51 protein-coding genes and 1 other RNA gene (2 of these 52 cut by a window edge) are annotated in these 57671 nt (G+C 43.4%); 25 read left to right on the forward strand and 27 right to left on the reverse strand.

All coding sequences use genetic code 11. The features are described 5' to 3' along the window. The 4 genes from ACHZC4_RS13945 to ACHZC4_RS13960 all read right to left on the reverse strand — a co-directional run. Nucleotides 1-2689, reverse strand: the 5' portion of a protein-coding gene (locus ACHZC4_RS13945; protein ID WP_394754466.1) for a response regulator. It extends 236 nt beyond the left edge of the window; the window shows 2689 of its 2925 coding nt (coding positions 1-2689); it begins with the start codon at nt 2687-2689; its stop codon lies off the left edge, out of view. A gap of 2 nt (nt 2690-2691) precedes the next feature. Continuing rightward, complete coding sequence (locus ACHZC4_RS13950) at nt 2692-3252, reverse strand: YfiR family protein (protein ID WP_394754467.1); 561 nt, start codon at nt 3250-3252, stop codon at nt 2692-2694. Between the two features lie 2 nt (nt 3253-3254). Continuing rightward, nucleotides 3255-5312 (reverse strand): TonB-dependent receptor plug domain-containing protein, encoded by a 2058-nt coding sequence (locus ACHZC4_RS13955; protein ID WP_394754468.1) that lies wholly within the window; start codon nt 5310-5312, stop codon nt 3255-3257. A gap of 67 nt (nt 5313-5379) precedes the next feature. Continuing rightward, complete coding sequence (locus ACHZC4_RS13960) at nt 5380-7440, reverse strand: TonB-dependent receptor plug domain-containing protein (RefSeq protein ID WP_394754470.1); 2061 nt, start codon at nt 7438-7440, stop codon at nt 5380-5382. 483 nt (nt 7441-7923) lie between these two features. On the opposite strand from ACHZC4_RS13960, the gene ACHZC4_RS13965 reads away from it, so the two are divergent. The 3 genes from ACHZC4_RS13965 to ACHZC4_RS13975 all read left to right on the forward strand — a co-directional run bounded on the left by ACHZC4_RS13965 (nt 7924) and on the right by ACHZC4_RS13975 (nt 10576). Further along, nucleotides 7924-8952, forward strand: a complete 1029-nt coding sequence (locus ACHZC4_RS13965; protein WP_394754471.1) for a heparan-alpha-glucosaminide N-acetyltransferase domain-containing protein — start codon at nt 7924-7926, stop codon at nt 8950-8952. Nucleotides 8953-9280: 328 nt separating this feature from the next. After that, nucleotides 9281-9649, forward strand: a complete 369-nt coding sequence (locus ACHZC4_RS13970; RefSeq protein WP_394754472.1) for a hypothetical protein — start codon at nt 9281-9283, stop codon at nt 9647-9649. A gap of 60 nt (nt 9650-9709) precedes the next feature. Beyond that, a complete protein-coding gene (locus ACHZC4_RS13975; protein WP_394754473.1) occupies nt 9710-10576 on the forward strand; it encodes a hypothetical protein in 867 nt (288 codons plus the stop codon). 60 nt (nt 10577-10636) lie between these two features. Here the strand turns inward: ACHZC4_RS13975 and plsY are convergent, their stop codons facing one another. After that, nucleotides 10637-11209: a glycerol-3-phosphate 1-O-acyltransferase PlsY gene (gene plsY, locus ACHZC4_RS13980; protein WP_394754474.1), complete on the reverse strand. Its 573-nt coding sequence runs from the start codon at nt 11207-11209 to the stop codon at nt 10637-10639. 88 nt (nt 11210-11297) lie between these two features. Here plsY and folB point away from each other — a divergent pair, with 88 nt between their 5' ends. Beyond that, nucleotides 11298-11651 carry a dihydroneopterin aldolase gene (folB, locus tag ACHZC4_RS13985; protein WP_394754475.1) on the forward strand — a complete coding sequence of 118 codons (354 nt, stop codon included), beginning with the start codon at nt 11298-11300 and terminating at the stop codon, nt 11649-11651. Beyond that, a complete protein-coding gene (gene folK, locus ACHZC4_RS13990; protein WP_394754476.1) occupies nt 11652-12137 on the forward strand; it encodes a 2-amino-4-hydroxy-6-hydroxymethyldihydropteridine diphosphokinase in 486 nt (161 codons plus the stop codon). 92 nt (nt 12138-12229) lie between these two features. Here folK and ACHZC4_RS13995 read toward each other — a convergent pair whose 3' ends face one another. Together ACHZC4_RS13995 and mpl are read right to left on the reverse strand one after the other, a co-directional pair. Beyond that, a complete protein-coding gene (locus ACHZC4_RS13995; protein WP_394754477.1) occupies nt 12230-12664 on the reverse strand; it encodes a YidB family protein in 435 nt (144 codons plus the stop codon). Between the two features lie 121 nt (nt 12665-12785). Next, nucleotides 12786-14138 (reverse strand): UDP-N-acetylmuramate:L-alanyl-gamma-D-glutamyl-meso-diaminopimelate ligase, encoded by a 1353-nt coding sequence (gene mpl / locus ACHZC4_RS14000; protein WP_394754478.1) that lies wholly within the window; start codon nt 14136-14138, stop codon nt 12786-12788. 404 nt (nt 14139-14542) lie between these two features. Here mpl and apaG point away from each other — a divergent pair, with 404 nt between their 5' ends. Together apaG and ACHZC4_RS14010 are read left to right on the forward strand one after the other, a co-directional pair. Next, nucleotides 14543-14920, forward strand: a complete 378-nt coding sequence (apaG, locus tag ACHZC4_RS14005; protein ID WP_394754479.1) for a Co2+/Mg2+ efflux protein ApaG — start codon at nt 14543-14545, stop codon at nt 14918-14920. Nucleotides 14921-14924: 4 nt separating this feature from the next. Continuing rightward, the gene (locus ACHZC4_RS14010; RefSeq protein WP_394754480.1) at nt 14925-15779 is read left to right on the forward strand and encodes a symmetrical bis(5'-nucleosyl)-tetraphosphatase; all 855 of its coding nucleotides are present in this window, start codon (nt 14925-14927) and stop codon (nt 15777-15779) included. 244 nt (nt 15780-16023) lie between these two features. Here ACHZC4_RS14010 and ssrS read toward each other — a convergent pair. The 3 genes from ssrS to ACHZC4_RS14025 all read right to left on the reverse strand — a co-directional run bounded on the left by ssrS (nt 16024) and on the right by ACHZC4_RS14025 (nt 16756). Further along, nucleotides 16024-16202, reverse strand: a non-coding RNA gene (gene ssrS, locus ACHZC4_RS14015) — 6S RNA. 12 nt (nt 16203-16214) lie between these two features. Next, nucleotides 16215-16523: a cell division protein ZapA gene (locus ACHZC4_RS14020; protein WP_394754481.1), complete on the reverse strand. Its 309-nt coding sequence runs from the start codon at nt 16521-16523 to the stop codon at nt 16215-16217. After that, the gene (locus tag ACHZC4_RS14025; protein WP_394754482.1) at nt 16520-16756 is read right to left on the reverse strand and encodes a TIGR02449 family protein; all 237 of its coding nucleotides are present in this window, start codon (nt 16754-16756) and stop codon (nt 16520-16522) included. The genes ACHZC4_RS14020 and ACHZC4_RS14025 overlap by 4 nt, the downstream gene beginning before the upstream one ends. 182 nt (nt 16757-16938) lie before the next feature. Here ACHZC4_RS14025 and ACHZC4_RS14030 point away from each other — a divergent pair, with 182 nt between their 5' ends. Genes ACHZC4_RS14030 through ubiH form a run of 3 tightly spaced genes read left to right on the forward strand, consistent with a single transcriptional unit; the run spans nt 16939 to nt 19991 of the window. Beyond that, the gene (locus ACHZC4_RS14030; RefSeq protein ID WP_394754483.1) at nt 16939-17463 is read left to right on the forward strand and encodes a UPF0149 family protein; all 525 of its coding nucleotides are present in this window, start codon (nt 16939-16941) and stop codon (nt 17461-17463) included. Between the two features lie 15 nt (nt 17464-17478). Continuing rightward, nucleotides 17479-18789, forward strand: a complete 1311-nt coding sequence (pepP, locus tag ACHZC4_RS14035) for a Xaa-Pro aminopeptidase (protein ID WP_394754535.1) — start codon at nt 17479-17481, stop codon at nt 18787-18789. Next, complete coding sequence (gene ubiH / locus ACHZC4_RS14040) at nt 18789-19991, forward strand: 2-octaprenyl-6-methoxyphenyl hydroxylase (protein WP_394754484.1); 1203 nt, start codon at nt 18789-18791, stop codon at nt 19989-19991. Before pepP ends, ubiH begins: the two co-directional genes overlap by 1 nt. Nucleotides 19992-20059: 68 nt before the next feature. Here ubiH and ACHZC4_RS14045 read toward each other — a convergent pair whose 3' ends face one another. Next, a complete protein-coding gene (locus ACHZC4_RS14045) occupies nt 20060-20353 on the reverse strand; it encodes a DUF1244 domain-containing protein (protein ID WP_394754485.1) in 294 nt (97 codons plus the stop codon). A gap of 367 nt (nt 20354-20720) precedes the next feature. On the opposite strand from ACHZC4_RS14045, the gene ACHZC4_RS14050 reads away from it, so the two are divergent. From ACHZC4_RS14050 to ACHZC4_RS14065, 4 genes are read left to right on the forward strand one after another with little or no spacing between them, the layout of a single operon-like run. Next, nucleotides 20721-21257, forward strand: a complete 537-nt coding sequence (locus tag ACHZC4_RS14050) for a septation protein A (RefSeq protein ID WP_394754486.1) — start codon at nt 20721-20723, stop codon at nt 21255-21257. Between the two features lie 4 nt (nt 21258-21261). Further along, complete coding sequence (locus ACHZC4_RS14055; protein WP_394754488.1) at nt 21262-21564, forward strand: YciI family protein; 303 nt, start codon at nt 21262-21264, stop codon at nt 21562-21564. Next, nucleotides 21561-21839, forward strand: coding sequence for a BolA family protein (locus ACHZC4_RS14060; protein WP_394754489.1), 279 nt, complete (start codon nt 21561-21563; stop codon nt 21837-21839). Before ACHZC4_RS14055 ends, ACHZC4_RS14060 begins: the two co-directional genes overlap by 4 nt. Beyond that, nucleotides 21840-22892 carry a peptidylprolyl isomerase gene (locus ACHZC4_RS14065; protein WP_394754490.1) on the forward strand — a complete coding sequence of 351 codons (1053 nt, stop codon included), beginning with the start codon at nt 21840-21842 and terminating at the stop codon, nt 22890-22892. It abuts the gene before it with no gap. Between the two features lie 49 nt (nt 22893-22941). Here the strand turns inward: ACHZC4_RS14065 and recJ are convergent, their stop codons facing one another. Next, complete coding sequence (gene recJ, locus ACHZC4_RS14070) at nt 22942-24684, reverse strand: single-stranded-DNA-specific exonuclease RecJ (protein ID WP_394754491.1); 1743 nt, start codon at nt 24682-24684, stop codon at nt 22942-22944. A 398-nt stretch (nt 24685-25082) separates the two neighbouring features. Between recJ and ACHZC4_RS14075 the strand changes: the two genes are divergently transcribed. Next, a complete protein-coding gene (locus ACHZC4_RS14075; RefSeq protein WP_394754492.1) occupies nt 25083-25763 on the forward strand; it encodes a PEP-CTERM sorting domain-containing protein in 681 nt (226 codons plus the stop codon). Nucleotides 25764-25772: 9 nt separating this feature from the next. Here the strand turns inward: ACHZC4_RS14075 and ACHZC4_RS14080 are convergent, their stop codons facing one another. The 4 genes from ACHZC4_RS14080 to ACHZC4_RS14095 are packed head-to-tail and all read right to left on the reverse strand — an operon-like array spanning nt 25773 to nt 28485. Further along, a complete protein-coding gene (locus ACHZC4_RS14080) occupies nt 25773-26240 on the reverse strand; it encodes a nucleoside deaminase (protein ID WP_394754493.1) in 468 nt (155 codons plus the stop codon). Further along, nucleotides 26241-27305 (reverse strand): homoserine O-succinyltransferase, encoded by a 1065-nt coding sequence (locus ACHZC4_RS14085; RefSeq protein ID WP_394754494.1) that lies wholly within the window; start codon nt 27303-27305, stop codon nt 26241-26243. It abuts the gene before it with no gap. A gap of 19 nt (nt 27306-27324) precedes the next feature. Continuing rightward, nucleotides 27325-28170, reverse strand: a complete 846-nt coding sequence (locus tag ACHZC4_RS14090) for an ATPase (protein ID WP_394754495.1) — start codon at nt 28168-28170, stop codon at nt 27325-27327. A gap of 15 nt (nt 28171-28185) precedes the next feature. After that, nucleotides 28186-28485: a DUF6763 family protein gene (locus tag ACHZC4_RS14095; RefSeq protein WP_394754496.1), complete on the reverse strand. Its 300-nt coding sequence runs from the start codon at nt 28483-28485 to the stop codon at nt 28186-28188. Nucleotides 28486-28851: 366 nt separating this feature from the next. Here ACHZC4_RS14095 and ACHZC4_RS14100 point away from each other — a divergent pair, with 366 nt between their 5' ends. Then, nucleotides 28852-30303, forward strand: coding sequence for a helicase HerA-like domain-containing protein (locus ACHZC4_RS14100; protein WP_394754497.1), 1452 nt, complete (start codon nt 28852-28854; stop codon nt 30301-30303). A 77-nt stretch (nt 30304-30380) separates the two neighbouring features. On the opposite strand, the gene ACHZC4_RS14105 is transcribed toward ACHZC4_RS14100, so the two are convergent. The 6 genes from ACHZC4_RS14105 to ACHZC4_RS14130 all read right to left on the reverse strand — a co-directional run bounded on the left by ACHZC4_RS14105 (nt 30381) and on the right by ACHZC4_RS14130 (nt 35269). Further along, complete coding sequence (locus ACHZC4_RS14105) at nt 30381-30521, reverse strand: hypothetical protein (protein WP_394754498.1); 141 nt, start codon at nt 30519-30521, stop codon at nt 30381-30383. Between the two features lie 32 nt (nt 30522-30553). Further along, nucleotides 30554-31036: a YajQ family cyclic di-GMP-binding protein gene (locus ACHZC4_RS14110; RefSeq protein ID WP_394754499.1), complete on the reverse strand. Its 483-nt coding sequence runs from the start codon at nt 31034-31036 to the stop codon at nt 30554-30556. A gap of 89 nt (nt 31037-31125) precedes the next feature. Further along, nucleotides 31126-32634, reverse strand: coding sequence for an aldehyde dehydrogenase family protein (locus ACHZC4_RS14115; protein ID WP_394754500.1), 1509 nt, complete (start codon nt 32632-32634; stop codon nt 31126-31128). A 38-nt stretch (nt 32635-32672) separates the two neighbouring features. Beyond that, complete coding sequence (locus ACHZC4_RS14120) at nt 32673-33125, reverse strand: tellurite resistance TerB family protein (protein ID WP_394754501.1); 453 nt, start codon at nt 33123-33125, stop codon at nt 32673-32675. A 114-nt stretch (nt 33126-33239) separates the two neighbouring features. Then, a complete protein-coding gene (locus ACHZC4_RS14125; protein ID WP_394754502.1) occupies nt 33240-34178 on the reverse strand; it encodes an HpcH/HpaI aldolase/citrate lyase family protein in 939 nt (312 codons plus the stop codon). Nucleotides 34179-34180: 2 nt separating this feature from the next. Then, the gene (locus tag ACHZC4_RS14130) at nt 34181-35269 is read right to left on the reverse strand and encodes a cysteine protease StiP domain-containing protein (protein ID WP_394754503.1); all 1089 of its coding nucleotides are present in this window, start codon (nt 35267-35269) and stop codon (nt 34181-34183) included. A gap of 370 nt (nt 35270-35639) precedes the next feature. On the opposite strand from ACHZC4_RS14130, the gene ACHZC4_RS14135 reads away from it, so the two are divergent. From ACHZC4_RS14135 to ACHZC4_RS14170, 8 genes are all read left to right on the forward strand, one after another. After that, a complete protein-coding gene (locus ACHZC4_RS14135; RefSeq protein ID WP_394754504.1) occupies nt 35640-36530 on the forward strand; it encodes a pirin family protein in 891 nt (296 codons plus the stop codon). A 652-nt stretch (nt 36531-37182) separates the two neighbouring features. Continuing rightward, nucleotides 37183-38742: a lipopolysaccharide biosynthesis protein gene (locus tag ACHZC4_RS14140; RefSeq protein ID WP_394754505.1), complete on the forward strand. Its 1560-nt coding sequence runs from the start codon at nt 37183-37185 to the stop codon at nt 38740-38742. Between the two features lie 24 nt (nt 38743-38766). Then, on the forward strand, nt 38767-40206 hold the full coding sequence (locus ACHZC4_RS14145; protein ID WP_394754506.1) for an O-antigen ligase family protein: 1440 nt from the start codon (nt 38767-38769) through the stop codon (nt 40204-40206). A 5-nt stretch (nt 40207-40211) separates the two neighbouring features. Further along, a complete protein-coding gene (locus ACHZC4_RS14150; protein WP_394754507.1) occupies nt 40212-41150 on the forward strand; it encodes a glycosyltransferase family 2 protein in 939 nt (312 codons plus the stop codon). A 155-nt stretch (nt 41151-41305) separates the two neighbouring features. Continuing rightward, the gene (locus ACHZC4_RS14155; protein ID WP_394754508.1) at nt 41306-42973 is read left to right on the forward strand and encodes a glycoside hydrolase family 9 protein; all 1668 of its coding nucleotides are present in this window, start codon (nt 41306-41308) and stop codon (nt 42971-42973) included. Nucleotides 42974-43208: 235 nt separating this feature from the next. Then, the gene (locus ACHZC4_RS14160; RefSeq protein WP_394754509.1) at nt 43209-45446 is read left to right on the forward strand and encodes a primosomal protein N'; all 2238 of its coding nucleotides are present in this window, start codon (nt 43209-43211) and stop codon (nt 45444-45446) included. 322 nt (nt 45447-45768) lie between these two features. Further along, complete coding sequence (gene argS, locus ACHZC4_RS14165; RefSeq protein WP_394754510.1) at nt 45769-47529, forward strand: arginine--tRNA ligase; 1761 nt, start codon at nt 45769-45771, stop codon at nt 47527-47529. Nucleotides 47530-47534: 5 nt separating this feature from the next. After that, entirely contained in the window at nt 47535-48179 is a 645-nt protein-coding gene (locus tag ACHZC4_RS14170) for an SPOR domain-containing protein (RefSeq protein ID WP_394754512.1), read from the forward strand. Nucleotides 48180-48296: 117 nt separating this feature from the next. Here ACHZC4_RS14170 and ACHZC4_RS14175 read toward each other — a convergent pair whose 3' ends face one another. Both ACHZC4_RS14175 and ACHZC4_RS14180 read right to left on the reverse strand, forming a co-directional pair. Continuing rightward, entirely contained in the window at nt 48297-49262 is a 966-nt protein-coding gene (locus ACHZC4_RS14175; RefSeq protein WP_394754513.1) for a rhodanese-related sulfurtransferase, read from the reverse strand. A 457-nt stretch (nt 49263-49719) separates the two neighbouring features. Further along, nucleotides 49720-51297: a CotH kinase family protein gene (locus tag ACHZC4_RS14180; RefSeq protein WP_394754514.1), complete on the reverse strand. Its 1578-nt coding sequence runs from the start codon at nt 51295-51297 to the stop codon at nt 49720-49722. Between the two features lie 1248 nt (nt 51298-52545). On the opposite strand from ACHZC4_RS14180, the gene ACHZC4_RS14185 reads away from it, so the two are divergent. Continuing rightward, the gene (locus ACHZC4_RS14185; protein WP_394754515.1) at nt 52546-54210 is read left to right on the forward strand and encodes a glycoside hydrolase family 9 protein; all 1665 of its coding nucleotides are present in this window, start codon (nt 52546-52548) and stop codon (nt 54208-54210) included. Nucleotides 54211-54263: 53 nt separating this feature from the next. Here ACHZC4_RS14185 and ACHZC4_RS14190 read toward each other — a convergent pair whose 3' ends face one another. The 3 genes in view from ACHZC4_RS14190 to ACHZC4_RS14200 are tightly spaced (at most 56 nt apart) and all read right to left on the reverse strand, a layout consistent with a single transcriptional unit that may run on beyond the window. Beyond that, complete coding sequence (locus ACHZC4_RS14190) at nt 54264-55421, reverse strand: glycosyltransferase family 4 protein (RefSeq protein ID WP_394754516.1); 1158 nt, start codon at nt 55419-55421, stop codon at nt 54264-54266. Continuing rightward, nucleotides 55418-56521 (reverse strand): glycosyltransferase family 4 protein, encoded by a 1104-nt coding sequence (locus ACHZC4_RS14195; RefSeq protein WP_394754517.1) that lies wholly within the window; start codon nt 56519-56521, stop codon nt 55418-55420. The genes ACHZC4_RS14190 and ACHZC4_RS14195 overlap by 4 nt, the downstream gene beginning before the upstream one ends. Before the next feature lie 56 nt (nt 56522-56577). After that, nucleotides 56578-57671 carry the 3' portion of a glycosyltransferase family 4 protein gene (locus tag ACHZC4_RS14200; RefSeq protein ID WP_394754518.1) on the reverse strand. It continues 103 nt past the right edge of the window, so 1094 of the gene's 1197 nt are visible here — the last part of the coding sequence; its start codon lies off the right edge, out of view; it ends in the stop codon at nt 56578-56580.

Raw genomic sequence — 57671 nt, forward strand, 5'->3', positions numbered from 1 at the left:
GTTTTAAAGACTGCACAAGTGTTTCGGCATTGTCCATATAAAGTGCAATGATACGTTGTAATAAGCCATTATTAGCGTTGGGATCAAGATTGCGAATAGCTTCTAACGCGGACTCATTAAGAGCCGATTCAAAGGGTTGGGGCATTGTTTGAGGGCTGGCTGTTTCCAGAACCAGCCAGGGCAACATGTCGTCCGCATGGTTTATATAGCGCGTAACAATCTGTTCCTGCAATATATTATTCGCAGTGGATGCTTGTTGATCGTGTCGTGTTTCGGGGCTGGTATTCTCAATTTCTAATGGCGCTACTTTATACGCTTTCGGTGTCTCTGTGAATACTATTGCCGAAGCTTTTACCCACATTTTAATCATGCGCAACAAAGATTCGGCTTTAAAAGGTTTGGACAAATAATCGTCCATGCCAGCAATTAAACATTTTTCCCGATCCCCTTCAATGGCATTTGCCGTTAAAGCAATGATAGGGAAATGATGGAGTTGCCCGGTGCTTTGTTGCCGTCTCATTGCCGTTGTGGCGGTATAGCCATCCATTTCTGGCATCATGCAATCCATTAGCACTAAATCATAAGATTTGAGCTTGACGGCTTCAAGGGCTTCTAAGCCATTCTGGGCAATATCTACCGAGCAGCCGAAACCTTGTAGCATATACTGCGCGACTTCCTGATTCACCTGATTATCTTCGGCTAACAAAATGCGTGCATTGATGACGGTTACGCCGGTTTTTGCACTGTTGTTGTCAACGGCAGGTAAAGCTGAATTCGGTATTAGGGCGTTTAGCAGACATTGATACAGATCACTTTTGCGTATGGGTTTAATCAAGTAAGCGGCGAACCCGGTTTTTTTAGCTTCGGCGGCTTCACCTTTAAACAGTGTTGAAGTCACCATAACCAACGGTATGTGTGCCAATACTGGATCAGTTTTGATACGATGGCCTAATTCTAAGCCATTCATGCCGGGCATTTTCATATCAATAAGTATCAGGTCATAAGGAAGTTGGCCGTCATCCGGCTTTCTCAGTAAATCTAAGGCAGCTAGCGCACTAGCAACGGCATTGACAGACATGCCCCAAGACAACGCGTGGCTTTGCAAAATATCCCGATTGGTATCGTTGTCCTCGACAATCAGCAGCTTTAGACCCGATAGTCTTGACCATTCTATCGATCGGTCCAGCTTTAAACGGGTTGCCAACAGCAGCGGCAAAATGAAGGCAACCGTGGTGCCTTGGCCAGCACAGGTATCCACGCTGATCATCCCTGTCATCATTTCGACCAATTGCTTGGAAATTGCCAAGCCTAAACCGGTGCCACCATATTTGCGGGTGGTGCTTCCATCGGCTTGAGAAAATGCCTGAAACAGACGTGGCAGATTATCTTCACTGATGCCAATACCGGTGTCGCGGATCGCAAAACGAATTTTAATCGGGCTGGAATTGCTCTGTTGTAACATTACGTGCGAAGCTTCATCAATCATAACGTCCACTACGACCTCGCCGTGGCCGGTGAATTTAATGGCATTACCCACCAAATTGCTCAGTACTTGCCGTATGCGGGTGGGATCACCTTTAATGCCTTCGGGCACATTGGGCGCAATGCGATAACTCAGTTCCAAGTCTTTACTGTGCGCTTTTTCAGCAAATAATTCAATAACATCCTCAATGAGATTATGCAGATTAAAATCCAGGCTCTCCAATTCAAAGCAACCGGCTTCTATTTTAGAAAAGTCGAGAATGTCATTAATAATAGACAGTAATGATTCACCGGATCGATGCACCGTCTCTACAAACCGTTGCTGGGTTGGCGTTAAGCCAGTGCCTAATAACAGCTCGGACATGCCCAGTACGCCGTTCATTGGGGTGCGAATTTCATGGCTCATATTAGCGAGAAATTGTGATTTGGCCGCGTTCGCCGCTTCAGCGATTTCTTTAGCCTGGCGCAATTCTGCGGTGCGCGCTTCGACTTGTTGTTCCAGGTTAACATAGTGTTGCGCCAGATCTTGATCGCGCAGATGTATTTCATCAAGCATATCATTGAACGCATCTACCAATGTGCCGACTTCATCGTTATCTTGCTTGGTCACTCTAAGCATGTAGCCGGAGTGTGAGACCTCCCGCGCGGCTGTGGATAAATAACTGATAGGGTGCGTGACTCTTATGGTCATTCGTCGGGCTAACACTAAAGCCACTAGAAAAGTCGATAACAACACCAAAATCGAGGTACCGATACGCACCAAGAGACTGGCCCAAATCCACCCTAGGGAGTAGCGCAGATTTAGGCTACCCAGGTGTTGTTGATCGAGTGTTACGGGCTGAATAACACTGATTTCCCGCCACGGAAAAAATGCCGGCAATTGGACACGCTCTTTACGGCTAAAATTAGCCATCTGTCGGCCATCAAGGGTATTGACTGTGGCGTGGGTAATATCAGGAATTTCTTGCAACGAATTAAGTATTTGTTGCGCATTCTTGTCATCAACAAAAGATAATGCCGCCTGTAAGTTACTGGCGGTAAGCCGCGCAAGTACATCAAGCCGGTCGTGCTCAATTTGCTTTGCGCCTCTCACTTCTATTATTGTTTCTAAAACAAAATCAGCCGTCATTGCCACCGCCATACAAATAAAAAGAATCAATTGAAGTTTGTGGGCAATGGAACTGTCACGGAATAGTCTTTTAAACATGGTTATTTCCCTCGAACGTCGCGAGCTATACTCAATAACTGCGCACTCAACTTAAGGCCAGTGGACTTAACTTGTTCCAAATTAACTTCAAATTGCAAGCGGTCGCCATCATCTATCAGAATGATCATGCCACCCATATCAAGAAACCCTTCCAGATTGCTGACTATTAATATGGGCGTGTTTTTGGTGTTTTTAAGCCATTCGCGGATGCGCACGGGCTTTTCCTCTCGCGCTAAAAACAGCAGTTGACAGGCGCTTGCATTTTCGCCCAGTTCGACACGTTTAATACGGACGGTTTTATTCTGTGCGGGTAAACCGGCAATACCCTCCAAATCTGCATCGAATAAGTAGCTTTCGGTAACGCACAGTGTCAACTTATCACTTAACTTATCTTGCTGCGGCCACTCTGTGAATTTCAAAAAATTATAGAGGAAAGCCGCTGTCAACGTTTGTTCGCTACTGAGTGCATTGGCAGATGCGCTAGTACCTGTTGTTATGGCCATTGCTAATACGATAGCCATTAAACCAGGCAGAAGCCGTGTAAAATTCACTAATAATCGCATGGTTAAAATCCGTATTCCAGACGAAAACGCACGGTACGCCCATCCATGGCTAGAGTATCTTGGATATGCTCACTGCCTCCCAAAACGGGGTAATGTTGGTTTAACACATTGTAAATACCGAGTGTAGGCTGAAAGCCATATACGGGCTTGGTAAACGCTAAATTAATATTGAACAAGTGATAGGAATGGGCAATATTGTTGGCAAGGGTGCGGCGTTGATCCACAAACAATTCCTCAAAACCCAGGCGCACAGTATCCTCGAAAAAAGGTTCGGCATAATGTAACTTCACCAAGTTTTTGGGTGAATCAGGTGCCCAGCTTCCGCCCTTCAAATTTTCATCACGCGTGTAATTATGGGTCCAGCTTAATTTAATCTGCCGCCCGTTTTCCCAATGTTTTTGAGCCCCCAGCTCAAAACCATAGGTTTGAAAGTGTCCTGAGTTAACGAATTGAAGGAAACTAGGGGAGGTGTTGTCGGTATCCTGAACCAGGACATTCCTAAGATCGTTATAAAAGACTGTGCCCAACAATTTTAGGCCGTGGCCGGGGTACCACTCGGCAATTGCCTCATAGCTTTTTATAAGTTCCTGCTTGTTATTAGCATTTGCCCTGTTGCTGTCAAGAAAATTGTAATCACGCTCGTAAACATTAGGCGCACGAAACGCTGAACCGTAAAGTAGCTTGCCAGTAAAGGTGGGTGTAATATCCCAAATCAAGCCGACGCGAGGATGTAGTTGCAAACTGTTGATCATGTGATGGTAATCTAAACGCAGCCCCATATTGACAAGCAAGCTGTCGGTGATACGGTATTCATCCTGAGCATAAATACCCGCCCGCCAGCCGTTGCGGTTACTGTTGTTATAAAGTTGATACGGATTGATGTCGAAATTAATAAGGTGCTGGTTCTGGTCATATTGTGCATCTATCCCCATGATCCACTTATGATGTTTAATTTGAGTACCCGTGAGTTTAAATTCACCGCCCCACCAACGCGTATCTGTCGCATCGTAATTCAATACGCGCACACCTTTATCGCTAATGGGCGTATCGGCATAATAGTCGTACCAATGATGAAAAGCCCGCACTTCTACACCCAAACCGGCATTGAATTGAGTGATGTAATCCATATCGATATAAGCCTGTTTATCGACGGTGAAATAACTTTTATCATTGAAAATTGCACCGAAAGAGGCCGTGGGTACACGCTTGTAGCGATCAATATAGCCAGCCCTGACAGAAAAATCCTGATAACTTAGCTGGCCGAACAACCGGCTGGTTCTTTCTAAATCCATGTCTTGGGCGATGCCGCCGTTAGTTGCCGCGTATTTCGGAAAATGTAACTGTTCCTGGCCATGAGTAAAAAATTGCGAGCCGTTGATCAGTAAATCAGCGCCGTTGCTCCATTGCTTGCCAAAAGTCGCTCGTCCCCGGTAAGTGTCAAGACTCCCCGCTTCTGCACTGACTCGCGTTCCGTTGAATTTTTTACCTTGCTTGCTGATAACGTTAACAACACCGAGTAAAGCATTTGCTCCGTACACCGATGAGCCAGGGCCTGGAATGTATTCAATACGCTCGATAAGGTTCATGTCCAGCATGAATTCTTCGCCAATAAAGCCTTGGTCAAAAGTCGCATCATTCATACGGCGGCCATCAATCATAATCAGCACGCGTGAATTGTAATCTCCGCTGTGAGAAAACCCACGCGTACCCAGGTAACTGTAATTACGGTCATTGCGGATATACAAGCCGCGCATGGCATTGAGTGCATCGGCTAAAGTGCGCCAACCGTAATTACGAATGTCGTCGGCGGTGACGACATCAACCGCAGAGGGCGCTTCGGATGATTTTTGTTTAAAGCAGGATGCCGATGACACTTCGATGTTGAGCAGTTGCTCAAGAGGCAAATCATAAAGTTTGCTCTGCGCTTGTGCCGAAACCGTTTGCGCATTACTTAAAATAGCGCCCACCAAAAAAAACGGTATGTGTTTAAACCGAAAAAATGTCTTTTTTGTATTGGTTTCTGCACACAGGTTTATAGCAGCGGATGCAATTCTATTCATATCAATTAAATATAGTAGTTAATTGATAAACAGAAGTCGGTTTTAAGTGTTTTATTTAAAAAACCGCTTAAAACCCGTATTCCAGACGGAAGCGCACGGTGCGTCCATCCATGGCTAGCGTGTCCTGAGTATGCACATCGCCACCCAGTACTTTGTAGTGCTGATCTAATACGTTATAAATGCCGAGTGTGGGCTGAAAGCCATATAAGGGTTTGGTAAACGAGAGGTTGATATTGAGCAAATGATAGGAGGGCGCAATATTGTTAGCCAAAGTACGGCGTTGACCCACAAAAAGCTCCTCAAAACCCAGGCGTACCGTATCGTTAAAGAAGGGTTCAGCGTAATGCAGCTTAACTAGGTTTTTGGGTGAATCCGGTGCCCAGCCCCCGCCAAAAGTTTCGTCGCCATCAACATCACGCGTGTAATTATGCGTCCAGGTCAGTTTTAACTGGCGACCATTCTCCCAACGTTTTTCCCCCCCAAGTTCAAAACCGTAGTTATGATAAGCACCTGAATTAATAAACTGTCCAAAAGTGGCCGATTTATTATCCGTATCTTGCACTAATACTTTTTGTAGATCGTTGTAGAACAGTGTCCCTAATAATTTAACGCCTTTGCCAGTACGCCATTCTGCAATTGCCTCATAGCTATAAATGAGCTCTTGTTTATTGTTTGGGTTTTTTACGAAGCCAAAGGCGGGGATATCCATATCGCGCTCGTAAACATTCGGTGCACGAAATGCCGAACCATATAGCAGTTTAGCCGTCAATGTAGGCGTGGCATCCCAAATCAGGCCTATGCGAGGGTGCAGTTGCAAATTCTTGATCATGTGATGGTGATCCAGACGCAAACCGGCATTAATCAACAAACTCTCCGTAATACGCCATTCATCTTGGGCGTAAAGTCCAGCACGCCAACCATTATTACTGCTGGAATTATAGAGCTGGTAAGGATTAATATCATAATTAATCAAATGCTGGCGTTGGTCGTATTGAAACTCCAATCCTGCAATCCATTTATGGTGTTTGAATTGAATACCCGTTAATTTAAGTTCACCGCCCCACCAACGGCTATCCACCGCATCATAATTAGCGATGGGGTTCAGTGGTGGCACACCCACATTCCCATCATAGGGCGTAATAGAATGGTAATCGTACCAATGATGAAAGGCTCGCGCTTCCAACCCTAATTGGGTGTTTATTTGGGTAATGTAATCCAAATCAACATAATACTGTCGGTCAACATTGTAAAGTCTGTTGTCGTTGAAAATAGCGCCGAAAGATGCCGTGGGTATGCGCTTGTAGCGGTTAACGTAGCCTGCCCTGAGCGTAAGATCCTGATAGCTTAATTTACCAAATAGCCTGCTGCTCCGCTCTATATCCATATCTTGAGCAATACCGCCGTTGATCTTGGCAAACTCCGAAAAAAATAATTGTTCTTCACCATGACTAAAAAACTGTGAGCCGTTAACCAGTAAATCAGCACCGTTTTTCCAGCGCTTACCAAAAGTTGCCCGTCCTCGATAGGTATCTAAACTGCCTGCTTCGCCGCTTACACGCACACCATTGAAATCTTTACCCTGCTTACTAATGACATTGATGACACCGAGCAAGGCATTAGCTCCGTAGACCGACGAACCAGACCCTGGAATATATTCGATGCGGTCAATCAGATTCATGTCGAGTAAAAAGTCTTCACCAATAGCAGCTCCATCGTAAATAGCCTCATTCATGCGTCGCCCGTCGATCATAATTAATACGCGCGAGTTGTAGTCGCCGGTGCGGGAGAAACCTCGATTGCCGAGGTAGGAGTAGCTACGGTCGTTGCGAACTGTCAGTCCACGCATGGCACTAAGCGCATCGGCGAGAGTACGCCAACCGTAACTGCGGATCTCTTGGGCGGTTACCACATCAACTGCCGATGGTGCTTCGGAGGATTTTTGCTTGAAACGTGAGGCGGAAGTAATTTCCACATTCACTAACTGATCCAAAGATAACTTTAAAAGCTCATTTACCTCCTGTGCTAAAGCAGTTTGGACGCAACTTAAAGCACTCCCCCAAAGCAGCGATTGCCTGCAAACCTCTCGGATTGATATTTTTACTTTAAAAATTTTAGTAACCATAGCCATGACATTTTTATATCTAATGTCATTAAATATAGTAGAGTTTAAAAATTACACCTTGACGGTTACCTAAAATTCTTTAACAACATTGCACGGCATTCCGAGCTTTTTTACGGCTATAATAATTTTATTTTCAATTCACTGATATTTCAAAAAACGCAGTCTATACTATGTAAGTACAGCTTTAGCCCCAGACTGAGTGTGCAAATCACACCTGCAATATTCAACTTAAATATATTTTCAAACACTTTTGCAACCAGTGTGGAGAAAAACTACGGTTGTATATTTTAGTTGCAGGTAGATTTAATAGGCTAAGACCCACCTGCAAATTGCCATAATAATAAAAAATTCATAAGGCATTGTCTATGCGCGGCATCTTGATTCTTACTACATTATCCTGCTTTACCGGATGTGCCGCCTCACAGTTGAATCCACGACTGGATTTTCAGCGGATAAAAACAATTGTTTTTTACTAGAACAGATAGCTATATGGATTCTTTAAAGAAAGAAAAGGGCAGAATCGAGCAATATGATATTTTACGCGGAATTGCAATAAGTTTTATGCTGATGGCAAATAGTGCCGCCTCTCTTTACATCGGCACTCCTCCACTACCGATGAGGTTATTGGGATCATTTGCTGCGCCCAGTTTTATGATACTAGCTGGCATAATGCTTGCCATCGCTAAAAAACCAAAGTTACGCAAGGGATTTCTCCTTATAGCCACTGGCTGCTTAATTGATATATTTGTATGGCAGATTGTGCCATTTGTGACTTTTGACGTGCTTTATACGCTTGGCGCGGCTATCTTAATAACGGCATATCCAGCCCGTTTATTTCCTATAAGGGTGCTTTGGCTTTTAGGGGTAGTATTTATTTTGGTTGGTCAGTGGTTGCAAGGGGCATTTGGTTACAATCCCGAAATTTTAGAAATTGCTTTGCCTCCACAAAACCCATTCCCTCCGATTAAAAGTATTCTGTCTCGTATTCTTCGCCAGTTGTTTATCGATGGGTGGTTTCCACTTCCCCCCTGGCTAGGTTTTGTTTGGTTAGGCGCGGCTTTACAGCGCAGCCTTCAAAACACAGTATTGTCACACGGCAATAGTTTTCTCATGCTCTGTATTTCAATAATATTGTTTGTCGTTTCATCTGCCTATTGGTCACTAAATTTTGTCGTTCCTGAGCCCCGTGTGGGCTACACCGAGTTGTTTTATCCACCCGATGTTGGATTCTGTTTTACATCTATCAGCGCATTTTGCATAGCCTTATTTTTGTTTCAATCAATTGTCCGCTGGCAACCCGCCCTCTTCATTTTGGCACCCCTAAAATGGATGGGGCAATGTTCACTTTGGATTTATATTCTTCATTTGGTGGCAATTCGGAGTCTACTCTCGCTGCATTTTGAAACTCCTGAACTCAATAGTTTTTTGTTCATTGTTTTTATGTTATGGGTATTTTTTGCAATAACTGCTCGCATTCTTTCGGCGTATCCTTTTGTTAGTAAAAGAAACCATGTGTAATAACGACTTACTCTTGGCAAGCTCCGCCATATTAACCTTAGGTATTTGTACGAATTACCTCATTACAACCTTTGGCGTGATAATGGAATTGCCATTTATGGTAATGCTATATTCCAATCTGCCATAAATGCAAGACATAGTATTGCTGCCAATGAAACCACTACATGACTATAAACGTTTCACTATAATTGGATTAGGCCATTTACTCTACGCAGCTTTTAACTGGGTGTTCGAACATATCATCTATGTTTACGCTGTATTCACATGGGGTATGTTGGTAGGCGGGGGATTGATGACCCTTCTTTCTTTGATCCAGTGCGCCTTAACTTTGAAGCTATATGAAAAAATGCAAATCGACTGGGTGGGTGCAGGTGCTTTGCATAACTGGGATAACCGAGAACCCTCAAGTTTATCGGGGCGTTTGTTTCGGCGCATCAGCAAAAAACCAAAAGCAGTGTTTGTTTTTTTGTGTGTGTTTTGTGATCCCTTTATCACCACTGCCTACTTTCGTAAAGGTCGCTTTGACGGACTTACCGCACAAGACTGGCAAATATTTATAAAAAGTGTGATGGTCAGTAATAGCTATTGGATTTGCATTTCCGCGCTACTGGGGAATGGTATTGTCACAGCCTGGGAATGGGCGTGTATTCACACTCCTCTGACAACTTATTTATACCCTTTATTGGGATACAAATAGCTCGTAACCCTAAAATTAGAAAGCTTTATGTTATCCCACAATTATTTAGATCAACAACCTATGCAAAAGACGCTTCGTGAATTTTTATATACTCCCATAGAAGAGGCTATAGGAATACTGCATGCTCGGCAAAAACAACAGTTAGCGATACCTTTTTTAGATGTTCCCGAACCCTTACGTGTTTTTTCGGAATGGGAAAATAAGACTTATCGACCTACCGCAGTTATGTTTCGTCAATCGGCTACCCCTAATTTTGAAATGGACCGGGTTTTAGGATTATGTGAAAAATACCAATTGGATCTTCTAATTCTGACATTTCAGGAAGATAAATTCAGCCCTAATAACAATTGTAAATATGCGCTAGCACGCATGGGTTTTTTTGAAGGCTTAGGTCGTCAAGGTGGAAAAAAAATAAGTTACAGTACAATTCTTAACTTCAATCAATATAACGGGCTTCCATTAGGGGAATGTAAAACCTTCAGGGGGCAGCCATTCATGGAATTTCACCATGGCTTGTTAATGCAAGAATTCCCTCAGATAAGCATCAACAATATATCCGATATCTCTGAATGGTTTATACGTAATCACATAAAAACGGGGAATTTATATCAAGCAAATTTAAAACTTTTCTTGAAACATGCCATTCTTTTCGAGACTTTCGTATTATCAGGTAGTGAATTAAATTTTACCTTAAAGAAGGTTGTGCCGGCTTTTCAAGAAATTATTGACACCTACGGCATTAAACCACTTATTGTGAATTCCGAAGATCCCGACATGGAAGGCGACGATTATTGGCAGCTTTATCCTAAGCATCTACACCAATTTGCACCTTATGATCGACGTAAAACGCCCCGTTATGAGGCTCCGTTTGATAAGCTCATACCCGCGGAAATAAAACACAAAAAATGGACAATTCCATCAACATAAACAGCACTATTTTCAAATCTCACTCGGGCTTATTTAGGGCGAGCTAAGACGGGTGGATTCTTAACCTTCCTGTCCGGCGAGCAATCGCTGGATATTGCTTTTATGTCGATACAATAAAAATAACATCATAATCACTGATGCGCCCGCAAGCTGAATATTGCCGGTTATAAACCACGCATAAACCGGCGACAGTATGGACGCACATAATGCCGACAATGATGAAATTTTGCCTATTTTATACACCAACAGCCAAGTGGCAATAAAGGCTAATCCTACCCACCAGGAAAATCCCAACAACACCCCAATGGACGTGGCAACTCCTTTGCCACCTTTAAAACTAAAAAAAACAGGATACAAATGGCCTAAAAAAGCTGCCAAACCTGTTAATGCCAGTGCTTCTGCCGATACACCAAATGCATTGGCAACATAAACGGGGATTAGTCCCTTCAGTAAATCGCCTAGCAAAGTAATGCTGGCGGCTTTTTTACCACCAATACGCATAACATTAGTGGCTCCCGGATTACCGGAACCTTGCTCGCGCGGATCGGGTAACCCCATGAGTTTGCAAATAATAATTGCGCTGGAAACAGAGCCTACTACATAGGCCAGTGGAATAAAAAACCATTCAATCATGTCTACCTTCCTTATTGATGACTTGTCAGCACAGGGCGTTTCCCTGATACTTAGCATTTTAAACCGCACATAATAACTGGGAATGACTGTGGACATCATATTTTTAGGTGGTCTTGAAATTGAAACCATCATCGGCATCTATGATTGGGAAAGAACAACCAAGCAAACCGTGGTGCTGGACATTGAAATGGCTTTTGATATAACCAAGGCAGCCGAAACCGACGATATTGAATATACCCTGGATTATAAGAAAGTGTCCAAGCGCATTATTTCTTTTGTTGAAGACAGCCAATTTTTATTGGTTGAAAAATTGATTGTTGAAATCGCTAATATTTTACTGACAGAATTTGCTATTCCTTGGTTAAAGATTACATTAAATAAAAAAGGAGCGATTCGTGGTGCCAGCGACGTAGGCATTGTTATCGAGAGAGGCCAAAAGTAAATGCCTTATGGATACATCAGTGTCGGTAGCAATATCGACAAACACAAATACATTCCGGCCAGTCTTATAGCACTGCGGCAATGCTTTGGCCAATTAGCGGTTTCCAGTATTTATGAATCGGAAGCAGTCGGTTTTGCGGGAGATAGCTTTTACAATTGTGTGGTCGGTTTTAGCTCAGAACTGGACATTAAAACGGTGGCTAAGACACTACGGAAAATTGAATTGGATAACGGTCGAACGCGGGGCTGTAAAAAGTTTTCGGCGCGTACGCTAGATTTAGATTTGCTGCTTTACGGCGATCTGATTGTCAACGAAGAAGGCTTGCAAATACCGCGTGATGAAATTGAGCGTTATGCCTTTGTACTGGAGCCGCTAGCAGAAATTGCACCGGCATTGAAGCATCCTATTAGCCAGAAAACTTACGCTGAGCTATGGGAGCATTTCGATAAAGCCGAGGTCAAACAAAAACGCATTAACTTCTTCTGATTGCTTGGTTGTTGTTGCCGTTTGCTTGATGGGCTTATAAAAAAAGGCTTGCAACAAACGCGCAAGCCTTCTAGATTTTACAACTGCAAAAATTAAGCCGTCTTAGTACCCAACATAGCCATTAATCCACCTAAACCCTGTTCTAACAGGCTATTAGTGCTCGCACTATCAGGTATCTGACCATCTGGCGTTAGCTTATCAATAACTGTCGGCAACAAATGAGAAAGCCCGCTGCTAACGTCCGCAACATTAATGCCCAATTTTGCAGCGATCTCCTGCACAAATGAAGAACCCAACACAGCCTGAAGTTGATCGCCAGATACCGGTAAATTTGATCCTGTGCCAACCCAGGAAGCCACCTGCTCAGTCAGTCCACCCGCATTTAATTTTTGTAATAAACCGGATAACCCACCTATTTGAGGATTATTAAGCATACCTATAACAGAGGTTAATAAATTCCCCTGTGCTCTAGTAGTACCGCCCGCTTGGGTATTCATTACGTCTACGATTGAGTCGAGCAACCCCATAAGGATCTCCTAATTTAATGTGGTTAACAAGGCGCGTTTATTCGCAGCCGGGATAATCATACTGCTTTCCAATTTTAGGGTCAAAGTTCAGGTTTGTTTAATCCGTTGTAAAACACTCACTTTAGCCCAATTCATTTTTTAAGCGGCCATAAATACCGCCAAAACTGCCATTGCTCATCAATACAAAATGACCGCCTACTGGCGCTTCTTGCTTAATTAGCGCAACAATTTCATCAACAGTATGGCAAATAATAATGTTTTGGGCATATTGTTTTAACGCGCTCAAATCCCAATCCATATTGTCTGGCTGATACATAATGGCCACATCGGCATTGTGTAAAGATTGCGCCAGTGTTTCGGTATGCACACCCAGGCGCATGGTGTTTGAGCGCGGCTCAACAATGGCAATAATGCGTTCATTGCCAACTTGTTTCCGCAGGCCATCCAGCGTAGTGGCAATGGCAGTCGGGTGATGTGCAAAATCATCATATAACGTGACATTATTGATTTTGGCAATCACTTCCATACGGCGTTTAACGTTTTTAAACTGTGCCAGTGCGTTAATGGCATCTTTCGGTAATATGCCTACATGCTTGGCGGCAACTATTGCCGACATGGCATTGTAAACATTGTGATCGCCGGTTAAAGACCATTGCACACAACCTTGAGTTTCATTGTTAAACACCACATTAAACTCGCTACCATCGGGTTTAATGAGCTCGGCATTCCAGGCCGCATCGCCATTAATAGAGGTTTGCGCTTGTGGTGTCCAACAGCCCATTGCTAACACTTCATTAATATTTTCATCCGCTTCTGGGCTAATAATTAAGCCCTCACCAGGCACGGTTCTAATCAGATGATGAAACTGCTTTTGAATCGCCGCCAAGTCTGGAAAAATATCAGCATGATCGTATTCAAGGTTATTTAATATGGCCGTGCGCGGACGATAATGCACAAATTTAGAGCGCTTATCGAAAAAGGCGGAATCATATTCATCCGCCTCAATCACAAAAAATGATGACTCACCCAGACGCGCGGAAATGCCAAAATTTAATGGAATTCCACCAATTAAAAAACCGGGATTAAAGCCGTGATGCTCCAAAATCCAGCTGAGCATACCGGTAGTTGTCGTTTTGCCGTGGGTTCCGGCAACGCCTAATACCCATTTATCGTGTAAAACGTGTTCTGCCAGCCACTGCGGGCCCGATACGTATTTAAGCCCACGATTGAGCACGGCTTCAACTTCTGGGTTACCGCGCGATAAGGCATTGCCAATAATCACCAAATCCGGTGTATTCGCCAAGTTTTCGGCGCTGTAGCCTTCCATAAGCTGAATGCCTTGCTGTTCCAGCTGCGTACTCATCGGCGGATAGACATTGTGATCAGAGCCGCTGACCTGATAACCCAACTGACGAGCAATAACGGCTAGGCCGCCCATGAATGTTCCGCAAATACCTAAAATATGAATATGCACTGCTTTTCCTAAAAGTTGTTAAAAATGTAAATACTCACTTCTTGTTTTGAAAAGGGGATTAAAGAGGATGTATTTAAAAAATTCCCCTTTATACCCTTTGGGTTCCTGCCATTAAGTTAAGAGCACGACCCCTTCTCCAAAGGGAGAAGATTGGGATGAGGGGAAATTTAACTTGTTGATTTTATTCTCCTCACCCCAGCCCTCTCCAGCAGGAGAGGGAGCTTTCTTGCTTAACTTAATGGCAGTGAACCTTTGGGTACTAACCCCCTTTTTTCAAAAAGAAGACTGAACCCGTACCAAAAAATGATTTTCTTGGTTATTTATCTTTTGCAATACAATACATGCTTGCGTTTCACTTTCAGTTACGATGAAATAATCTAAAAGTAACTTAGTATGATCTGATAATGACCCAAAAAAACAAAATTATAGTTGAAGCAACGCCTTATTTCATAGAAGCGCAATCATTTCCCAATGATGGCCGCTATGTGTTTGCATACACCATTACCATTACCAACGCTGGCGATGTAGCGGTAAGGCTGATGACACGCCACTGGTTGATTACGGATTCTAACGGTAAAATTCAGGAAGTTAGGGGCGATGGTGTTATTGGCGAACAGCCTTATTTAAAACCGGGTGAGTCGTTTCGTTACACCAGTGGCGCCATGATTGAAACACCGGTAGGTACAATGCAAGGCAGCTATAGCCTAATTGCCGACAATGGCGATTGTTTTAATACCCCTATACCGCAATTTACCCTGTCTATTCCAAGAACACTGCATTAACCTCATGTCTATCTATGCCATCGGGGATATTCAAGGCTGTTTTGATGATTTATTAAGGCTTTTGGATACCGTGTCTTTTAATGAACACACTGACCAACTATGGTTTGCCGGTGATTTAGTCAATCGTGGGCCAAAATCCTTGGAGACACTGCGTTTTGTTAAATCATTGGGTATGGCAGCTATTTCTGTATTGGGCAATCATGATATGCACTTACTTGCTTCAAGCTGCTTGCCAAAACTATCCCCTAAAAAAGATTCATTCAGCCCGATATTAGAAGCATCAGACAGGGATGAATTAATGCATTGGCTAAGGCATCGACCGTTATTTCATTACAACGATGATTTTTGTCTGTTACACGCAGGCATTCCCCCGCAATGGGATTTTAAAACCACTCAAGAAATGGCAGCAATTGCCGAAGCCGCTTTAAGAAGTCCAGATTATTTTTTGTTTTTAAAACAGATGTATGGCAACAAGCCCGATATATGGTCAGCCAAGCTAAAAGGCATGTCCAGACTGCGCTTTATTATTAATTGCTTTACCCGTATGCGCTATTGCGACAGTAATGGCCGCTTGGATTTTGCCAATACTGGGGCTATCGGCAGTCAGCCAGAAGGTTTAATGCCCTGGTTTGCCGTGCCTGACCGTAAAAGTCAGGCTATGCGGATTATTTTTGGGCATTGGTCTACGCTAGGCTATTATGAGGGCGATAATTGTTATGCTATTGATACCGGCTGTCTGTGGGGTAAGCAATTAACGGCGATCAAACTGGGCGATCCCGTGCAGCGTTTTAGCATTGATTGCCCTGGAGTCAAAAAACCGTCCAAGACCTCATTGCCAGCTTTACTGCAAGCCGTCTAATGCTATGTAGTCTGTCCACGAAAAACACGAAAGCCACGAAAAAAAAACGGATGATAATGCGAGTGTGGCATGTTTGGCGCGAACCGTGGGGTGTTGCCATTTTTTGATACCTCATCGACGGTATGAAGCATGGGAAAGTCTGGTGTTGTCTTTTGTACTTTTCGTGAACAAAAAATGTCTGTCGATCACGAAATTATTTGCAGAATAGGTTTGCTGAACAGCAAGCTCTGTAAGGATAAAAGGCGTATCTCCCACCCGTGCCGTTATGCGCTTTCGTCCTTGAACCGATGGTTCAAGTGGGGATGCAGTCGATAAATCAGGCTTCCCACCTAAGCGGGCATGCACACATTACCGGTAGTTCACCCCCGGGGTTAATATAGGTTCAGGAAACACCCAGCGCACTCTCGAACACCGCAGGAGATACCGGTTAATAGTTTACTCTGTTTGCTGATTTTCCAAAACGTTTTCTATCTTATTGCGCATGTGATCCAGACACTCACTGAGTTGCTGGTTTAGCAGCGCGTTTTGATTCTTAACCGATTCCAGCTCATGAGACAGGTTTAAAGCCGCCATCACAGCAATTCTGTCTGGACCGCTGATCTTGCCAGAATCGCGCATTTTGCGCATTTTTTCATCCAGCTGTTGCGCGGAACGAACTAAGGTATCGCGTTCTTCAGGATCACAGGCAATTTTATATTCTTTGCCCATAATGGTCAGTGATATGGGTTGAAATTTTTGATTCATGCACCATACTCCATTGCTTTTAATCGATTAATCATGGCCTCAACGCGTAATTTAGCAAGATTTGTTTTTTCCAGAAGACTCTCTTTTTCTTTAATCAAAGCTTCTTGTCTGGACTTAAGCAGATTGTTTTCATTTTTAACAGCCGTATATTGCTCAATGAGCTTATCCAGCTTATCTTCAAGGTATTTTAACTCTACTGCGTATTCTGTTTGTGTCATATCGGTAACTAACATTGCAAGTGATCTGCACAGCCCATTTTAAGTAAGTTTACATCGCAAAGTCTAATATGATCTATCATTGTCAACCGTATGCCGCTTATCGACGCCTGCATTAACAAATTTCATTTTAGTTTGTACTTCAATGGTAGCATAAGCGCTGTTTTTTTTTTAGCAATCGTAATTAATTGGACACAATTATGGCTTATGCCGAAATCAATAAGCTGTTACTGCAAAGTGATATTGAGTTTTCCGCTGCTGAAGCGCATGGTTTAGCAACAGGGTTGCTTTGCATCAATCAACAAACAAAAAGTGACTGTTGGCTAAAAGAGTTATTACCGGTTGGTCAAACCTTATCACAGCAATACAGTGATTTGCTGGTAAAATTTTTTAATATTACCCACAGCACGCTGACTAGCGACGATTATACCTTTAATCTGTTTTTACCTGATGATAGCGAACCCTTGACTAAACGGGCCGAAGCGTTACAAAGTTGGTGCAGGGGGTTTTTATTTGGCGTGAGTTTAACGGGTAATTCCGCTGTTAACAATCTCAAAAATGGCCGTGAAATTCTTAAAGATATCGCCGAATTTACCCGGCTGGATACCGAAGTTGATGGCGAGGACAATGAGCAGGCTTTTATGGAAATTACTGAATATTTGCGCGCAGCGGTGTTACTGTTACGTGATGAATTAACCCCGAACGACTCTGACACTGTGCATTAATAAATAAAAATAATGATGAAACCAAGTGAATTTAAAAAACGTCGCAAGCAACTTATGCAGCGCATTGGTCAGGGTAATATCGCCTTAATCAGCAGTGCATCCATGCGCACCCGTAACCGCGATGTCAGCTATCCTTTTCGGCAAGACAGTGATTTTTATTACCTGACCGGATTTAATGAGCCGGATGCCATGGCGGTTTTTATTCCGGGGCGCGAGCAAGGCGAATACATTTTATTTTGCCGCGAATTTGATGAAAAAAAAGCCTTATGGGAAGGTGCGCACGCAGGCCTTAATGGCGCAACCGGCGATTACGGCGCGGATGATGCCTTTCCTATTGACGATCTGGATGATATTTTACCGGGCATGCTGGAAAATAAAAGCCGAGTGTATTACCCCATGGGGCGAAATTCCGATCTAGACCACAGTTTATTGGACTGGATTAACCACATTAAAAGCCACGCGCGCTCTGGCGCTGTTGCGCCCGGCGAATTATTTTCTTTGGACAATATTCTGCATGACATGCGGTTGTTCAAAAGTCCGGAAGAAATTAAGCTCATGCGCCGTGCTGCGGAAGTGTCCGCCGCTGGCCATATTAAAGCTATGCAAACCTGCAAAGCTGGCCTTTATGAATATCAAATAGAAGGCGAATTGTTGCATCATTTTATGCAAAATGGCTTGCGCTACACCGCTTACCCATCGATTGTTGCCGGCGGTAAAAATGCGTGTGTATTGCACTATACCGATAACACCGATAAATTAAAAAACGGCGATTTGCTCCTGATTGATGCCGGTGCTGAATGTGAGCATTATGCAGCGGATATTACCCGCACCTTCCCTGTTTCTGGACGCTTTAGCGAACCACAAAAATTGCTGTATCAATTGGTTTTAGATGCCCAATATGCCGCGTTAGAACAAGTTAAGCCAGGACAGCCGTGGCTCGCGCCGCATGAGGCTGCTGTTGAGGTATTGACGCGCGGTTTAGTTGATTTAGGTTTATTGAAAGGCAAAATAAAAAAACTTATTAAAGACGAAAAATACAAAGCGTTTTATATGCACAGAACCGGACACTGGTTGGGCATGGATGTACATGATGTTGGTGATTATAAAATTGATCAGGAATGGCGCATTTTAGAACCGGGTATGGTATTGACCGTAGAACCGGGTTTATATATTCCCACCCATTGTAAACAAGTGGATGAAAAATGGCGTGGCATTGGTATTCGTATTGAAGATGATGTTTTAGTCACTGCGCAAGGCCATGAGATATTAAGTAGCGGCGCACCTAAAACCATCGCAGAAATCGAAGCTATTATGCAGGCAAGCTAATGGCTTGTGATTATGATCTTTTGATAGTAGGCGGCGGTTTAGCCGGTAATTGTCTGGCCTTGGCGCTAAAGGAAACTGGCATGCACATAGCGGTTGTTGAAGCCAGCAGCCGTGAACAACTGCAAAACCACCTCGCAGGTGATCGCGCCCTGGCTTTAGCCGCAGGCACGGTACAACGTCTGCAAGAACTGGGTGTGTGGCAAGATATACAGCATCAAGCTACTGCCATTAAAACTATCCATGTCTCTGATCGCGGCCATTTCGGTAAAACGCGTTTATCGGCACAAAAAGAAAATGTCGAGGCTTTAGGTTACGTCATCACCGCACGTAACATTGAAACTCATGTCGCCCATTTGGTGGAAAGTAGTGCGATTGAATGTATTAGTCCTGCCCGTGTGGCTGGGCTTATGGCGGGGCTTGACGAAATGCATGTCAGTCTAAAACACAATGATGAATCGCTGACTTTGTCTTGCAAGTTATTAGTGGGTGCCGATGGCGGTAATTCATCGGTACGCAAACTTTTGGACATTGATCAACACGTCACTGCTTACGATCAAACTGCACTTATCAGCACAGTAAGATCATCGCTACCGAATCACCATACCGCTTACGAGCGTTTTACGCCATCAGGCCCATTGGCCTTGTTGCCCATTGGTGATTACCACAGCGCCGTTATTTGGACGCAGTCTCCAGAAAATGCACAAGCGCTGATGACAGGGAATGAAGCTGATTTCTTGGCAGAACTGCAATTGTGTTTTGGTTTTAAGCTGGGTGAATTAAGCCTGGCTTCCTCACGCCACGCTTTTCCGTTATCGCTGATAAGGGCTAAATCAATGATTGCAGATCGGGCGGTCATTATTGGTAATGCTGCACACCAATTGCATCCGGTTGCAGGCCAGGGTTTTAATTTAGGTATCCGTGACGTTATTCAACTGGCAGACAAGCTTAACGCTCAATATGCACAACATAAAGACATTGGTGCTGGCGATTTTTTGCAAGCTTACGCTAACGCCAGACAGCGGGATCATGACCGTACTATTGCCTTTACCGATAATTTGATCCGTATTTTTTCCAATGACTGGCTGGCAATTGCTGCGGCCAGAAATGTGAGCCTAACCTTGCTTGACCATATACCGTTTGCGAAATCCTTATTAACTCGTCATGCAATGGGAATTGCAGAAAACTTTGACTCTAAAAATTAAATCGCAGCCTTAAAATATACGCCAAAAATAGACTCTTATTTCGGTCATTTTTGCGGTATCAATAGCGTTTATGATTTGATTTTGCTTTGATAAGCGGCCAGTTGTTCTGGGGTAGCGTCCTTTTGAAATTTATCGCGCCATTCGTTGTAAGGCATGCCATAAACAATTTCTCTGGCTTGTTCATAATCTACGGAAATGCCTTTTTCTACTGCTTCAGCGGCATACCACTTTGCCAAACAGTTTCTACAAAAGTCCGCCAAAATCATCAAATCAATATTTTGAACTTCCGTATGCTGCTGCAAATGACCGATTAATCGCCTAAACACTGCCGCTTCTAATTCTGTTTGTGTGTTTTTATCCATGATGATGTCCTATGAAGTGACAAAATATTCTAGCAGGAACAGTCATTCCAGCATGTACATTTAGCTACAAAAATTTTACAATGGACTAAAGAAGTTTTTTAGTACGGGCTATTTTAGTTTATTTGCACAACAGCGTGTAAAAATAGGCTGTTACAAACTAAAAAATGAACTATTCTTTAAGGGCTAGAATTCGAATAAGGCGTTTTTAGTTTTTATGCCGGTTGCAGAAGGCATTGGAGATATAGTTTCAGTACTGCAAAGCACAACCCGTACAGCGTAATACTTAAATAATCAAAACTCCTGCGGCCTTAAATCACAACCTTCAGTGAATTAGCTCGCTTATCTAAGCCTCTTCACATTAGTAATTATGAAACAACTTTTCGAATTTTTTCCGGTTCTGTTATTTTTTGCAGCCTATAAGTTTTATGACATCTATGTAGCGACCATGGTAATGATTGTAGCAACCATGATACAGGTTGCTATTGATCTGGTTTTACGCCGCAAGGTTGAAACCATGCGCTGGATTACCTTAGCGCTGGTTGTGGTGATGGGTGGTGCAACCATCTATTTACATGACGAACAATATCTCAAATGGAAGTTGTCCATCATAGAATGGCTGTTTGGGCTTGCTTTTTTAGGCAGCCAATTTATTGGTGAAAAACCTTTTGTAGAACGCATGATGTCCGGCAGCTTAACGTTACCTCCGGTGATTTGGAAACGCTTGAATTTGCTGTGGGCGGCTTTTTTTACCGCTGTTGGTTTTATCAATCTGTACGTCATGCATCATTACAGTACCGATGACTGGGTCAACTTTAAAACTTTCGGTGTGCCCATTTTGATGCTTGTTTTTATTGCCTTACAAATGGTATTTTTATATAAATATATGCCCGATACGGAGGAATAAGGTTTTGTTATACGCCATTATTAGCGAAGATGTACCCCATAGCTTAGAAAAAAGATTATCCGTGCGCGCAGCCCATCTTCAGCGCTTACAGCTATTGCAAGATGAAGGTCGGTTGCTACTGGCCGGGCCACATCCGGCGGTTGATGCCGACAATCCGGGAGATGCCGGTTTTACCGGTAGCCTCATAGTCGCTGAATTTGATAGCTTACAAAGTGCGCAACAATGGACGCTGGCCGATCCGTATGTCGAAGCGGGTGTTTACGCCCGAGTTTCTGTTAAACCTTTTAAAAAAACTTTTCCACAATGACCTCCGACTTAATTAAAAAATCATTAAATGACGCGCTTAAACCCGAATTACTAGAGCTGCTTGATAACAGCGCTGCCCATGCTGGCCATGCGGGCGCAAGAAGCGGCGGGGGACATTATCATGTCACTATTGTTGCAGAAGCCTTTGAAGGCAAATCGCTAGTCGAACGCCATCAACTCGTTTACAAGGCGCTGGGTGATCTGATGAAACAAGAGATCCACGCTTTAGGCATTAATGCTATTTCACCCTCAGAAGAAACTAAAGGAAGTTTATAAATGAATAAGAAAATTATCTCTTTACTCGTTGCCGGTAGCGCTTTGATTGCCGGTTGTGATCAACAAATGGGCACAACCGCCACAACAACCGTGGCTGCACCGGTCATTAAAAAAGAAGATGCTATCGCCAGTGTCAACGGTCAGTATATTAGCAAGGCTACTTTGGCTGAACTGGAAAAAGAAATTGCCGAAAAAGCCCATGGTCAAAGTTTCCCTAAAGAAAAGCTGATTGAAGAACTGGTACAGCGCGAATTGTTGATACAAGATGCGGTAAAAAAGCAGTTGGATAAAACACCCGACATGCAAAAACAACTCGATGTCGCTAGAAATTCATTGTTAACGCAAGCTGATTTGCAAGATTTCGTGAAAAAAAATCCAGTCACTGATGCAGAAATTAAAGCCGAATATGACAGTAAAGTCGGCGGCACTAATGCCACCGAGTACAAGGCCCGCCATATTTTGGTAAAAACAGAAGACGAAGCTAAAAAATTAATTGCAGCGCTGGATAAAGGTGGCGATTTTGCCAAACTAGCCAACAAAAACTCGGTGGATGCCAAAGAGTCTCAAAATGGCGGCGATTTAGGCTGGTTTAATCCTAGCCAAATGGTTGCACCCTTCTCTGAAGCTGTTGCTAAGCTGGAAAAAGGCAAATATTCTAAAGTGCCGGTTAAGACCCAGTTTGGTTACCACATCATTTTAAGAGAAGATTCGCGCGCGCAAACACCACCGCCGCTAGATTCTGTTAAAGATCAATTAACACCATTCCTGCAACGTCAAAAAACTCAAAAAATGCTGGAAGGCTTACGTAAACAAGCTAAAGTTGAAATTTTAGTACCGGTGGTAGACGAAAAGCCCAAAGCCGCTATTCCACCAGCAGTAGCGCCAACCCCTGATGCCGCTAATCCTGCTGCAACTCCAGCGCCAGGTGCTGCACCCGCCGCAGCTGTAGAGCCACCGGCCACCATTGAAGCTGCGCCTGTAACAGAAAAACCAGCACAACCTGCTGCCGTTGTACCAACACCGGTACCCGCACCTGCGCCTGCTGCAAAATAGAGACTGTCTCTCAGTTCCGTAAACTAAAGGGCGGCTTATCCGCCCTTTTTTAGGTGATTTTTTCCATATACTGCACCATAAGTTGCAAAGTGCGATTACCTCTAAATTCATTAATGCTCATTGTGTAAGCTGCACTACACAAGCGCATACCCAGCCAGTGCTCCGGTTTGTCGACAAAAAAAGCAATAGCATCAATCATCAACTGGCCATTTGGTTTTCTGAGCAGCAATTTTAAATGCCGTTGCCCAACAATGCGCACTTGCACAACCTCGAATTTATCAATAAAAACCGGCTCGGGACAGCCTTGCCCCCAAACACAGGCATTTTGCAAAAGATCTGCAAATTCAATCGTCATGTCCTGTTCGCTTAATTCACCATCAACCAGGATTTTTTGCTCTAAATCAACGTTTGCCAAGCGTTTATTGACCATGGCATCAAATAGCAATGCAAACGCCGGATAGTCGTGCATGGCAATGGTTAAGCCTGCTGCCATAGCATGTCCCCCAAACATACATAAAAGCTTAGGATGGGCGATAGCGATATCCGCCAATACATCACGAATATGCACGCCGGGAATGGATCGCGCTGAGCCTTTAATAAGATCTTTACCCGCAGATGCAAAAGCCACCACCGGCCTATGCAATTGATCTTTCATGCGTGAAGCTAGAATACCAATAACGCCTTGATGCCAGTTAGCATCATATAAACACACGCCAGCCGGCAAATGCTGACTATTTAGCAAACTCATTTCACTTAACAGCCCTTGTGCTTCCTGCTTCATCTGCCCCTCAACCTCTTTGCGTTCATTATTGAGCGCATCAAGCTTGGCGGCGATAGTTTTGGCGGTTGCGGAATCATTAGCTAATAAACATTTTATGCCCAGTGACATATCATCCATACGCCCCGCTGCATTTAATCGTGGCCCTAGTGCAAAACCTAAATCTGTTGCCTGAATACTGTGCTGGTTTTTGCCGGAAATATCTATTAAGGCATTGATGCCGGGGTGCCCCAATCCCGCCCGAATACGCATTAGGCCTTGATGCACCAGAATTCGGTTTACACGATCCAAAGCAACGACATCAGCAATGGTACCCAGGGCCACATAATCCAGTAACACGGCCAGATTAGGTTCAGGTTGTGTAGATGTAAACCAGTTAAGCTCACGCAATCGGCTACGCAAGGCCAGCAAAACATAAAAAACTGTACCCACACCGGCAATCACCTTACTTGGGAATTGATCACCAACAAGATTGGAGTTAACGATCGCTTCAGCGGCGGGCAGATGCTGGCCCGGTAAGTGATGATCGGTTATAAGTACTTTAATGCCCAGGGCATTCGCAGCTTCAACGCCTTCAATACTGGAGATGCCATTATCAACCGTTAGAATGATATCGGGATGTTGCTGCTTAACCAGTTCGACAATTTCCGGGGTTAAGCCGTAAGCGTATAAAAAACGGTTAGGAACCACAAAATCAACGTTTAAAAAGCCCAATAACTGCAAGCCTTTTATAGCTAAAGCACAGCTGGTGGCACCATCGGCATCAAAATCAGCCAGTACCGTAATCCGCTGTTGTTGCTGTAGCGCCGTTATTAAATGATTGACCATAGCCTCCATATTGGACAATAGCCAAGGTGAAGGGAGCTTTGCTAATGAGCGATCTAAATCAGTAGCAGAGCTTAAACCGCGGCTTAACAATATGCGTTCCAGTATGGGGTGCATAGCATCTAAATGGCCACTATTTTTAGGAACTTGGCGAGCGATGATAATTTTTTTAACGCCTTGAGAGTACATAATACCTAGATAAAGTGGGTTTAAAATGGAGGTGCTTAGGCTTTTTATTTGCCATGACCAAAATGGTAAGCAAATTATAGTTGGTGAATTGCTAGGTTGTCGGTAGCGCATTTTAGGGGTTTTTGTGATGTGTATTGCAAATATCAAAATTCATACTGTGGTCAAGTTCACATTATCTCCTTGTTATCTGCTGTATTTTAACTAAAATTAAATTACTGTAGAAACGTGCCTGTAAGTTTATGCACTTGAACGGAAAGAGTGTAACCGGTGTTGGATGGCTTGGTGCATGAAGAAATTATTAAGCTATTGATTAATATTAAAAATTTTTTCGATAACTCTTATGCCGCTACAAAACATTCCACTATCTGCGACTTTAACTTATATAACTAGAGGGAAGAATGAAATCATTAAAAAAACTAATGGATCGAATAAAACTATGTTCGCTTTGTGTAGCAGCAACTATGTTATTTTTCTCTTCAACGTCATTGTACGCGGGCACTGTTTATAATCTTAATTTCAATGGCTCAAATATTGATTTAATAGGATTTATTGAAACTGAGGCTTGGGAGCAAACATCCCCAGGATTGTTTGATGTAGATGTTATTGACTATTCGATAACAGCTTCAAATAATGGTGCATTCGCTTACACTTTTAACTTTGACAATAGTAGCTGGGGCGGTAGTGAAAATAACGTTGAATGGGGCACTAACATTACAATAACCATTAACGAAGCAATGATTAAGCTATCTGTACCAACAGTGACACGAGCTCAAAATCAACAGTATGACACATTTCTCATTGCTGACACGGCTACTAACGGGGGTAGGCAAAGTCTGAGTTTTTATAATGGTCAACTGGGCTTCAGTACATTTAACCCATTAAATCTTGTATTTTATAATATTGCAGATCCGTTGTTTGTTTTAGCAACAACGCAACCACAACTGCAATTACCCACCGTTCCCGAACCCGCTCATTTAATACTGTTGATTACTGGATTGCTTGGAATGTACCTTCTGCGGCAAGGTCGCTTAAGTAGAAGAGGCGTACTATCGCCTTACAAGGTAGCCCAGAATTTTTAAATTGGCTTGCTAGTAAAGAATTTTATCGATTTTGTCTAACCAGGCATCAAAAGGCTGCCTATCATTAAGCACTTTTATATGGTGCATGGGGATACTACGTTCGGCGGGAGAGATGGCAATTTGATCATAAATAAAGCTGTCATCAAACTTAGCTTCAGCGGCATCATGGCGACTACAGGCAAAGTAAACTTTTGACAATCGCGCCCAATATATTGCCCCCAAACACATGGGGCAGGGCTCACAACTGGTGTACAACACACAATCTCGCAACTGAAAACTGTTTAGCTTTGCACAGGCCAGTCGTATAGCCATAATTTCAGCATGGGCGGTAGGGTCAGTGTTTTGAGTGACTTTATTACCACTGGCTGCTATCAACTGGTTATCTTTGACAATCACCGCGCCATAAGGGCCTCCGGCACCGGTATCAACATTGTCAACAGCCAGGGCAATCGCTTGTTGTAAAAAAATATCATGCATCTATAAATCCAATGGGTTACTAGGATCAACACCCGGCATAAACGGAAAGCGACGATCCTGGTTGGTCAGTTGATAAATTTTTCCTAGCCAGTTATTAAAAACCGCTTTAGCGGTATCTCGCCAGGTATTATCCAAGTACTCTAAAATTAAATGTTCCGGAAATTCCGGCAGCGCTTGGCCGGTGTTTTTGGCGACGATGACGAGCTGTTGGTAATTAGAAAAAACCTGACACACACCGGCATTAAAATAGTTTTCGGGGAATGGCGGATAAATATTGATTTCTGCGTTATAAAACCGCAATACCTCGCGCTTGTATTCTTTTAACAGACTAATCTCATCATATTCAGGATGCCCCTGAAAAAACACCACCCGAAAACCATCTGGACTAACGGCCAGGTGCACACCGGCATCGCTGCTTGCGGCCAGAATTTTTAAGCCATGCTGTTCCATATCACTACGAAATACTTCGTTAAAACGAGAATGTGGCACATCAAAACGGGTATTAATTTCCGCCACCAAAGGGTGTCTGCGGTCCATTAATTTATGCGAAAAAACTCCCCAACGTTTAGCGGGCAAGCGTGTACGCTCAATGCCATAACAATATTGGATCACCGCATGCGTGGCTAGGCACGAACACAGCACAGAGGTAACATTTTCATGCGCCCAGGAAAAGACTTCCGTCAACGGTTGCCAAAAGTCTTCTTCTTGCAACTGAGTACCTACCACGTTAGCACCACTGATAATTAAGGCATCCAGGCCGTCTTCTTTGATTTTGGCAAACGGTTCATAGTACTTATCAATGTGCGCCTGTGCCTGCGGGCTTCTTTGCAAGCCCTCAATGGTAAACGGATGGATATGAAACTGCACAATTTGATTACACGCGCCCACTAAGCGAAAAAATTGCCGCTCGGTGGCTTCCAACGCCGCATCTGGCATCATATTCAATAAGCCAATATGCATCTCGCGAATATCTTGCTGACTGGCACGATCAGGCGATAACACATCTTCGCCTTCTTCGCGTAAGCGCTCAAATGTTGGTAAAGCGGTATGGGCAACTAAGGGCATGACGCCAATAATCTGTTCATTAAGCTTGTGCGGCCAAAGCGTTTGCCACCAACTTAAAAAATTCCGCTTCGTTATTAACCGCAGCCACATCGTTAGCATCTAACGTATAGCCATACTGGCTTGCAATCGCATCATAACGCGGCAAACGCGACATAAACAGCTCAGGAAATACCCAGGATACGAAGTCATCCGGCGGAATTTGTTCGGTATTCGCAAAGTTCTTTAGGCGCATGAATTCAGCCAGTTTTTCATCCAGAAAACTTTCGCGATAATATAATGGTTTGGGATCAGATTTAGCACGATCAACAATGGTTTTTTCCAAATCCGGCGAAATTTTAATATAAAGAATCAAGGTTTCTTTAGCCAAGGTTTCCAGGACATCCGGTGCATCCAGTTCACAAACACTGCCTCCCGCATCGTTAATAAAATGCCGGTAACCATAAATATCCTCAGCCTTGTGGATAAATTCCGGTACATCATTCATCGCGGCAATTTCGCCCTGATAATGCAATTTTTGGCGGCGCTTAAACTCCTGCAAAGACAGCCCACCTAAAGCTGGATCACCCAGCTTGCCCAAAAAACTGGATACAGGTGCAAGATTATTTACCGTAATACCGCTACGGATGTAGATTGAATCGGTCAGTAATAACTCACGCAAAAACGGTACGCTCATCGCCTGGCGTTTAATATTATCTAAAATCGGCTCTTGCAGGTATTTGGTACCTATCCGGTAATCACCTGAATAATGAAACCATTTGCTCTTGGGCAATTTATTAGCCAATGTGGTCTTGCCTGCGCCCGACATCGCCAGTAGCGTAATGCGTTTAGACTGCCAATCCATAAATTCTTGAGAAGTCATTCTCATAAAGTCTGTCCCTGATTAATCCAAATACTCTTCAATGTCCATGTCGTCATCATTTGCCCGGTGCTTATCTGTGTCGGTATAACCCCGATCGTCGGATTCAATTTCATCAAAGGGCGCCGTCCAATCTTCTGGGTCTTCAATGTAATCAAAAGTTGAATCATACCAGCTATCGTGATCGTATTCGCCGATATCGCCATTAAAGTATTGTACTTCAATGGAATCTGCATTTTCGTCAATGTTAATGACCTTGAAGGTTAAATTATTTTCTAAATCCTTATACCAGCTGCCCAGAATGGGATCTGCTATTGTTGCCATGATGCACCTCGTTACTTTAAAAGTTATTATTACAATATGTTGTGATATTACGCGCATCTTTAAAAAAAATTGACATCTCTTTGATAGTTCACAGTAGCTCGCGCGCTTAGTCTGTGCTATTTACCGTAGTTTTTGTATTTTTTTATGGATAACACCGTTATGGGGTATGCGTAATATCAGTTACCCCGTAAAAAATAAAACATTTTGCAAATAAACACAAAATATTTTACGTCCAGTACAAATTATTAAGTGTATTCGGCCACTATTTTGCAATAAAAGCGGCTCATTGGATATGGCGATACGCTTTGTTGCAAGTACTCTGTGTGCTACGATGTTGATAATATTTATTTAACGCGGGAGATCAATATGCAGGAAATTTTAATTGGTGGTCAAAATGGCGTACAGGTCATTATGGATGCCACAATGGGTAATCGTCATGGCATGATTTCAGGCGCTACCGGCACCGGAAAAACAGTAACGCTGCAAACCATGGCAGAATCTTTTTCCAAAATTGGTGTTCCGGTCTTTCTGGCTGACATTAAAGGCGATTTATCCGGCATTGCCCTGGCTGGCCAAGTGAATGATAAAGTGAGCGAACGCATTCAGCAAATCGGTATTACCGGCTTTCAACCGCGCGGTAACCCTTGTGTTTTTTGGGATATTTTTGGTAAAACCGGTCATCCGGTACGCACGACCATATCGGACATGGGGCCTTTATTACTGGGTAATTTACTGGAACTCAATGAAACTCAGGCCGGTGTTTTGTACACCTGTTTTAAAGTTGCCGACGATAATGGCATGTTGCTGCTGGATTTAAAAGATCTACGCGCCATGCTGACTTGGATGGGCGATAACGCCAAAGAGCTCCAAGCTGAATACGGCAATGTAGCTTCTGCCAGCCTGGGCGCTATTCAAAGACAGCTTTTAGTGCTGGAAGAACAAGGTGCAGATGAATTTTTTGGTGAACCCGCGCTTAAATTAGCTGATTTATGTAAAACTGATTTTTCCGGTAATGGCGTTATTAGTGTGCTGGATGCTACGGTATTAACCAGCAAATCACCTAAGCTGTATGCTACATTTTTACTGTGGCTGCTATCCGAGTTGTACGAAACATTTCCTGAGGTGGGCAATGCAGACCGCCCTAAACTGGTGTTATTTTTTGACGAAGCGCACTTACTATTTGATCAGGCGCCTAAAGCGTTAACCGATAAAATCGAGCAAATCGTACGGCTTATCCGCTCAAAAGGCGTAGGCGTTTATTTCATCAGTCAAAGCCCATTGGATATTCCTGAAGACATCTTGGGGCAGCTTGGGTTAAAAATACAACATGCGTTAAGAGCGTTTACGCCTAAAGATCAACAAGTCGTTAAAAGCGTTGCAGAAAATTTCCGCAGCAATCCCGCTATTAATACGGTAGAAGCCATTCAGGCACTTAAAACCGGCGAAGCCTTAGTATCAGTATTAGATAAAGACGGCAGCCCATCTCAAGTTGAACGCATTTTTATTCGTCCACCCGAATCTCAATTAGGCCCCGCTACTGAAGCCCAGCGCAGTGAAATAATTGGCCGTTCGCCCTTTAAAGGCCAGTACGAACAACTTGTAGACAGGGAATCGGCTTACGAAATGCTTAAAAGCAAAGCTTTGCAAGCAGCCAGTGCTGAAGAAGCAGAACCTAAATCCACATCAGTCAGAAGTGCTCAAAACCGCCAAAGTGTTAGTGAGGTCTTGTTAAAGAGTGCCGCGCGTGCCTTGGGCAGTACAGCGGGAAGGCAAATTATACGCGGCATTATGGGGTCATTATTGGGTGGCCGTCGGTAAAGCTACTGCTGGAAGCTAAAAACCAGTGCGATTAAATGCGCGAGTAACCACGAAATTCCGCGCTTTTAATCGCGAGGTTAAGAAATAAGCCGAACCCAAAACCACAGTTCAAAAACGCCACCGACTATAAAGGCAGCAGTACCTAAGCCTGATAAGCCCACGCCGTAAAGTATAACCGCGACCCCTAAAATTGCGGCGGTAATGAGGTGATGTTGCATTTATTTCCCCCAAATGCGGGTTCTAAAGCGAATTAATCCCTAAAATTATCAAACTGCAACGGTTGCTCCAGCTTTTCATTTCTCAGCATCTGGATAACCTCTTGCAAATCATCACGATTTTTGCCGGTTACCCTAACTTTATCGCCATTAATTGCCGCCTGCACCTTTAATTTTTTGTCTTTAATCAGTTTAACAATTTTTTTCGCCAAAACGGACTCTACACCTTGCTTAAGGGTAATTTCCTGGCGCATCAGCTTGCCACTGCCTTTAGCGTCACCCACCTCCATACAGGCGATATCAATACCGCGCCGACTGAGTTTTGTGCAAATAACGCTGAACATTTGCTGCAACTGAAAGGTGGATTCAGATAGCATGATAACCTTGTCATCGGTTAGCTCTACCGATGATTCTGTGCCTTTAAAGTCAAAGCGGGTGGAAATTTCTTTATCCGCCTGATCAATGGCATTTTTAACTTCGTGTTTGTCGAGTTCAGAAACAATATCAAAAGAGGGCATGAGATGTAAGGTTGTGCAATGGAAATTTAAAGGAAAACCTAACGGACATCTAGCAGCATTGATGACTGCTAAATGCCCATTATGGCCGCTTATAATCTTATGGTGATGGCTTTGGTCTGGGTGTAATTTTCAAGGACAGCTTCACCCATCTCACGTCCCCAACCGGATTGTTTATAGCCACCAAAAGGCAAGGCGGCATCAAAAACATTATAACAATTGATCCACACGCTTCCGGCTTTGATTTGCGCGGCCAGGGTATGGGCTTTGCTCAAATCGTTAGTCCAAATACCCGCAGCCAAGCCATAAACCGAATTGTTGGCCATATTAACCAAGTCTGCATTAAACTCTTTAAAGGGCATGGCGGTTACTACAGGACCAAAGATCTCTTCCTGCACCACCTTCATATCATTGCGCGTATCTACCAATACGGTAGGCTCAACAAAGTAGCCGCTGCCTGCTCCCGCTTTACCTCCGGCCAGTGCTTTTGCGCCTTCTTTTTTACCGGCATCAAAATAACTACACACCCGATCACGCTGGATCATCGATACCATAGGCCCCATATCGGTGTCTGGCAATAATCCAGACCCTAATTTAATGGACTTGGCGATATTAGCCACACCTTCAACAACCTCATCGAAAATGCTCTGCTCTATATAAAGCCGAGAGCCTGCTGAGCAACACTGGCCATGGTTAAAAAAGATGGCATTGGCAGCGCCTGGAATGGCGGTTTCCAGATTGGCATCCTTTAAAACAATGTTAGGTGATTTGCCGCCTAGCTCTAAAGAAATTTTCTTGAGATCATTAGCGGCAGCTTTTACGATAAGCTTACCCACTTCGGTAGAGCCGGTAAAAGCAACTTTATCCACACCAGGATGACCCGCTAAAGCCGCACCAGCGGTTTCACCAAAACCAGTAACAATATTGACAACGCCTTTAGGCAATCCCGCTTGCAACATTAATTCACCCAGCCGTAGCGCTGAGAGTGGCGTTTCTTCCGCTACTTTCAGCACTACTGTACATCCCGTTGCCAAAGCCGGTGCTAACTTCCAGGCGGCCATTAATAAAGGAAAATTCCACGGGATAATTTGCCCCACTACACCCACAGGCTCAGGTCGGGTATAAGCATGGTATTGCACGCCGGGGGTATAAATGACCGAAATAGGAATAGTGATGCCGTGCCGCTTGGTAGTCCAGCCTGCCATGTAGTGGAATATATCCGCCGCCAAGGGTACATCGGCGGCCTTGGCAACCAGATAAGGCTTGCCGTTATCCAGTGATTCCAGCTCAGCTAATTCATCCAAATGTTCCAGGATCAAATCGCCAATGCGCCACAGTAACTTACCGCGTTCTGATGGCGTCATCGTTGGCCAAGGCCCAGATTCAAACGCTTGTCGCGCCGCCTTTACCGCCCGCTCAATGTCCTCTTTATCCCCCTCAGCAGCTTGGGCAATCACTGTACCGGTTGCGGGGTTATAAACAGGAAATGTTTTTCCAGACGCGGCTGCATGCCATTCTCCATTGATGAGAATTTTTTTGGCACTACTTAAAAACTGCGTCACTGAGGGCGTGAGAGCTGGGGATTGCATAACGGCGTTCATTGGCTTTTCTCCGAGAATTAATGTGCTGGGCTTAAACCTTATAATTCAAATTCCGTAGGATCAATGCCCAATTCTTTAGCTATTTTTACTGCAACTTTCTTTTCCATTGCATCAAAATTGCCATCAGAAGATGCAATGGCAATAATCATCCGTACCAACAGGCGCGCGGCTTGTGCATTAGATTTCATTTTGCCCAGCGCCTGATAAGCTTTAGCTTCACCGATGTCTTTATCAAACTCAAGCTGACCGACAAAATCCTGAAATGCCTTGATAACATCACTGGTAGTAAAAATGGACAGTGTGTCGTTGCTCTCGATAAACTTAATCATTTTTTGCTTTTCTTCAGAGCTGATGCTGCCATCAGCCATGGCAATTAACGCGGAACCTGCCATCGCGGCATTTAAAAAATCTTTGTTTTTAAATTTTAACGCTTCGGTTTTTAACTCACCGGCTTTGGTTTTTAATTGGCTCAAAAAACTTTCAAAACTCATTTAGCTGCTCCTGCTTGGGATTATGTGGGGTTAAGATCTTACTGCTAATCTTGGGCGATTATGCCCCTGTGTGGTTAGAGTGTGCAAGGTTTCGTTCTTCATACGCAAGACTGCTTACCTATAAGAGAGTTCAACGTAATCATTTATGGATAACACCTCTTTAATACCATAGTGTTGTTGGCGCTTGATAATATCCAGCGCCCAGTGTAGATGAGTGGCGACTTCGCACATGGCATTGTGCATTTTAAAGACTGCTGGAGAGTTCTGGTCAAGCAATTTTATGGCCATATCATAGTCGTTGTGTTCAACCTGATAGATGGCTTCAATGATGGGTATTTGTGACGGATGAATCGCGGCTTTACCGATTAAACCGTAGGCCAAATCCAAGGCAATTTCCCTTTTTAAAGTCGCTATTTCATCCAGGTATTCAAATACAGGTGCCGACAAGGAAAAGCCATGGGGTTTAAAAATCGTTACTAACTGCGAAATCACATGACCAATGGGCGTTTCATACAGGGTTAATTGCCTTGGTCTGCGTATACCCAGTAAATTCATTAAATCATTGCCGCCAATTCTGAGCATTAAAATTTGCTCAAATAATGGATGCTGCCGTAAAGCTTGGCGTAATTCAACCATGGCACCTACATCAAAGACATCTTTGGTTTCTAGCGTCGGCATTATTTTGAAGGGTGTGTTTTGTAACTGATCAAAATACGCATGCACTACGTGGGTATTAAATTTGGGCAACACGAAGCCATCAATATGTTCAATATGGGGTAAATCTAATAAGCGCGCCAATACCTCTGGGTTCCTGACCCGAATAAAACGGTAACGATGTGGTGAGTCTTTAAAGCCTTGCAGACAAAGACTAAGATGGCGCAAACTGCTTTCAACGTCGCTATCGGCAACGGCATCTTCGGTACAAAAAATCATGGAGCGTAACATCGGCAATTTATCGCCGTTGGCACAATCCATTAAATCCCGCCGGTGCGCAGGCATATACAACGGCGCACCTAAAGACCAAGGCGAAAAGCATTTGGCAACGACAGTCATGATTAAACCTCTTGGATTAAAGCAGCGGCTTGATAAGGCAAGTCGCTAAGGATGTCTATGGGAATGGATTTAGCTTGTGCGAGCCAGCGTAAATGCTGTGTAGCGTTGTTATCTGATTCACGCAGCAGCAGCAGTTTAGCTTTGCGTCGTAGCAAAACCCGTGTGGCTTCGCCGATGCCGGGTTTAATATAATTGTGATGGCTCACGTTGTAACGCTGCGTTATCTGCTTTAAAAATTGCTCCGAAATAGTTTGTCGTGATTGCTTGTCTAACTCGCTATCGTACGGTTTAACCGGATCAGTCGATAGCTTGTTAATCACCGTTAATAAAGTGTTTATAAAATACTGCGATAAATCCTGCGGCTTATAGCCTTGATAATAAACACAGCCGTGAAAATCTGTGGAGGCTAGATTCTTTTTATCAATGACAGTACGGCTAATTAAGCCAGATACCGTCGCGTTTAAAATACAAGACGGGATCAAATAATCGTCTGCAGAAGCTGCCACCGCTGCGCTACCGGATAAATCAGTTAAAACATACAATTCAGCCGGAACAAAAATACCCGTCTCTGCCGCAAAGGTTCGCAAGCTTTCTGCCAATTGCCGGGCAATCACGCCTTTTCCCGTCCAGCCATCCACAAAGACCAATGAGCCAGGGTGATGATTTTGCACCAGGTAACGCAAGGCATTTTTATCCAGCCCCACATCCCGTAAGATGGAAATTGAATAATGCGGTGCTTCAATAGTGTAATAGCGCGCCAGGATATGCTTGAGCAGCACACCAATAGGCGTTCCGGCGCGGGCTAATGACACCAGGGTAATACCTTGTGTTCGGGTCGCCACAATCTGTTTCGTAAGGCGCAGTAAATCCTCTGCCATACGTTGCTGATTTAATGCCATAGCCTGATGAAACAATTGTAAGTATTCTGGCGACGGCAGTGATTCATGGGTAAGGAGTTCTGAATAATGCTGGGCTCCAGACTGGATCAGTGCTTCTTTAACGTGGACAGGTGTGTCTTGCATTTTCAGTGGTTTAAGCAAAAAACGCACATCGTTGGCAGGGTAGCTACCGCTGAAAAAGGTTATCAACATAATGGATTATATAAGCGGGAGTATTTCAATTGTGTGACATTCCAATTAATTATTGCTAATACGCTGTGGATTTTTGTCAAAAAATAGGCAATGTTGCATTGCGGTATTTTCTTTCCATGACGAATCAATTCATGCGTGTTGGCTAAAGCACTACGTTAGCATGACCCTCTAAAATTAAATAGATTTAACAGAAAATATTTACGATTTTTGCACCTATTGGCTCACACGTGTCCTGTGGTTACAATGCGAATAAATTCATACCCACACAACACACAATATTTATGTAAAATTAAATACACAAGCCAAATTCATGAACAATAGGCGATGAATACAGTCCATATGCTGATTAATAATGAATGGAGATACGCGAATGACAACAAGCAATACACAAAAATCCGTTAAGAAACTTAGCGGTATTCAACGTAGCACAGTTAGTCATTGGGTCGGCAGTGGATTTCCGGTGCGAACGCTGTTTTCATACCCGGATCTGGGAGCGATACTTACGCCGTTTTTGCTGCTGGATTATGCAGGCCCGATCAAATTTCCGCCCACAACAGCGCGCCTTGGTGTGGGTGAACATCCTCATCGGGGGTTTGAAACAGTGACTATTGTTTACGAAGGGGAAGTGGAGCATCGTGATTCTTCCGGTGGGGGTGGGCACATTGGTCCTGGCGATGTGCAATGGATGACTGCTGCATCTGGAATAGTTCATGAAGAATTTCATGGTCGCGATTTCGCGCGGCGCGGTGGCGCCTTCGAGATGGTTCAACTTTGGGTGAATCTACCCAGCAAATACAAGATGGCAGCGCCACATTACCAAGGTATTTTAAGCAGTGAGATTCCCGTAGTGACACTGCCTAACAATCAGGGAACAGTAAGAGTTATTGCTGGTGAATTTGACGGCGTTAAAGGCCCTGCCAAGACCTACACTCCTGTTCATGTTTGGGATGTTCGGTTGGCGAGCGACCAACTTATCGATCTTGCAATCCCTGACGGTTACACAACCGCAGTTGTGGTGCTTAAAGGCGTTGTGCGTATTAATGGCTCTGAGCCAATTGAAACTGCGCAACTGGGATTATTTGAGCGCGAGGGAGATAGCATTCGCATTGATTGCACAGACAATGCCACACTACTATTGCTGAGTGGTGAGCCGATTGATGAGCCCATTGCAGGCAGTGGGCCGTTCGTTATGAACACCACCCAAGAGATTCGCCAGGCAATAGCGGATTATCAAAATGGTAAGATGGGGCGGTTGTCATGAGTTTTGCGACAATTTGCGAAACTACATAATGTACGTAAATGTTCCTTTGGTAAGTATGCCCTCTATAACCAAGTAACTTGATGTTTCAAATTGTAAACCTCAGTGGCTATATAATGCCGCAGAGTAAAAGCATGTGGTAATTATTTTATCAGTGGAATAAAAACCTAGGTTTTTACTCCATCGAATATAACTAATAGAGACTGAAAACACTGTATGTAATAATTGTTACTTATTAAGAGCCTAGAATAAAATTATATGGGTTAGCCCAATAGTACGGTAATATTATCTCAAGGCCATGGCAGGGCTACTTTTTTCCAATTAAATGGTTTTAAAATTCGTTAAAATACATCACAAAATCGGTGCATTAACTGAAATTATTGATGACTAATTTTAAATTTGTGCTCTCGAGTTATAGGCAACTGATTTAAACTGTTTGAGTAAGCACTCGGCGGGCTTTATATTTTTGCTGTTGAAACATAAGATTCTGAGGTATTTCGGGTGTAACCGTTCAGTCCCCCTTTTTCAGAGAGGGAGGTGAGCGCATACTTTCGGGTTACAAGGGCAAAGGCTTGAATAAGCTTTTTAATAACATTATTTTTGGATAACAGCATCGTTATCCGGTGTGTATTTGCAGACAAGGCAGTGTGAGTGTATGGCAGGGAAAGACGATATTAACAAACAAAGTGTTAGTGCGGTTAAGTGGAGTGCCTTAGGGAGTATTGCGCAATACGGCTTATCATTGGGTGCGCAAATTATTTTGGCGCGGCTTTTGGGACCCGAAAACTATGGCTTGTTTGCGATGGGCATCATCGTTCTTGCCTTCAGTAGTTTTTTGTCTAATTTTGGTTTTGCCTGGGGACTTATTCAAATCCAGGATTTGACGACTTACGATATTCGTTTTGCTTTTACCTGGCAGTTAATTTCAGGTGGGCTGGTTGCGGCTATGCTGTATACGTTTGCGCCAGAAGTGGCGGGCTATTTTAATGAGCCGCGTGTTGATCCTATTGTGCGCTGGTTAAGTTTGGCATGTCTTATCAGTGCCATCACCGCTCCCGCCAGCAATTTACTCAGACGTAATCTGGATTTTCGCTGGATCAATATTATTCAGGTTATAAGCTATTCAATTGCTTACCTTGTTATTGGAATTCCCCTTGCTTACTATGGGGCCGGAGTTTGGTCGCTTGTGGCTGCCTGGATTGCGCAGGCAGCGTTAACCCTTATCCTGACCTTTATTCGTCACCCACATTCGATTAAACCACTTTTTTGGTACGATGGTGCTAAGGCTATGTCAGGCGTGGGTTTTACTGTTTTTGTAACTAATTTGTGTAATTGGGGATTGGATAATCTAGACCGCATTCTCTTGGGACGATTTTTGGATTCCAATGCGGTTGGACTTTACAGTGTGGGCTATAATTTAGCCACTACCCCCAATAAATTGCTGATAGGCGCATTGCAGCCGGCTTTTTTAACCGCTGGTGCTAAATTTCAATCAGAGCCAGAACGGTTGCGTCGCGCTTATTTGCCGGTGCTTGCCTCGGTTTGGGTATTAATTACCCCGTTGTTTGCCATGTTTGCTATTGTCGCTGATGATTTAGTGGGATTTTTGTATGGCGAGGCCTGGCAATCAACTGCGCTTGTCTTGGCTATTTTGGCATTATCTATGCCCGTTTATATTATATGGGCAATGTCGACACCTATTTTATGGAATACGCAACGTAAACACCTGGAAAGCTTATTGCAGTTACCCATTTTGGTGCTTTCTGGCTGGGCTTTATACGTTTTTGCCCACCAAGGTGTGGTTGTTGTCGCCTTAATCGCAGCGGCTAGTTTAGGTGCTAGATCTGTGTTAATTACTACTGCGGCCTGTTGGCGCTTAAAAATTAAGTTACGACATTTATTGCCCTTTTTTGCTCGTGGCTGGGCTATGACACTTTTAGTGGCCTACGGAACTTTTGCGGGTGTGGAGCTGGGTGAAATTGCCGGCCGCTGTTTTGGTGCGCAATTGACCCATCTAGGAGGAGGAATGGCTCATGTTAAGCTTGATCTTATTGTGCGCGCCTCTTTGCATTTGTTGCCGCTTATGGGCGGCGTTTTTTTTGGAATCGGTATGCTGGTATTGGTTGTATGGGTGTTTCCACACTTGTTGGGTAATCAGGTACTGGGTATGTTGGCGCGTTTTAGTCCACGATTTACACCGAAATTGCAGGGTTAATAACGTGATATTGAGGGCAGGAAAATGACTGGCATTGTCTTTGGACTGATAGTTTTTATGGTTGCTTTGGTGGCAGTTATTGGTTTTGGTGCTGTTTTACATTGGAGACAGCATTCCACAACGAGTTTGCTCCCGTATATTTTTTATCTCGCTATTAATAATATGGCGTGGCAGGTAGCGATATCAGGGCGAAATTTATTTGCTTCAACTTTATCTGATTCTGCCGACCTGATAGAGCCCGTTTTAGACATGCCTCCCGCTGTACTATGGGCATCGCGATTAACGTCATTATTTATTGTCGTGGTTGCAGTGGAGCGTATTGTTAACCGGCTTTTACACTATGGACAGGGGATAAAAATACCGACAGGACTGTTTGTTGCTTTTGTGTTCTATTTTATGTCTTCGGTACTTTTTAGCGCATTTTTAGGGACTCATCCATCGCTGTCGCACGAATATTTTTATTTATTTTTGGGTGGTATTGCCGCCTTACTGTTCACAGAGGCCGATGCGGATAATGCCATTTGCAGTGCGCGTAATGCAATTTTTATGCTTCTGCTTGCCAGTGCAATGTTTGTGGTTATCAAGCCGGAACTGGTCATGCGCAATGATTACATGGATGGCTTAATCCCTGGGTTAACTATTCGTTATGTAGGCTTAACCGCCCACTCTAACGTGCTTGGGCCCTTGACTGTCGTTTTTTTATTATGCTTATGGAGTAGGCCTTATTCCAGAGGGTGGCTTAATGGTTTGGCGTGGTTTATTGGCGCTGCCACGCTGATATGCGCGCAATCTAAAACCAGTTGGCTTACCTTTATATTATGTCTATCTTGCCTTGCTTATTTTCGGTATGCCGCATTTTTAAAAGGGTATTTTTTCGATTTTAAACGGCCGGTTTTCTTGGCGGCTTTTTTGTCCGTGGGAATGGTTGTGGTAACGATGTTTGCCATGACGCTTATGTTTGGTTCAGCAGGCAATCCTTTGAGTACATTTTTTATGAGCCGAGCGGGCGCAGATTTAATGACCTTGACAGGCAGGGACGAAATTTGGGCGATTGCTGTGCGGGAGTGGCGTTACAATCCGTTATTTGGTTATGGTTTATCGATTTGGAATGAAGCTCATCGTTCAAAAATAGGAATGCCCAATGCAGTCACTGCACATAACCAGTTTTATCAAACATTATCTAGCGCAGGAATTGTGGGGGTGGTGGGATTATGTTTCTATGTCTTGACATTGTTTTGGTTTGCACTCAAAACAGCCAAGGCTAGCCAAGGTTTAACGTTGGCCTTTTTTATCATGGTGATGATGCGCTCAGTAAGCGAAGTAACATTATCTATGATAGGTTATTATGGGCCTGAGGAGCTTACGCACGTCCTTATCTTGATGGTGATTACTTCTCATTGGATAGCGCATCGTGCGCCTGTTGCTAATTCTCAAGCGACCCCAAAATTTATATTAGCAAGGTAGTCTTTATGTTATGTTCAATTATTATCCCGCTGTATAACAAGGCAAGTTTTATAGAAGAAGCGTTGCAATCGATCTTTAATCAAACTTATCAAAATTTTGAAGTAATCATTATTGACGATGGTTCTACTGATGATGGTGTTGTCCGAGTTCGTGCAATTAAAGACAGTCGAGTGGCTTTGGTACAGCAATCCAATGCTGGCGTGTCCTGTGCCAGAAATAAAGGGATTGAACTGGCCCAGGGTGATTTGGTGTGCTTTTTGGATGCCGATGATTGGTATCAGCCACAGTATCTTGACACTATTATTAAGATGGCGAAATGTTATCCGGAGCTGTTATTTTTTGCCACTTCTTATAAGCGCGTTAAAGTAACTGAGGGAACTGAAAAATATTGGGAAGTTGCAGATCAATGTGATATTGAAATTATTAATGATCTTTTTCATCAGTGTCGACTGGGTAGCACATTGTTCATTATCGATTCATTTGCTGTACGACGATCATCTTTATTGCATTTTCAGCCTTATTTCCCACCAGGCGAACAAATGGCTGAGGATCAGGATCTCTATTTTAGATTATGTGAAAAATCAGCTTTCGCTTATTGTTCATTGCCGCTTGCGGGTTACAGAATAGGTATCAACGATAGCTTATGTGCAACTTACGAAGGTAGTTGCCTGTTTCCTGCCTATTTGCGTGTGGAGCAGCGGGCTCTTAATCGAGAGATGCCTGATAGGTTGAGAAGCTCCGCATTAAGAATGGTGGCTGAAGCAAGAATTTCCCTCGCCCGTAATTCATTGATGACTGGGCAGCGCTATCAAGGCGTTAAAGAATTGTTGGGTGTCTGGCGGGGGATGGTTTCACGTCGCTGGTGGGTTACTCTCGCAATGTGCGTTTTTGCAACACCCAAAACAGTTCAGCGCTGGGAGCATTGGCGAAATCAAAAAGCGTGAGATGGCGGAATTTTTGTAATCAAAAATTAGTTTATTTGAGTTTACGGGCCACCCTAAGATCTAATCTTTACGAATTGATACGATGCTAGCAGTTCCTTTGAGGTACTGTGTGTGGGGAATTAATAAGCTTTCGTAATTAACCTCAGGTTGCACAAATGAAAAAACGTATGACTCCACAGATTCGACAGCGATTGCTTTGTATTATACGCTCCACATTATTTGTTTTTTTGTCAATAACCCAGTTCAAGGCCTCGGCTTCAACATTGCCCGATGTGATACGCACCGGAGGCTCATCCAAACCTCACGAAGCCAAAGTTGCTGTGTTAGTATCGCAAAGCGAATATGTCGGGCTACCCTTCACGGTAGCTAATGAAGAGGGCGTTACTGTCTTTAATGGAACCCTTAAGAAAGCCAATATCTTAGAGCCGTGGAATTATGCCGCCATTGCCGATTTTTCGGAATTAAAAGAACCTGGTCGTTATAGAGTACACGTAGAAAATATAACCTCCAGGCCATGGGATATAGATAAAAATGCAGGTCATGAATTAACCCAAACATTTCTAGAGTTGTTTGTTGCCAATCGGGATGGTTATGAACCTTCCTCCCTTCATGGCCCAGCTCATTTACATGATGCCAGCATTGAAGGTGGAAAGTATAATAAAACACACTTTGATCTTACTGGGGGCTGGATGGATGCTGGCGATCAAATACACTTCACCGAAACTACCGCTTACGCGGCCATCATTTTACAGCTAGCAGCCAAACTTGATCCTATCAATGCCGAGGCTTTGCGTAATGAAGCCGATGTCGGTATACGCTGGTTGCTGAAAGCACATCCACTTCCGGATTTATTTATTGGCCAGGTAGGTGATATTCGCGATCACGGTATAGGTTTTCGAGATCCTGCAGAAGATGATCAATCTAAATTGCCTGGTATAGGTTATCGATTGGCTTATCCTGCAAGCTTATCAGGTTTGATGGGTAAAGCCGCTGCCGCGCTTGCCCTTGCTGCTGAACGCAATACCGGAGAAGAGCGCATACATTTATTAGCGCAAGCTAAGCAATGGTATCAACAAGGCAAAACCAATCAATCTGATCAGCAACTTGCTGATGACTTTTACAATAACTTAACATGGCACGATGATATGAGCTTTGCCGCGGCCATGCTATGGCGGGTTACTGGAGACGAGCCGTATCAGGAAGATGCTTACCTATATCTTGACGATATTGACCATACTCTTTCTGTTACTTCAATCGGTGTATTGACCGCCGCTGATCTTTGCGGCACGCTGGGTAATAAATTAACCAATAATAGTAAAGTGCGCAAACGGGCTTGCGATTTTTTGCGCACTGCGGCGCAAGAGGCTATTGCCACGGCAACTATTGAAAATGCGCCTTGGAATACCCCGGGTTCTATGATTTGGGGACAGCTAGGATTTAATGGCGCACATGGGGCAATTGTTGCACTCGCTAAACGCGCCAATTTAATCAAAGATGCTTCGGTGGCTGTGCGTGCACGTGATTGGTTATTAGGACTTAATCCTTGGGGAAATAGCTTTGTTGTGGGATATGGTTCAAATCCACCTACAACGCCACATCATTGGGCGAGTGTATTCAGTAATGATGCACCTAAAGGCACGGTAGTGGGTGGGCCTGCCTCATCAGCCGAAATGGAAGCCATTAATGTTTCAGCACAAGGAGAATTCGATTCTAACAGGGCAATCTACTCTACAAGAATTGAAGATTATATTAGTAGCGAAGGCGGAATTGTTTACAATGCAAATACAATTTTTCTTATTAGCGCGTTAAATATTTTGGAATAAGCTTTAGGCACTAAGCTATAACAAATAAAAATTAACTGGAACAATTTATAAAATGATTTTTGCACCTCTGTGAATCTAACGGCACAGATAAATTGAACAGCCGATATTTAACAGTTAAATCTTGAATGCTAGACATGGCGAATTAGGTGGTTAAATTCTACTTAAGGGTTCCCGGTAACTTTCAATACACCACTCCCGGATGGTCTACCATCAGCAAGGTGATGCTCCCTATGCCATGACCCAAACCTGCCCGCCACGCATAATTTTAAGAGTTGCTGTCCCCATACGCTTGCATCGCTTGTTTGATTATTTAGCCCCCGAAAACAGCACCATTAACGATTTTAAACCCGGGGTACGCGTTCGAGTACCGTTTGGCAAAACGAGCAAAGTGGGGTTTTTGGTCGAATGTGTTGAGCACAGCGACATTGATAGCCACAAATTAAAGGCTATTGATGCAATTATCGATAGCGAATCTTTGCTATCTGAACAGGATATTCGCTTATTGCATTGGGTGAGCCGTTATTACCATCATCCTTTAGGCGACGTTTACACTACGGCATTACCGGCGCTATTACGTCAGGGTAAATCGGCAACCTTACCTGTAGAAGAGCGCTATGCACTCACCGAACAAGGTAAAGCCATATCCACTGAGCAATTAACGCGTGCTCCCAAACAAAAAGTATTGTTGGAAAAATTTCAAAGCCATGCCATAGCGTTGTCAGCATCTCAACTGACTATCTGGGATGAAAAATGGCGTGCGGCACTTAAACCTTTACTGGAAAAAGCGCTGGTGCAAGTTGCTGAACTTGACTGCGCTGTTGCTGTTGTTGAACCTTTAATGCGCAACATTGCATTAGTCAGTAATCCACAACAACAAGCGGCGATAGATGCGGTATGCGCTAGTTTTTCTACATTTAATGTTTTTTTGCTGGAAGGCGTGACCGGTAGCGGCAAAACCGAAGTATATATGCAAATTATTCATGCCGCATTACAGCAACAAAAACAGGTTTTGGTGCTGGTACCGGAAATTACGCTAACGCCACAATTGGAAGCACGTTTTCGGCAGCGCTTTTCCGTGCCGATAGCTATATCACATTCCAAGTTGGCAGACAGCCAACGTAATCTCGCGTGGTTAAAAATGCAGCAAGGTGTATGTTCTATCATGCTGGGTACGCGCTCGGCGCTGTTTACGCCACTTAAAAATCCAGGCTTGATTATTCTGGACGAAGAACATGATACGTCATTCAAACAGCAAGAAGGCTGCCGGTTTTCCGCACGCGATATTGCGGTGGTGCGCGCTAAAATGTTGAATATTCCTGTGCTGATGGGGTCGGCCACGCCCGCGCTAGAGAGCTTGCACAATGTTGATAAGGGCCGTTATCAGTTGCTGCATTTACCGCAACGGGCAGGCAATGCAGTGCCACCCACATTTCAATTAATTGATATCAGAAACAAAAGAATGCAGGAGGGCTTGAGTGCTACGTTGATTGCAGAAATTAAAAATACTTTGGCTAAAAAAGAGCAGGTTTTATTGTTTCTTAATCGCCGGGGTTTTGCGCCGACATTGATTTGTCATGGTTGTGGCTGGGTAATGCGTTGTGCGCATTGCGATGCCAATATGGTGATTCATGCCCAAGAGAAATTATTACGTTGTCATCATTGCGGTGTCGAGCAAGGCCTGATTAAAAGCTGTTTGGCATGTAAAACCGGCCAGTTAATGCCGTTAGGTTTGGGGACAGAGCGCGTAGAAAATACATTGATGAGTTTATTTGCCGATAAGACTATCGTACGGCTTGATCGTGATTCCACCAAGCTGAAAGGCTCATTGGAACGCTATTTGGCACAAATTAATCAGGGCGAAGCCGATATTATTTTAGGCACACAAATGCTGGCTAAAGGACATCATTTTAGTCAGGTGACCCTTGTTGCCATGCTGGATGTCGATAGCGGTTTGTTCAGTGTCGATTTTCACGCGGCCGAAAAACTGGCGCAGCTCATTGTGCAAGTGTCAGGGCGTGCCGGACGCGAAACAAAACCCGGCAAAGTGATCTTACAAACGCGCCAGCCTGAGCATCCTTTGCTGATGACGCTGATTGATTGCGGTTATAAAGCTTTCGCCAAAATGGCACTCACAGAACGTAAAGAGGCGCTGTTACCGCCGTTTAGCTATCATGCGCTGTTAAGAGTGCATGCGGCTGATGCCGATCTGGCTAAGCAGTTTTTAAACACGGTGATTAAGTTAGCGAATGAAATTCATAGCCGGGAAGCTAGGCAATATGCCGATATTTTAGGGCCCGTGCCTGCATCAATGGCGCGTCGCGCTGGCATGTATCGCTTCCAGATGCTTTTCCAAAGTCAAAAAAGACCGGATTTACACGCGCTGCTCGACAGGTTGTTACCGGAGATAAACAAGATAAATCGAAGTCAGCGCTTATTCTGGTCACTGGATATTGATCCTGTCGACTTGTTTTAAAGTCAGCTTAAAATGTGTTTATTGGCTTACAGTTTAAGCGGGAATAAAAACAACGCTATACATGTAGGCTGGCGTGACGATAAAAACCTCAGCACTCTATGCAGCGTATTGTTGGGGTTCGTAACTTCACCGCAAGCTGTATGGTTTGTGTCTCCTAAAGTTGATAGCCTTAAAAGTCTCTCCATTTTTACAAAAAAGCAGGTAAATATTTGTATTATTAAGTAATACGTCTGCTAATTATCCACAACCATAGATAAACAAACTATTATATTGGATAATGTGCAGTTATCTTTTATAGTTGATATTCAACACACAAAAATTAATGAAGCAAAAAATAGAGGCACTGCTCCTGCACGCTTTTGGAGCGCTTAAAACTAATGGTTTTATTGACCAAGACTTGGAGCCACACATTGTGGTGGAGCGTACCCGTGATGCCAGCCATGGCGATTTTACCACCAACGTGGCGCTTACTTTGGCTAAAGCCGCAAAAACCAATCCAAGAGTGCTGGCCGAAAAAATCATTGCCACGCTGCCTCAAGATAACGCTATTACCCATGTTGAATTGGCAGGCCCAGGCTTTATCAATTTTTTTGTTGACCGCAACAGCCAATATGAAATTATCCAGCGTATACACGCTGAAGGCGACAGTTTTGGTTTAAGCCATGTGGGTGCGGGTAAAAAAGTCCAGGTTGAATTTGTCTCGGCTAATCCAACCGGGCCTTTGCATGTCGGCCATGGCCGCGGTGCAGCTTATGGATCTGCCGTGGCTAATTTATTGAACGCCGTAGGATTTGATGTATATCGTGAATACTACGTGAACGATGCGGGCCGACAAATGGACATACTGGCGACCAGCATTTGGCTGAGATATCTTGAAAATTGTGGCGAAGTGCTGGCTTTTCCGAGTAATGCTTACCGCGGTGACTATGTGCGCGATATTGCTGCCACTATTTATAAAAGTGCCTGCAACGAATACCGCAGACCCGCTGAACTCGTACTTGAAAATACGCCGCTTGACGAACCTGAGGGAGGCGACAAAGAGCTGTATATTGATGCCTTGATCGCCAGAACCAAAACTTTGTTGGGAAAGTCGCTGTACCGTGATTTTTTCCAAATGGGCTTAAATACCATTCTGGATGATATTCGTGAGGATTTACACGAATTTGGTGTTGATTTTCAGCAATGGTTTTCCGAACGCCAGTTAATGGAAGACGGTTCAGTTGATGCGGCACTTGATCGATTACGTGTAGGCGGGCATTTGTATGAACACGACGGCGCCACCTGGTTTGCGTCCAGTTCATTGGGCGATGAAAAAGATCGCGTAGTGATACGCGAAAATGGCCAATATACTTATTTTGCCTCCGATATTGCCTATCATATGAATAAACTTGATCGGGGCTTTGACCAGATTATTGATATTTGGGGTGCGGATCATCATGGTTATATACCGCGTGTAAAAGCCGCCATTACTGCGTTAGGCGCGGATGAATCGAAATTAAAAATACTGCTGGTGCAATTTGCAACTTTGTATCGGGGCGATGAAAAAGTGCAGATGTCAACGCGTTCAGGCGATTTTGTCACTTTACGCCAACTGCGTAATGAAGTCGGAAAAGATGCAGCGCGTTTCTTTTATGTGATGCGCCGTTCAGAACAACATATGGATTTTGATTTAAAACTGGCAACTTCAAAATCCAATGAAAACCCCGTGTTTTATGTGCAATATGCTTTTGCGCGGGTATGCAGTGTGTTTCGGCAACTGGATGGCAAAGGCTGGGAAAGAAATGTGCTGTTGGGTATGAATAGCCTAAACTTATTAACTGAAGAGCATGAAACTCATCTTATCAGCATTTTAGCGCGCTATCCCGAAGCTTTACAACGCGCGGCACTACAATACGAACCCCACCAATTGATTCAATATCTGCGCGAACTGGCTACGGCTTTCCACACTTACTACAATGCCCATCAATTTTTGATTGATGATGCCAAAGTTCGTGATGCGCGCTTAAACTTGATTAGCGCTGTTAAGCAAGTGCTATCCAATGGTTTAGGGTTGCTCCATATCAACACTCCTGAATCAATGTAACTGTAATGGCTAGAGACTATAAACACCGCGCACAGAGCACTCCCAAAAATGCGGGCAACCAGCATAATAAGTCGCGCTCTAAATCTAATGCCAAGGTCGGCGCTTTAAAATGGATGCTGATTACCGCATTGGTTATTTCATTTGCAGTCTTCCTGGTTTATTTACGTAGCATTGGCGACAAGCCAGGGGCAATGCCGCTTACTAAAACCTTAACGACGGCTGATTTAGCCAACACTGAAACGGCAAACCGTGCTGCGGAAATCAAGAAAAAACAAGATATTGAGATAAAAAAACAACCACCGGCTCCGCAATTTGATTTTTACACCATTTTGCCGCAAAAAGAGATGGTGGTTGCTGATCATGAAATTAAAACGCGTGCCCGCGAAGAGCGGGTTGGCAAAACTAAAAACACGCATTATGTTATTCAGGCCGGGTCTTTTAAATCGAGTAAAGAGGGCGAACAACTCCGCGCTAAGCTGGCTTTAATGGGCATTGAATCCAAAGTTAATAAAGCCAAAGTAGGCGATGTTGTCTGGTATCGCGTCAAAATAGGGCCTTATGCACGCCTGGACAGTGTTAAAACAGTCATGTCGCGGTTAATGCAAAATGATATGAAACCCGTGGTAACGGAAATAGAGAACTTAGATTAACGTAATCTGTTTATATCGGCATTATCCCATGCTGTGGGTACAATTCCGATAAGTCCGTGCTTACACCAAAACTTGGTGTAAGCATTCAAAGAGGGAGATTGAGCAAGTACAGCTTGATCAAGTGTGTGATGTACGTTCCTTAGCCTCGCGCTTAGCCATAAGTGCTTTTGCTGCATCAGAACCGATATGCGCCTCGCCACGTTGTTTGGCCAATTCCATTTGCTTTTCCCGCTCCATAAAACGGGCTTTTTGATCGGGCGTAATTTTGTCGTAACAGTGGATACAGCTTACACCTTGTTGATAGCTAGGGCTTAGCTTATCGGCTTCTGTAATAGGTGTACGACAAGCATTGCATTGGTCATATTGGCCTTGTTGCAGTTGATGATTGACAGTAACCCGTTCATCAAAAACAAAACATTCGCCTTCCCAAAGCGTTTCTTGCGCAGGAACTTCTTCCAGATATTTTAAGATACCGCCTTTGAGATGGTAAACATTGTCAAAGCCTTGTTCTTTTAAAAATGCGGTAGATTTTTCACAGCGTATGCCCCCGGTACAAAACATGGCTATTTTGGTGTGCTTTTTGGCATCAAGATGCGCTTTGACATATTCCGGAAACTCACGGAAAGATTCCGTATGCGGATTAACGGCATTTTTAAAAGTACCGATTTTAACTTCATAGTTGTTGCGGGTATCCACTAACAACACGTCTGGTTGTGAAATAAGCGCATTCCAATCGCGGGGGTTAATGTAAGTGCCCACCACAGATTTGGGGTCAATGCCTTCTATACCCATGGTGACGATTTCTTTTTTCAGTTTAACCTTGGTGCGATTAAACGGCATGGTATCGGTATAAGATTCTTTGCAATCAATAGTGGCCAAGCGTGTATCGTTACGTAGCCAATCTAGCAAGGCATCAATGCTTTGTCGGCTTCCTGCCACAGTGCCATTAATACCTTCATGAGCTAAAAGCAAAGTGCCCCGCACCGCATTTTTTTCCATAACAGCATGTAACGGTTCACGCAAATGCTGATAATTTTCTAAGGTGACAAATTTGTATAACGCACAAACAACAATTTTAGGCATAGTTAGCTTTCCTAGTGCGGGTTGGATCGTAAATCCAAAGCATAAAAAACAACTATTTTAATCAAAGCTAATAGCATTTGTCAGTTTCATTTGAATTTAATATTGATTATTTTCGTCATCCGTCCGAAAAATTGCCAGCTACGGCACTATTTTCTTGAATAGATTTGTCTACGTGGCTACCAACTGAGACGGGCATCCGTTCGCCCCAAGCTTCTCGAAGGGTTTGTTGTTCATGGTTCGACAAGCTCACCACGAACGGCTTTTTTTAAACTGCCCCTTCTTAGTTGGTAGCGGCTTACGGGATAGGCTTTTTAATTCGGTATATTTGCTATTTAGTCCGGCAATTTAAAATTAACCGACATAAAAAACCCTCGTACGGAAATCCGGCGAGGGTTTATATTTGCAGCTGTAGTTTCAAATCATATTGAACTTACAACAGTTAAATAAAAGCCATTATTTACTTTGGAAGGCTATTAATATAAGCGTTCATAGCAGGTATGCGCACAGACAAGAATTTGTCTATATAAGTTGGTGTGCTTAAGTTATAGTCAGGAACCTTATAAGAAACTTTAACGGGTTTTTTATTGACTACTATGGTTGTTGTTACCGTAGTTGGCTTCCATGTTGCTTGTTCTCTACTTAAAGCACCACCGCGGACTAACTGCGATTTAACTTTACTAAAACGTGCCAGCAAATTCTTTTTTAGGAAAACAGTATTTTTTAATACGTTCCAACGCTCTTGTAAAATAGCGTTAAAATTGCTCTCAGGATACTTCAATAATTTGACGATTAAATTATTATCCGGTGTCAGAAAATCGGTACGGGTGTTTTCCTTGCTGCCATCCCAAAACATACCAAAAGTTGCATTATGATCCCAAGGCACAATAAAAAAGTCCCCGCCGGCATTTTTAGCCAGGAAAAAATTCTTGGAGCTGTTATCTGAAGCTTGAGTCACTCTCGTTAGCAAATACCAATCAGCAAGGCTTGTAAGATCAATGCGATTTTCTATGTTGTCGGTGAAAGGAAATTGAGCTGATGTGACAACGAAGTCAATAAGGCTTTTAAGCGGTGTAAAGTCGGCTTTTGTTTTGGGGTAAACTTGGGAAAAGTTAAACTCAATGTCACCTTTCTTGTAGGGGAAGAAAAGGTCTGTTTTCCATTGGGCAAAATCGGCTTTATAGATTACGCTGCCTTTTTCAAGCTTTAGTCCCAAAAGCGTCGGGCCAACATGTTGGTTTAAAATATAAATCCCTGCATACTTGCCGTTCACGATGGCTTCAGCTAAACGTCCCTTTATGGCATTTTGCCCGTTAGCCCGGCTTTTATCTTTATTAGGATGGATTTCATTAAAAATATCCATACCGATATTATTACGGGCAAAGGTATTATCGGCGTAAGAAGCATCCAATATCCAATCATCGCCTTCTGCTAAATCAAGCAATTTAACTTTGGTACTTTTTGCAGCGGTACCCAGTTGAAAACCATAAGATTTTTTGGGGAACTCCTGGGTTGTTTGGCCTCTGAATTCTATACCCATAGGTGATGTGATATCTTGGTTGAATTCGCCACTCATTAAACGAAAATCCCCACGCACTTTTGGTGTATTTACAATTGCGGCATCGGTAGTGATTTGTGCAATAGGAAGGTTGCTGAAAACTACCGTGTAGGTATCGACAGGGGTTGTTGCACTGCCTTTGTAAACCTTGATGACTTGCGTAGAATCACCATATTTTACGGGCTTAAAATGACAAATATCGCCACTTTTTTTAATTTTAACGCCACCGCATTCAATACTGTAGGTTCCAGGGTTATCAAATTTAACGGTAGGATCAAAGGCTTTTGCGGTAGAAAACCCTGTTCCTAATGACACAAATAAGCGTCTGTTGTTAACATCCGTGCCATCTACGCCGATACCGATATCGTTTAGTCGTATATTAAATCTAACTGGATTGACGGCTGATAAAGCTGACCCTGAAAACAATAACGTATTGATAGCTAAGCCTAGTATCAAACACGATCCTAATTTTTTACCCATGAAAAAAAACCTTTAAATAATTTGTGAATTAATGAGCGAACGTTTTTGTTGTTTAATTGTACAGAAAGAACTCTATTGATAAAAACCAATTAGGCAATCCGTTATAAAAACGCCCATTCGTTTCAGTGACTTATCGTCAAGTGTAAGGTCGGTTAGAAATAAATAAAAAATGGAAGCTGATGTATTTGAGGATTTTGTGTCACTCTACAGCACCCAATGTTTTTTTTATTTTCCGACTCATAAACATTGAAATTTTAAAAAAATGTACTAGCGAGCGGTGGTCATACTAATTCATTTATACAGCCTCTACAATAGCGTTTTTTAAAAAAAAATGAGGGTCAAAATATTATGATGGCATCAAGCCAGTGCAGCGGGCTTATTTGCTAAATTAAGCGAAAATAAAATTTATTTTTTTGTAAAAGATGATGAAAAACAATTCTTGTAACACCATTGGCGGGGAGATAGGGTGCTCAATAGATTGGGCTCATTGAGCGGACAAAAAGCCAGTGGTATTCTAAAATTAGTGCTCGGCGAGCAATGCGCACCCATTACCTGTACCCATCTAACCGCGATGAATTTAAAGCCACATGTGGTCAACCGGACGGTTTTAGATCGCGAGAAATTTGCTTACCAGATTGGGTCGCCAGCTTTTTAGTTGCCATTAAAAACACACGTTCGTCAGCTGTATTTTATTGCAATGCTCCTAAAATTACTTTTTGATCCATCGCATGAGTATCAAAAGCCTTAAATTGTGCAATACCACCGCTTTTTTTCTTGCGGCGTGAATGCTCAATAGCGATACATGGCGCGGCAGCACAAGTATAACTTCAATTATCAGGCCAATTGCCTAAAGTGCGCTGGCCTAATAATTGGACGAAATGCTGCAAGGGTTGTTATGATTTCGTTGGTGTCCAAATTTTGCAGACGTGATAATTTAGAAATCCGGAGTCTGGTTTTTCTGAGCAGTTATTGATCAATTGTGATTAAAGCCCCTTAACTTATACGTTTGGTGGCTTGTTGTGTTCGAATTTATCCGCCGAAACTCACTCTGATTAAAGAGGTATTTTCCAAAAGAAAGCAGGGTTAAAAACAAAAGCACCAACAAAGATGCGCTTTTAGAATTTTGAAACAAATGTTTGGACTAATAATCAGTAATGATGTAAAGATTATTTCAAGCGTGCCGCCAAGTTTTGAAATTAACTGTCATAAATTGAAAACGCTAAGTCATCAATAGAGAGGTTTGTTAAAATGAATAAACGTATAACTCCACAGAGTCGGCAGCAATTACTAAATATTGTAAGTTCATTAGGGCTTGTTTTATTCTCAGTAACACAGTTTAAAGCCTTCGCTTCAACATTGCCGGATGTCATTCGCACAGGAGGCCCATCCAAACCCCATGAGGCGAAAATTGCTGTTGTAGTCTCAAAAAATTTATACGCTGATAAAAAATTCGCTGTAACCAACGAAAAAGGTGTGACGGTGTTCACTGGCAAACTTAAAAAAGCCAATATCTCAGAGCCGTGGAATTATGCTGCAACGGCTGATTTTTCTGAGTTAACAAAGCCTGGGCGTTATACGGTGCAGGTAGAAAAAATCAACTCCCAACCATGGCACATTGATAAAAATGCAGGCAATGATTTGATTGCAATATTTCTGGAGTTGTTTGTCGCTAACCGAGATGGTTATGAGCCTTCATCGTTACATAAGCCCTCCCATTTACACGATGCAATTGTTAAAGGTGGGCGCTACGATAACAAAAAGTTTGACCTGACAGGGGGGTGGATGGATGCCGGCGATCAAATACACTTTACGGAAACTACCGCCTACTCGGCTATCCTCTTACAGATCGCCGCCAAGTTTGATCCTGTCAATGCTAAAGCATTACGTAAGGAAGCTGATGTGGGGATACGCTGGTTACTAAAAGCGCATCCACTTCCGGATTTATTTATTGGCCAAGTAGGTGATATGCGTGATCATGGCATTGGCTTTCGTGATCCTGCAATAGATGACCAATCTAAGTTGCCGGGAATAGGCCATCGATTTGCTTACACCACAGTCTTATCCGGCTTGATGGGTAAAGCTGCTGCCGCATTGGCTCTTGCGGCTGAGCGCAGTACGGGAAAAGAGCGCATACATTTATTAACGCAGGCTCAGCAATGGTATCAACAAGGTAAAACCAATCAATCTGCTGAACAAATGCCTGATCATTTTTACGATAACCTGACATGGCATGATGATATGAGTTTTGCCGCCGCTATGTTGTGGCGGGTTACTGGAGATGCCCAATATCATAAGGATGCTTATACCTACCTTGATGATAATGATCATAACCTTTCCGTTCCTGCTGTAGGTGTGTTGACGGCTGCGGATTTATGCGGTGCGTTGGGCAACATGGCAACCAAGGACATTAAGGCTCGATCACTGGCCTGCGATTTTTTACAAACAGCTGCTCAAGATGCCATTTCAGTGGCAACTGTAGAAAACTCGCCTTGGGGTACGCCAGGGCGTATGGGTTGGGGGCAGGTAGCATTAAATGGAGCGCATGGTGCTGTTATTGCGCTTGCCAAGCGTGTCAATTTAATAAAAGATGCTACTGTGGCTGTTCAAGCGCGTGATTGGCTATTAGGGCTTAATCCCTGGGGAAGTGGCTTTGTTGTGGGATATGGTTTAACCCCCCCCTCAAATCCTCATCATTGGGCGACTGTAATAGGGGGTAACTTGCCTAAAGGCGGCATAGTTTCTGGGCCAGCCCCCATAAGCGGAATGAAAATATTTAAAACGTCCAAAGAAAGATTTGATTCTGACCGTGCTACTTATTCCAAGAAATCTGAAAATTATATTACTAGCGAAGTCGGCATTGGTTATAACGCTAATACGATTTTGCTTATTACGGCTTTAAATACTTTAAAATAAAAATAAAAGCAATGATTCAGTTTTCTATCTAAAAAATGGAAAACTGAATTATTTCATTGGGATAGTTTTTTTTTGACAGAAAAAAATGTAGCCTTACTCAGGCGACTTAAGTAAAGTTTGTAGGTTTTTTCCGCTATAATTTGCCAATTATAGCGCTCGGTTACCCATATTCGCGTGCTTTCGCGTGCGCTCCTGGTTAAACCTTTAATTGACCATTGTTTAATGCTGTTTGCAAGCACCTCTATATTGCCCAAGGGGAAATAATGTGCTGATGCTAAACCTACTTCCAGATTTGCGGGGATGTCACTTGCCAGTACAGGCAGTCCAAAGCTCAGTGCCTCCAACAAAACAATCGGTAAGCCCTCATGAGAGGAAGGTAATACAAATAAACCCGCATGGGCATAGAGTTCTTGCAAAGCCAAACCTTGCTGAATGCCAGTCATAACTGCGCCAGCTTCAATCGCTTTTTCAATAACTTCGCGTTGATAAGCATCGGGGTGATCTGCATCACCGACCAGAACCAGTTTCCAATTGGGCACATTAGCCAGTTTGAATGCAGCTATTAAATCCAGATGCCGTTTTTCGGGCACCATTCGGCTGACCAGCAAGACATAATGCCCCGGAATGAGTTTAAATTTATTAAGGGCTTCTATTGAGTTGGGAAATAATGGCAGATCAACTCCGTTAGGAATTTGTTCAGCAGTTACGCCGTGTTTTGTAAGCACTAAATCGGCAATAACTTTGGAAATTACAATACGCCCATTCGAGTAACGCATTCCCCAGCGTTCGCCAAGTTGTAGGACTAAACGGGCAAATGCCCCCCATTTTTGGCGATCGTAATCGGGGCCATGGTGGGTCACGATAACCCGTAAACCCAAGAGTCTTGCTAGCGGTGTCATCAATGCAGGGCCAATAGCCTGTATGTGCAGAATGTCAGGGCGCTTGACAGCGGCATAGATTACACCCAAAAAACTATGCACAATGGCCTCCAGTCCTTTAGATTTTGGCGTCCAGAGGGAGACAAATTTTACACCCTTCCAAGGGGAGCACGCCGCAGCAGGTTTATACAGTGATCGGGTCAGTACGGTAACGTCACAGCCCAGTACTACCAGTAAAGGGCATAAATGCTCGGTATGGGTTTCTACGCCGCCCTGTATGTTAGGGAAACCCCGCAAACCTAGCATCATGACACGTAACGGTCGGTTATTCATTTAAAAACCTCCAGTACGTTTTTAGCCAATTTATCCCAGTTATAATTTTTTTCGAGTAACGCACGGCCTTTTTTGCCCATTTCTAGCGCACGTTGAGGATTTGATAGTAATTCTAGTAGGTGACTGATCATGGCAGTAAAATCATTGGGCGCAGCTAGCAAGCCTGTTTCGGCATTTATTACCAAACCCCGATAAAACAAGAAATCCCAGACGACTGCGGGTAGCTCCATCGCCATGGCTTCCAGGCATGTGCCAGGTAAGCCTTCGTAATAGGAGGTTGAAGCATAAACATGGCTGCGATTGTAATAATCCATCATTTCGGCAAAAGGCACCTTTCCCGTCATAATAATATTTTCTTTTAAGTCATCTAATTGTTGTCGAACCCAGGCTTCATCTTCTCCATAGCCGACTATATAAATCACAATATCTTTTTTCTGCGCGACCAATTGTCGGCAAATAGTAGCCATTGCCTTACTGCCTTTAAGGTTTTCAATTCTGCCGGTAAAGACAACGTCAATATCTTTTACAGTATCTGATGACGGAGTGAACTGGTTTAAATCGACACCATTAGGAATAATATCAATAGATTTATTGTATCCGTAGGCATCCATTTGTTGACGGCCAAATTCAGTTAAAGTGATGGCTTTTGAGGAATTTTTATAGATTCGTGATTCCATCCACATCTTTATTTTTAAAGATAGCCAGTTAATTTCACTGTCATAAAATTTATCTGGGTAAAAATGTCCGGAGAAACCCAGGTAGGTTGAATGCACGGTTAACACAACTGGAATAGATCTTGGCAAAAATAATGCCGGAATTAAAGGCGGGAAATGTAAGTTAATCCACTGAATTTTACCTTCTTTATATAATTCAATAAGCAGTTTTCGAGCTTGTAACCCCCACGTAAAAAGATTGATTCGGCTGGAGCTAAACCCTATATGAATGATTTCAACGCCTGGATAACTACGGGCGACTTGATGCTCATCCCCGGTTATAAGGTAGATGTTCGGGTGATCTTGGGGTAAGTTGGAAAGAAATGAATCCAAATAGCGGGCAATACCACCTACGCCATAGAATTGAGGGTAAACAATCGCAATCATGAGGGTACCATCGTATTATTTCGGAAATCGAAAAATGAAAATATGTGACATCTGTATTATGCTGATTGGCTATCACTTAGTATAGGCTCTAGCTCGCTAACAAGCCGCTCCCAAGTATAGCCAGCAATAATTTTCTGGCGGGCTGTATTCTCCATTTTAGTCATCATTTCTGGGGCATTTAACGTGCTGAAAACCGCATTAGCAAGCGCGGAAACATCACCGGGCTCTACTAATATGCCATTTTTACCTGTCTCCAAAATCTCTGGTATGCCGCCAACGGCAGAGCTTATAAGACAGGTGCCAGATGCCATGGCTTCAAGCACTACCAGTGGGCAAGGATCTTGCCATGTTGAAGGTAACACAATTAAATCTACAGCAGAATACAGGTACTTGAGCTTTTCATGGGGTAAGAACCCGGTGAAAATGATGGCTTCATTAACAGGCTCTGCTAAGGTGACCAATTCTTGTTCATAAGCTGTTTTGGCCGCTCCCCCAAAGAAAGACGAACCAGTAATAATGAGCTGAACATCTGGCATTTGCTGATGAATGCTGCGGAAGGCTTCAATTAATATATGTACGCCTTTGACAGGCGTTAAGCGTCCGACGTAAAGCAGATAGCGTTTGTTTGAATCCAAATGCACAACACCGTTTAATTGGCGCAAGGCCTCTTCACCATAAGGTTTAAAGACTTGCGGATCTGTGGAATTAAATAGCACCTGGAAACGCGCTGCATATTCTGGGAAATGCGTTACGGCTTGTCTACGGATATAGTCGCTGACACACAGTACCGTATCGGCTTTAGCTAATGCCCGACGATAAAAGGGGCGGAACAGGTAAGTGGACAGATGATCGTTGTGCATGTGCAAAACAATTTTCTGACCAGTGCGCTTTTGAAGAAACAATAAAATATTAGGTTCATTGTGTAAATACACGACATCAAAATTGCGCACAATAGCAGCTACGCGCTGCCCATACGAGTAAACGTTTTGAATTTTTGCGATATAGCGAAGTGGGTTTTTCCAGGTGACTTGTTCTTTAAGGCGGTGAAAAAAGCGTTCTATAGGTGTCCAGGGTATGCCGATATATTCAATGTCATTGTGTCCTGCAATGCCCGCAGGGCGTGAAATGACCGCTAGCTTACGATTTTTTG

Origin of the sequence: Crenothrix sp. (assembly GCF_043729335.1) — a bacterium.
Taxonomy (GTDB): domain Bacteria; phylum Pseudomonadota; class Gammaproteobacteria; order Methylococcales; family Methylomonadaceae; genus Crenothrix.

What these genes read in the sequence shown, in the direction of transcription:
- ACHZC4_RS13950 (WP_394754467.1), bottom strand. Translation starts at nt 3,252, where the DNA reads ATGCGATTATTAGTGAATTTTACACGGCTTCTGCCTGGTTTAATGGCT.
- ACHZC4_RS13955 (WP_394754468.1), bottom strand. Translation starts at nt 5,312, where the DNA reads ATGAATAGAATTGCATCCGCTGCTATAAACCTGTGTGCAGAAACCAAT.
- ACHZC4_RS13960 (WP_394754470.1), bottom strand. Translation starts at nt 7,440, where the DNA reads ATGGCTATGGTTACTAAAATTTTTAAAGTAAAAATATCAATCCGAGAG.
- ACHZC4_RS13965 (WP_394754471.1), top strand. Translation starts at nt 7,924, where the DNA reads ATGGATTCTTTAAAGAAAGAAAAGGGCAGAATCGAGCAATATGATATT.
- ACHZC4_RS13975 (WP_394754473.1), top strand. Translation starts at nt 9,710, where the DNA reads ATGCAAAAGACGCTTCGTGAATTTTTATATACTCCCATAGAAGAGGCT.
- plsY (WP_394754474.1), bottom strand. Translation starts at nt 11,209, where the DNA reads ATGATTGAATGGTTTTTTATTCCACTGGCCTATGTAGTAGGCTCTGTT.
- folK (WP_394754476.1), top strand. Translation starts at nt 11,652, where the DNA reads ATGCCTTATGGATACATCAGTGTCGGTAGCAATATCGACAAACACAAA.
- ACHZC4_RS13995 (WP_394754477.1), bottom strand. Translation starts at nt 12,664, where the DNA reads ATGGGGTTGCTCGACTCAATCGTAGACGTAATGAATACCCAAGCGGGC.
- apaG (WP_394754479.1), top strand. Translation starts at nt 14,543, where the DNA reads ATGACCCAAAAAAACAAAATTATAGTTGAAGCAACGCCTTATTTCATA.
- ACHZC4_RS14010 (WP_394754480.1), top strand. Translation starts at nt 14,925, where the DNA reads ATGTCTATCTATGCCATCGGGGATATTCAAGGCTGTTTTGATGATTTA.
- ACHZC4_RS14020 (WP_394754481.1), bottom strand. Translation starts at nt 16,523, where the DNA reads ATGAATCAAAAATTTCAACCCATATCACTGACCATTATGGGCAAAGAA.
- ACHZC4_RS14025 (WP_394754482.1), bottom strand. Translation starts at nt 16,756, where the DNA reads ATGTTAGTTACCGATATGACACAAACAGAATACGCAGTAGAGTTAAAA.
- ACHZC4_RS14030 (WP_394754483.1), top strand. Translation starts at nt 16,939, where the DNA reads ATGGCTTATGCCGAAATCAATAAGCTGTTACTGCAAAGTGATATTGAG.
- pepP (WP_394754535.1), top strand. Translation starts at nt 17,479, where the DNA reads ATGAAACCAAGTGAATTTAAAAAACGTCGCAAGCAACTTATGCAGCGC.
- ubiH (WP_394754484.1), top strand. Translation starts at nt 18,789, where the DNA reads ATGGCTTGTGATTATGATCTTTTGATAGTAGGCGGCGGTTTAGCCGGT.
- ACHZC4_RS14045 (WP_394754485.1), bottom strand. Translation starts at nt 20,353, where the DNA reads ATGGATAAAAACACACAAACAGAATTAGAAGCGGCAGTGTTTAGGCGA.
- ACHZC4_RS14050 (WP_394754486.1), top strand. Translation starts at nt 20,721, where the DNA reads ATGAAACAACTTTTCGAATTTTTTCCGGTTCTGTTATTTTTTGCAGCC.
- ACHZC4_RS14060 (WP_394754489.1), top strand. Translation starts at nt 21,561, where the DNA reads ATGACCTCCGACTTAATTAAAAAATCATTAAATGACGCGCTTAAACCC.
- ACHZC4_RS14065 (WP_394754490.1), top strand. Translation starts at nt 21,840, where the DNA reads ATGAATAAGAAAATTATCTCTTTACTCGTTGCCGGTAGCGCTTTGATT.
- recJ (WP_394754491.1), bottom strand. Translation starts at nt 24,684, where the DNA reads ATGTACTCTCAAGGCGTTAAAAAAATTATCATCGCTCGCCAAGTTCCT.
- ACHZC4_RS14075 (WP_394754492.1), top strand. Translation starts at nt 25,083, where the DNA reads ATGAAATCATTAAAAAAACTAATGGATCGAATAAAACTATGTTCGCTT.
- ACHZC4_RS14080 (WP_394754493.1), bottom strand. Translation starts at nt 26,240, where the DNA reads ATGCATGATATTTTTTTACAACAAGCGATTGCCCTGGCTGTTGACAAT.
- ACHZC4_RS14085 (WP_394754494.1), bottom strand. Translation starts at nt 27,305, where the DNA reads ATGCCCTTAGTTGCCCATACCGCTTTACCAACATTTGAGCGCTTACGC.
- ACHZC4_RS14090 (WP_394754495.1), bottom strand. Translation starts at nt 28,170, where the DNA reads ATGAGAATGACTTCTCAAGAATTTATGGATTGGCAGTCTAAACGCATT.
- ACHZC4_RS14095 (WP_394754496.1), bottom strand. Translation starts at nt 28,485, where the DNA reads ATGGCAACAATAGCAGATCCCATTCTGGGCAGCTGGTATAAGGATTTA.
- ACHZC4_RS14100 (WP_394754497.1), top strand. Translation starts at nt 28,852, where the DNA reads ATGCAGGAAATTTTAATTGGTGGTCAAAATGGCGTACAGGTCATTATG.
- ACHZC4_RS14105 (WP_394754498.1), bottom strand. Translation starts at nt 30,521, where the DNA reads ATGCAACATCACCTCATTACCGCCGCAATTTTAGGGGTCGCGGTTATA.
- ACHZC4_RS14110 (WP_394754499.1), bottom strand. Translation starts at nt 31,036, where the DNA reads ATGCCCTCTTTTGATATTGTTTCTGAACTCGACAAACACGAAGTTAAA.
- ACHZC4_RS14115 (WP_394754500.1), bottom strand. Translation starts at nt 32,634, where the DNA reads ATGAACGCCGTTATGCAATCCCCAGCTCTCACGCCCTCAGTGACGCAG.
- ACHZC4_RS14120 (WP_394754501.1), bottom strand. Translation starts at nt 33,125, where the DNA reads ATGAGTTTTGAAAGTTTTTTGAGCCAATTAAAAACCAAAGCCGGTGAG.
- ACHZC4_RS14125 (WP_394754502.1), bottom strand. Translation starts at nt 34,178, where the DNA reads ATGACTGTCGTTGCCAAATGCTTTTCGCCTTGGTCTTTAGGTGCGCCG.
- ACHZC4_RS14130 (WP_394754503.1), bottom strand. Translation starts at nt 35,269, where the DNA reads ATGTTGATAACCTTTTTCAGCGGTAGCTACCCTGCCAACGATGTGCGT.
- ACHZC4_RS14135 (WP_394754504.1), top strand. Translation starts at nt 35,640, where the DNA reads ATGACAACAAGCAATACACAAAAATCCGTTAAGAAACTTAGCGGTATT.
- ACHZC4_RS14140 (WP_394754505.1), top strand. Translation starts at nt 37,183, where the DNA reads ATGGCAGGGAAAGACGATATTAACAAACAAAGTGTTAGTGCGGTTAAG.
- ACHZC4_RS14145 (WP_394754506.1), top strand. Translation starts at nt 38,767, where the DNA reads ATGACTGGCATTGTCTTTGGACTGATAGTTTTTATGGTTGCTTTGGTG.
- ACHZC4_RS14150 (WP_394754507.1), top strand. Translation starts at nt 40,212, where the DNA reads ATGTTATGTTCAATTATTATCCCGCTGTATAACAAGGCAAGTTTTATA.
- ACHZC4_RS14155 (WP_394754508.1), top strand. Translation starts at nt 41,306, where the DNA reads ATGAAAAAACGTATGACTCCACAGATTCGACAGCGATTGCTTTGTATT.
- ACHZC4_RS14160 (WP_394754509.1), top strand. Translation starts at nt 43,209, where the DNA reads ATGACCCAAACCTGCCCGCCACGCATAATTTTAAGAGTTGCTGTCCCC.
- argS (WP_394754510.1), top strand. Translation starts at nt 45,769, where the DNA reads ATGAAGCAAAAAATAGAGGCACTGCTCCTGCACGCTTTTGGAGCGCTT.
- ACHZC4_RS14170 (WP_394754512.1), top strand. Translation starts at nt 47,535, where the DNA reads ATGGCTAGAGACTATAAACACCGCGCACAGAGCACTCCCAAAAATGCG.
- ACHZC4_RS14175 (WP_394754513.1), bottom strand. Translation starts at nt 49,262, where the DNA reads ATGCCTAAAATTGTTGTTTGTGCGTTATACAAATTTGTCACCTTAGAA.
- ACHZC4_RS14180 (WP_394754514.1), bottom strand. Translation starts at nt 51,297, where the DNA reads ATGGGTAAAAAATTAGGATCGTGTTTGATACTAGGCTTAGCTATCAAT.
- ACHZC4_RS14185 (WP_394754515.1), top strand. Translation starts at nt 52,546, where the DNA reads ATGAATAAACGTATAACTCCACAGAGTCGGCAGCAATTACTAAATATT.
- ACHZC4_RS14190 (WP_394754516.1), bottom strand. Translation starts at nt 55,421, where the DNA reads ATGAATAACCGACCGTTACGTGTCATGATGCTAGGTTTGCGGGGTTTC.
- ACHZC4_RS14195 (WP_394754517.1), bottom strand. Translation starts at nt 56,521, where the DNA reads ATGATTGCGATTGTTTACCCTCAATTCTATGGCGTAGGTGGTATTGCC.